Origin of the sequence: Haloferax sp. Atlit-6N (genome assembly GCF_003383195.1) — an archaeon.
In the GTDB taxonomy this organism is placed as follows: domain Archaea; phylum Halobacteriota; class Halobacteria; order Halobacteriales; family Haloferacaceae; genus Haloferax; species Haloferax gibbonsii.
In genome coordinates, this window is the sequence record NZ_QEQJ01000009.1 from 1 (window position 1) to 51232 (window position 51232).

Genomic DNA, 51232 nt, shown 5'->3' on the forward strand with positions numbered 1-51232 from the left:
CCTCCTCAAGCGGAACTACCTCCCGCCAGAGGTCTTCTACGAAGGGTTCGACCGCTACAAGCGCAAGAAGCTCTTCGAGAAACTCGACCTCGACGACGCCGGGCGCGTCTACGACAAGGACGACGAGGCACCCTACCGCGACCAACTCCGGGACATCGCCGGCATCGAGCGCGACGAAGCTGCGGAGGTCTCCCAACAACGGAGCGACGAGTACATCCAGCGCTTCTCGCGCTCGCAGGCTTCTAACATCGTCAAGCTCCTCCGCGACGACGCCTCGGAGATCAACCTCAACAGCGCCGGTCTCACCGACATGGCCGAGTTCCTCACCCGGTTCGAGCCCGCAGTCGTCGAAACCGCCGTCGACGTCGACGCCGGCGACGCCGATGCGGACGAACTCAAACGTGTCCGTGCCGATGTGGCGGACGACGAAGACGGGTCGGACGCCGATACCGACGGCGAGGAGTAAGCCCCCATGTCGACCGCGCCCGACGACGTCCGGTATGCAAGCGTCGAGGCCGTCCTCACGGCCGCGACCGACTCCGACCCGTCGATGGCGGCTCAATGGGAGCGCGACCGGGCGAAACGCCGAGCAGTCGCAGCCACCGAGACGTGGGTTCGCGAGACTGGGAAAGCGTTCCACGCCGTCCGCGTTGGCGACCCGAACGAACCGCGAACATGGCCTGTCTTCGACGTCCAAGACGCCGTTTCGTGGTCACCAGCGACGATCATCCTCGACGAACAACCGCTCCCGATCGACGCGGTCGAAGGCGATGCGATCGAGGTTCGCGATGGCCGAGACTCGTGGGACGACATCACCGCCGAAGAGGGCGACTCGTGGACACTTGACTATCGCCGCAAGCGCCTGCGGATCCACCGCCGACGCTTCTCCCGAAAGCCATGGGACGACCCGAACACGCGGTTCTGCCGGCTGACGTATCGCTACGGCCCGCTCGACGAGACTGTGACGATGACTGACGGCCTCGTCGAAAGCGTCCCCGAAGACGTCGCCGAGGCAGTCGCAGCGAAGGCGGCAATGCGGCTCACCCTCGACGACAACTCCGAGCGTGGACTCCCGGACGACGGCCAGCTGACGAGCCGCGGGTCGAAGCGGGCTGCGCTCAAAGAGGAATGGGAAGACACGGTGGCCAACTACACCGGTTTCTCAACGCTCTGACCATGGAACTCGAAGCCGACTTCGAGGACCTCGCAGAGGAAGCGCTACTCGCCAACGTCGCCGCAACGCTTCGCGACGAGTATGGGCCACTCCTGAAAGACGCCATCAAGGAGAACTTCAAGGCGTACGCCGCCGCGAACGACTACGACATCTCCTTCGTCTGGGACGCTGCCAGCGACCCTGTCGTCGAGCGAACTCGTCGCTCTGTCCACCTTCGACTTGAGTGGCCAGGGCTCACCGCCCTCTTCGAACTGGGGGTTGAGCCGCACACTATTACTGGAAATTTACACTTCTACTGGGCTGAGAAAGACATGTGGATTCAGACAGATTCCGTCAACTGGGGGAGTGAGACCGGCGGAATCCCCGAGTCCCGGGCGATCCGAAACGGGCTCGAGGACCTCCGCCAGGAGATCCAGCAATGACGCTCGTCGAAGACGTCCTCGGATGGGTTCAGGCCGACTTCGCGGGCGGGTTCCCTAGCGACCTGGAGCGGGTCAACCGCGACGACTCGAACAAACTCGACGCCGGGATGCGGTCTCGGAAGCAGGATCTTCAACGCTCAAACCTCGTCGGCGTCGGGTCGGTCCGAACGGATCCCACCGCCGTCGGGACCGAGTACGAACACAAGCAGGACGCAATCCTCTCCTGTCGTATCGAGGGGCTCCACGAAGACCAGCGCGGCCACATCGCTGACGGCGATGCGTTCGAAGCCCTCGTCCGGAACGTCAGGCTCGCTATCCTCACACATCGCGAGTACCCCACGACGTCGACGCCGGCGACCTACCACACGATCCTCCTCGAAAACGAGCGCAACGACTCGAAGAACTACCGAGATTTCTACCAGTACTCGTTTGACATCCGCTTCCGCGGATACGACGACTTCAGCTAACAACCATGTTTTCCACACACGGTGGAGGTGAACGATGAGCGCCGGCGCTGGGAGCAGCACCGTAGCGTTTACGCCCGAACCGTCGTTCGGGAGCGACCCGGACACGGAGACGGCGACGTTCTACCTCCCGTTCAAGAACCCGACCGTCGGAGAAGCATCGCTATCGAATGAACTGCGTCGCCTTCGCGACCCTGACTCGGCCGTGAGCGTCGGCTCGCTCGCCCAGAACTTCGAGGGGGCGCTTAGCATCTCGGGAGAACTCTCGACGAACGACTGGCATCAGCTCGTGTTCAACAACGACACGAACACTGGGTGGGAGCCCGGCCGCATGCCTTCGTCTCGCTGGTACCTCGGCGTCGACTACCTCGACGGCGCGGGAACTGGCACGACCGAGCGTGAGCTGGCGATGTGCATCGTCACGAACGCCCAGATCACCTACCAGCAGGGCGGGGCGGTCACCCTCGATCTGACGATGATCTACGGCGACGAGCCGGACCTTTCGACGAGCATCACGCCGTCGAGTGTCCAGAAGCCCACCGACAGCGACGTCGTCGCCTTCCACGGTTTCGATGTCAGCGTCGACGGCGCGACCGTCTCGAAGCTTCAGAACGCGACGCTTCAGCTCTCGCCGAACGCCCGATTCCATCGTGGCGCGGACCGTCACCCGGTCGCCGCCGTCATCGGAGACGTCACGCCGACGCTCTCGACGACGGCCATCTACTCTGGACCGGAGGCTGTCGAGCGGGCGTACGGTGCATCGGCCGCAACGACGCCAGCCGACCGTCTCGACTCGGTCGGCGGCACCGTCACGACGACGAACGGCTCGGGGACGACCACGACGTACAATCTGACTGGACTCGTCCCGCAGTCGTACAACTGGCAGGACCTCATCGCCGCCGACAGCGACCTCACAGAACCCGTGACCTACAACGTCGACGACGTCACGGTGGCCTAATTATGCCGCTCCGAACACAGCGCTACGACCTCACCGACGAAATCGAACGCATCGACGACGAACTGGCTGATCTCAAAGCGACGAGGCAGGACCTCATCGACGCCGATGAGGACAAGCGAGACGCCATCGGTCAGGTCAACCAACGAATCACGACGCTCGAAGCCGAACAGCGTGGCGCTCGGTGGGCGCGCGACGAAGCTCATCTGTCGCCGAGTGAGGGCGGTGTCGAAGTCTGGGATCACTCTGTCGACACCCTCGAGTTCGCCGCGCTCTCTGCAGGTGAAATCGCAGAAATCTTCAGCGAAATCACGAACCGGACCCAACGCGTCGTCAATATCCACATGGTCGCTCAGGGGACCGTCGACGCACCGTATCACGACAGCGATGCATCGTACGACGAGCGCGTCGAGACGGTCGGGGGCGGTCTTCCGGCCGCGTTCGTCAAGTTCGCGTACAACCGCATCAACAGCCTCTCGACGGTGGGAAATCCCGCCGGGACCGCCTCCAAGCGTTCGCCCGCGGAGACGCGGTCCCAGACGCCGACGAGCAACTGACGGCTGACTACCTCGTCGGCCTCGCAATGGCGCACGGTCACCCGCCAGAACAAGCTCGCAACTACTCGATGCGCGACCTCGAATTAATGGAAATCGTCTCCCACAATACTGGAGGGCTCCTTAATGGCTGAAGACCAAGAATTCGGTGCAGGCGCGACGCTCGCCGTCGACGTCGATCGCGCAAGCCTTCGGCACACCCGCGACGTCATCCAGGATACGGTCGGTGACCTCGATGTCACGGTCCGACCCGGTGGCGCGTCGGCAGCTCGTGTCGACGGCGGGGGCGTCGGTGGGGGCGACCTCTCGTTGTCCGCGGCCGTCGACGCAGTCGAGCGCCACGGCGAAATGCGCTCGAAGGAGGCAGCACTCGGCCGGCAACTCGCCGCTGAACAGCTCGAAGTCCAGCGCCACATCTGGGAGACTGTCGGAGATATCGCTGAGACAATGGACGACGGCGGCCTCATTGGGGGCGCTGTCGGTGACCTCCTCGTTGAGGCCGGCGGCGGCGCTGCGGGCGAAACCGCTGGTGCGGTCGCGAGTGAAATCCCCGATACGATCGGCGACATCCTCGGAACTGCGGCCGGGGAGGTCCTCGGGAAAGCGGTCAGCGACCTCCTGCCGACCGGTGGGTCGTCGGTCTCGATCACGAAACCGGAGTGGGTCCCCCTCAAGGTCGAATCGCCCGGCGACGTGGACGTCAACACACCGAGTGATCTCGACGTGCGAGAACCAGACTGGGCGCCACTCGCTGTTCAAGAACCCGAGTTCGCGGTCGGCGTCGACCGCCCCGACTGGAAAGTCAAAGTGGATGACCCCTCGCCGCTGCGTGTCGAGACACCGGTGCTTGAAGTCGAAGATGTTCCACCTCTCGAAGTCGACATGAGCCTCTCTGTCGCAGGTGGTGGCGGTGGTGGTGCAAAAAGCACGGGTGAATGGTTCCGTGACAACGTTGAAGCACCACTTCTGGGCGACGGTATCGCCGAGTCCGAGCGAAAGGCTTCCAACTATTTGCTCAGGAGAATCGGCGTAACTCCAACAGACACCACTCCTGTCGGCCAACCATCGCAGGGGTCTCGATCGGGAGGTTCTACAACCGCTTCAACGACCATCGACTACGGCCCGACGTACAACTTCAACTTCGATACTGATCGCATTATCCGAGAACTAAAACAAGCACACCGAAGAGACGTCAACAACATCGAGTCGCGTCTCGACAGCGTCGAATCAGATGTCGATTCACTCCAGCGGGCCCTACGTGGCCGGTGATTATTCGTCCTGAACTACCACGTACGTCCCTGCGATATACTTCTCAAACAACCGCTTAGCCAGGACGTACACAATCGGTAGTGCGATTAGGGCGAGAATCGCTAAAACCAGACTCTGGAAGTAGGCGAAGAAGACGCCGGCAAGCACGACACCCAACGCCAAAGCAACAGCGGCTTTCACAGCCGATTTCGCCAGGCGAGTCCAGTCAGTTTCTGACATTTTACGGTACTTTCTACTCCGCCAGAATAAGCGTACCCCCACGAACAGCCCGCTAATCGACTCACGACCGCAGTAACGACTTTTCATACTCAACATGCCCACACGACTTACTGGAGCCGTCCTCGAGGTCGACGCGAACCTCGGTGGCCAGCAACGAACTGGAATATTTTCCTTGAGGAAGGACTTCAACCTCGTCAGCGACCTCAGGCGCGAATATCTCGTCGGACCAGTTGGTGAACTCGGGGCACGCTTGATCGGTGTTCTTGAGGACGAAACTGGTGAGCAGGCTCTCGATGGCGTCGGGACCAACCGCAAAGGGTTCGTGATCGACGCCGGGGCCGGGACACGGTCGTACGAGATCACCGTCTCTCTATCGGAAACTGAGTTTGGTGACCTCGGGTACCTCCAAATGGGAGACACGGGAGACGAGACAACGTTGACCGCGTACGATGCGACTGGTGCTGACGGTAGAGATCAAGATTCAGTTCTCGGACGGTATCTCGAAGAAGCGACAACTGACTCAGCTAATCCGGCGTTCCTCCACATCGGCCACTATCACGACGGAACATACAGCAGCGACGGGGAAGCGGGACTCTACGGCAAGCCGCGGCCGGTTCACATCCCAGAGGGGCCGCGGGTAGTGGAGTCCGACGACGAACCGTCGACCGTCGAGGTCCAGATCACGTGCCACGTCGTTGGCTCGTTCGCCGGCCCCATCGACAAAGCGGTTCAGGAGGCCTTCTAACATGCGTCGTCGACTCTACACACTCAAATCGAGAGATGAAGCAACGGCTGCGCTCGGCAGCGACAGCCGACGCAACATCGCCAGCCAGTCGGCGCTTTCCGGCGGCGTCTCGGTCGCCGAAGCGGTCTCTCTGGAGCCAGGGCAGATCCGATTCGAGTTCTTCGTCTCCGGAGAGGGCTCAGACTACATCGCAAACGCGTTCAAGGAACTCCTCAACTCGGACTACCAGGAGATCCCGTTCTTCGGCGTCACGAACGAAACCGAGTTCGACGGGTACTACGTCCCCGAATCTGGGTCGACGCGCCCGCTCGATGCCCAGGTCGTTGGCGAGATCCACCGCATCAACGCCGTGCTTTCTGAGGCGGGCACCAAGGCGTCGCACCTCCGTTCCCTCCAGACGACTCCGGCAGACGTAGCGAACGACTTCGGGAACGACCAGACACGCGAGCTCGCACTCCCGTCGGCGGCGAGCAACTCGAAGTGGTTCGACCCGGACTCGGAATCGTGGACGTCTGCCACGCCGACCGCCACGCGAACCACGCAGTTCGGCGACGTTGACGTCTTCGACCCGGCCGACGCCCCCACGACGAAGACCGAACTTCTCTACGACCTCCCGTACGACCAGGCCGGGCGGACGGACACGCGCGTGTGGGACTCGCGAGGCGTCTCGAAACTCGACGCTGACTCGAACGTCCAGTGGGCGAAGGTGTTCGTCCCCTCCCACGAGTTCGCCGGCGAGATTATCGTCGAGAATGGGCTCGTGCGCCTGACGATGGACGATGCGGCCCAGACGATCACCGCCGCGACGTGGGACGCCGGCAACTCCGAGTGGTCGACCGTGTCGCTCGGCACCTCGGACTGGGACCTCGTCGACGTCGACCTCACGCACATCGGCCCCGTCGCGGTTGAAGCGCAACTCCTGTTCGAGGATTCGGCGTCGGGCGACCAACACACCCAGAACATGCGGCTCTCGCGAGGGGCGACGGACGTCCTCTTCACGAACCCCTCGAATGAGCCGACGACGACGCCGTCGGGACTCATCACGCTGCTCGGCCCGATTGCATCGACGTCGATCGAATCGGCCCAAGAGTCACTCGGCCTTCGCGAACGATGGCAGGTGCGTCGATAGATGCCCACAGAGACTTTCTCGTACACCGGCGCAGAACAGACGTGGACCGTCCCGGCGGACGTCACGCAAATTCAGGTCGAACTGTGGGGAGCGCGCGGCGCACAAGCGTTCGACGAGGCGTCTGGACGCGGCGGACGGGTGAAAGGAATCCTCGATGTGACGCCGGGCGAGACGCTCCGCATTTATGTCGGCGAACAACCGACGAATGCTCCCGATGGAGGGTGGAACGGTGGTGGGACCGGTGGTAGCTCGAATTCAGACACTGGCCGCGGAGGCGGCGGGGCGACTGACATCCGGCAGGGCGGGTCGACGCTTTCGGACCGTGTCGTGGTTGCCGGCGGCGGGGGAGGGTGGACGACCGGCGGCGCTGCCGGCGCTGGCGGCGGCCTCGTCGGCGGCGATGGAGCCGACGGCGACGTGCCGGGCGGCGACGGGGGGACGCAATCAGCCGGCGGTACTGGCGGCGATAACGGCCCCGAATCCGGCGACGATGGCGCGTTCGGCGTCGGCGGCGACGGCGGCGTGGGCGACGGGAACGGTGGCGACGGCGGTGGCGGTGGCGGTGGGGGTTGGTACGGCGGCGGCGGTGGGGCGGGTGCTGACTCAACACGGTCGGTTTCGCAATTCGACGGCGGCGCTGGCGGTGGCGGGGCGAGCTACGTCGCCGGCCTCACAACCCTCGATGCCAACGAGCAGGGCGTCCGTGACGGCGATGGCGAGTTGGTGATAACCTATGAGTCGCAGCCAGACGCGCCAACGAACCCGTCGCTAACCGAGCAAGCCGACGGCAGTGTCGACGTCTCGTGGACTGACAACGCGACGACCGAGGCGGAATATCGCATTTTCATTTCGCAGTCGGGCGCTGCCGGTCTCTCGGACACGCTCGTCGCGACCGAGCCGGCAGACGCGACCTCGACGACCATCGTTGACGCGGACATCCCCGACGGCGTGACGAATTATGTCGCCATTTATGCGTGGGACGACCTCGGCGGCTATTCGGACCCCGCGCGCGACTCGTTCCAAACGGACCTCCCGCCGGCGACGGAACTCTCAGCGACTGGCATCGGGCCAGGGTCGGTCGCTATCTCGTGGACGGTCAACGCCGACAACGGCACGCAAGCGGTCGAATACCGCCGCAGTTCTGACACGTCGTGGACGACCGCTGCGACCGGGCTCGCACTCTCGACGGCGAGCTACGAAATCGGCGGCCTACTCAACGGCGAGCAGTACGACATCCGCATCATCACCGGCACGAACGAGATGGCCGTGGAGGACCAATAACATGCCAATCACAGTCACGACCGCGCTTCCCGATGCCCAACAGCCGACGCTCGGCAACGGCGTCGAGGACGCCGTCGACGTCGACTGGACGCCCACAACGAACTACGGCGCCGTCCGGGTCGAGTACCGGACGACGACCGACGGCACGGCGGACGCGTGGCAACTCCACGCCGAGATTGCGGTCGGGGCCTCCCAGACGGACATCACGGGACTCCCAGACGGCGAGCAAATCGACGTTCGCATCCGCACCCAGACCGAGCACGTCACGGGTGCGTGGACGGCCATTGAGTCGATCACGACGCAGTTCCCGGGCGCGGCGAACCTCCGGACCACGACCGTCGGCCAAACAAGCGTCGCCCTTGCGTGGGACGACAACGCCGACAACGAGGATGGATTCCGCGTGATCCGCGAGGAAAAGCGCGTCGGGTCGTGGACTGCCCAAGACGTGCTCAAGGACCTCGACCCCAACATGACCTCGATCACCGACGACACGGTCCGGCCGTCCAGCGAGTATCGCTACCGCATCGAGGCCTACACGGAGGACGCCCAGGCGACGTCGAACGTCATCACGGTCACGACGTCGCCGAGTGGCCTCGAGACGAGTCGCGTGCCGTCGTCGGGCTGGTACGTCGAGGTCGACCATCCGTCCGGGCGGACGCTCACTCCACAGGTCGTGGGGTCGCCGGTCTGGTCGCCGGTCGTTCGCGGGCAGCCACAGGTCCGCATTCCGGTCGCGCGCAACGACAAGTGGTTGCTCGACTCGTTCGACGACGCTGACATCCGCGTGTGGAAAGACGGCCGGAAACTCCCGATTGACACGCTCAAACGGCGGTCGCACTCGGACTCGGCGACGCAGCTCATCGCGACCGGTGGAGAGGAGTTGACTGGGCGCGTCCAAGCGGAGTTCGACATCGAAGAGATCCACACGGCTGCAGAGACACTCGTTGAGACGCACACGGGCTACGTCGCGAACGTCGACGCACCGGACACGACCACCGAACAGGACGTCCAAGTCGCTGGCTATGCGGGTGCGACCGACCTCGAAAACGCTCTGCTTCGAGCCATCCCGGCAACGTCGCCGTTGAAGCCGACGGCGAATGGTCTGTCTCGACATCCGGTTGCGGACCCACGTGACGCGCTTTACTCGCGAGATTTGGGTCAGAATGACACGATTGACGGCGATGCGTACAACCGTGGTCAGGCGTGGTACGGAACGTCGCCGACGCACTTCGACGAGTTCGAAATCTCATTCGGCCACGACATCCCTGCCGACCGCGTGGGTATCAAAATCCGCGACGAGCTACTCGGGGGCTCCGACGTCGACATCAGATGGGATGGGACAACTATCGATTCGGTCACCGGGACGAGCAAATCTCTTGGGTGGACCGAAGTCGGGATGGACAGCTACTACTCTTCGTCTGGCGGATATCAGCAAGTCATCGGCCAAGACCTCACCGCCGGCCAAACCTACACACTCCAGATCAACGTGCAGGGCTCGTCGCAGTATGTTGCCGATCTCATCTGCGTCTACGACACGAAGTACCCGCCATCGTTCCCCAATCCCGATGCGGCGACGAACGCCGGCGGGACGCTCTCTGCACCCACACCCCATCCGGGGACGGTCAACGCCGTGTTCGACGATGTTGAGACGGTTCGCGCGGTAGTTGGTGGACAGGTGACAGTGACGATGGACGACACGTCGGGTGACCAAGCGATCGCCCTGTCGAATGACTTCGGAACAACGTGGACATCGGCGACGAACACCTCAACACTCGACACGTCGTTCGCAAGCGCCGGTGGGTCGCTTCGAGTCCGAGTTTCGATTGGGAGCTACGGCACGCAATCGACGTTCCCGACGGACAACACCACTGCCCAGGAGCTCACGGAAGTCGACCTCTTCGCGGACCTCGAGGACACTCCGCTCGTCATCAACGAGCGGTTCGACGACTCGCTGGAGTCGATTCTCGCGACGCTCGCCGACCGCGCAGACGCCTACTGGGAGGTCGCGATCGACGACGGGCAGATCTCTATCGAGTGGGCCCAGTCGGGACAACGCTCGTCGACGCTGTCGGCGTCGTCGAAGTCCTTCGAGGTCGAACGCCAGACCGCCGACCAGTGGGAGCGCATCGTCGTGAAAGGGTCGCCGCAGCGACGGTCTGGCGAACGCGTCGTCGCGGACTCCGGAAACGCGGTGTCGCTCGACCACGATAACCTGCTCCTCGGGAAGGAAGCCGTCATCGACCCCGACACAGGCCAACAGTTCGTGAGTGGTGTCGACTACGAACTCGACGCCTCTGCAGGGACGCTGACGGCCACTGCAGAGGGCGCCCTCGACGACGGTGTTGAGTTCGTAGTCGACTACGAATACGAGACAAAAGGATCGTACGGCTCGGGCTCCGCGACCGCCCAGACGACAAAGACAGTCGACATCCCTGGCTTGTCGACCGACCGGGCGTGTGGCCTCGCCGCACTCGTCATCTTCGAACAGGTGAACGAGCCACTCCAGGAGGGCACGCTCTCGATTAGCGATGTGCCTGCGGGATGGTCTGTCCTCGAGGAGATCGACCCGGATGTGTTGCCCGACGCGCTCGGCCCGTGGCAACCCAAAGACGTCGAAGCCTCTCCGGGCGGTGCGAACATCCGCCTCGGGTCTCGGGACTCGGTGGGCGACGTCGTCGGAGATATCCGGTCCCGTGTGTCGGCGGTGAGTCGGCGGGCCTGAGAAAACACCGTGGTGGACGGTGTTGCCCCATCCATGTCCGAGGCGAGGGGCACCCACCAATCCCGCGGCAATGGCTTATGCGTTCTGTTGGGCGATGACCTCCGCTGCGACTCGCTGAGTCGCACGAGCGAGCCCACTCCTCCACCCACCACCCGTTTTCCAGACCAATGAAACTCAAAGACTGGCTCATCGCCGCTGGCAGCCCCAGCGAAGACTCACACGCGTTTGATGGCTTCCTCAGCTATCACGCTGAACCACACGCGGCAGGCCTCGGCCTCGCGGCAGGCTTTCTGTTCGGCGCAACGGGCGACGAGCGACTGTTGTCTGTTGGCGCGGGCATCGCCATCGCGGCGCTCCGCGGGGCCGACAAGAAGGCTCCGACGGCCGTCCTCGCCGACGTCGCCCAGGAACCGCACTACTTTTTCGGTGGTGTCGTCGCCGGCGCGATCGTTGGCTACGCGGCCCGGCTGTTCTGAACAACTGAAACAACTGAGCAATGACGCGCGTCGTGATTCCGGCGACGTGACCGAGCGCGAACGGATGATTCACAATGAGTGACAAATCGAGAAATCTCGCACCGTTGAGCAACGGGGACATCCCGCTGTCGACGATGGTGCGGGTGATGGCCGACGAGGTTGAAGAAGTATCGAACACAGCTGAGCTGCAGCGCCGAGCGCCGACCGACGGCCGTGTCGCAGAGGTCACCGCCAGCGACCTCCAAAACGACGAGAAAATCTATCTCGGTGACGGAGACCAGTGGCTGCTCGTCGACGACGAGTCTGGGATTAGCACGCCAGGAGTGACTTTTGGTGATACTGCAGGTCCATGAGTATGCTTATGTCTGTGAAATGTGATTCGCAAACAGAATGTGTGCTCGGCTCACACGAAGGGAGTTGCTGGTCGTCGTTGGGGCGACGGCCGGGCTCGCAGGGTGCAACGGAACGGAAGACGAGACAGAGACGGCAACGTCGACGTGGACCAACGGGACGCGGACGATCGCCGTCCCGACGGAGACGACGACAACCGTCTCTGCGACGTCAACGGCAACAGCGACGTCAACGACCACGATCACAACAACATCAGACGACGACAGCGATGACGACGACGATTCATCGTCGGGTGGCGGCGGTGGCACCACGACGACAACGACGCAAACGACGACTTCGACGCCGTCGGAAGCGGTCCTCGACGTCGAGTCGGACGAGACAGAGACGGCGTCGGGAACAGCGTGGTTCGACGCAATCGAGTGGGACGATGGCGGGCGGCTCGTCATCGAAGCAAACGCGGGATTCGGACTTGCAGACACGGAGGCCTAAATGACTGACATCGAAATTCGGAACGAAAACGGACAGCTCGTCGGCTACGATCGGGACACTGGAGACAAGGTTCCGATCAGCTTCGAATCGCTAAATGCAGAGAAGGCACTCATCTCAGGACGAACGCACGAGTCACCTGTTTACGTACCGAGTTCGACTGCTGGACTCAACGACGGTCTCGTAACCCACTATCGGTTTGATAATGTGTCGAGTGGCACGGTCAAAGACCTTGCTGGCGACTCGGATTTGTCGGTTAACGGGGACTCTGCAACGACTCGCGGCATTGTTTCTGACGCGTACCAGTTTCACGACTCAAACGATTATCTCATAACGAACTCACACCCTGCCCTTTCTGGGGGTGACGGTTTTACCATCTCCGCTTTCTGTCGTGTCTATTCACCGACTGCATCTCCCGGCAATTTCACAACTTTTCTCCAAAAACGCCCACGGAACCAAGGAGACAATCAAGCAGAGTTTCAACTCCTCATATCACACTCCAATTCTTTCGGAGTCAGCTCTGCGCCGTTCAATGACCGCATTCAATTCGCATGGGGTGACGGGTCAAGTAGTAACGCAGTTGCGGCACCACAGACGACTGGACGCGGCCCGATGTACCATATCGCGGTTCGGTTCGAACAAGATGTTAACCCGGCTCTTTCGAACCCGCACCGTGTGACGATAATGGTCAACGGACGGGTATGGCACACCGAATACGTCTCGACTATCCCGAAAGCCCAAGACGGTCAGATGCTTGCTATCGGGACCAAATTTGCAGGTAATGGGACTGTTGACGACGCAGGGAAGGGTTCTGTTGGTGAGGTGCGCCTTTACGACAAACCCAAATCGCTCACCGCGATGAGAGAGATGGGGCGCTATGCGTTCCCTGCGTCTGAAACCTTTGTCGCGCAGTATCTCGGCCCCCACACCGAATCTGGGACGACAATAGACATCGACACGTCGAACCCGAAATTCACGGACCCAGTGCCACGATGGGACTCGTCAGAATCGGACCCGCTTCGGATTCTACTCTACAACGGCACGGGCGAAAAAACCGAGTTTTGGACGGCAAGCAGTCTCGACGACACCGACTGGACGCGGGTGAATGGAGACGTGACAAGCGGATTCACACCCGATGGAACGCTCACGCTGCAAGACTGGATAGAAATAGACGGTACGTATTACGTCTATGGGACTGATTCGTTCCAGACCAGAGTGTTTTCAGGCCCCGACTTCGGAAACCTCACTCACCAAGCGTCTATCGTTGACGAACCAGACGGCGGTGTCTATTACGAAGAGTCAACTGGGGAAATCCATCTCTACACCGAAGACCCAGACGAGGCAGTTGGTGTCGGGTCTGACAAGCTGTCTCATTACGTCAGCACATCGCCAACGAGTGGATTCAGTAAAGTTGGGACCGCCTTGGACATTACTGACCGTTCGTGGCACACGGGAGACCCAGACATCAAGATGATTGACGGGGTGTATTGGATGCACACCGACAATACGAGTGCCCACCCCCACTATGGAACAGCACTCGCACGGTCTGAAGACCTCTATTCATGGGAAATCGTCCGAGAAGACGTGAAAGAAGCCAAAGGCGGGGACTTGTCGCTGTTCTTCAACGATGACGAACGACAGTGGTACGCAGCAGCCGAATACATCGAAGAAAATCTTGATTCGGCTCCTTACGGTGGTGTTGGGTTCTATAAAGTCGATAAACAGATGTTGGGCTAACGCAACATCCTAGGCGCGTATTGACAGGGTAATCCGACACCAACCTTTCTGAAAATAACGGGCGAAAAAAGAGAGTCAGTCGCTACCGTGCGAGTCGCTCAAGTGCCCGCCGCGTCCGTTCGCCCGAGTCTTGGAAATATTTCTGCCCGGTCGAGAGGCACTCCCACCCGAACATCGCTTTGAGAGCGATGAGGTCGATTCCCCGGGCGACATAGTGGCTGGCCGCGGTTGCTCGGAGCGCGTGCGGGTAGAGGCTTTCAGCGTCGACACTCTCGGCAGCCTCCGCCGCTCGCGTCACCCGACGGTTGACGACGCCGCGGCTCGCTTGAAACCTATCGAATCGCTCGAAATAACGCTCCATCGCGATACGAGCGCGGGTGTTCGCGTCGATGGGGATGTCGCGGTGGCTGTTCTGCGATTTCGGCGACCACATGTATTCGAGGGCCGTCTCAAAGTCGAGACCGGGATTGTGGTCGACCATCTGACCGGCCGCCTGCCGGCAGTAGCCGCACTTCTGGCCGTCGCGGCCCTTCTGGCACGGCTGGTGGCGCGGTATCTCAATCATCCCGCGATCCCAGTCAATCCACGACTCGCGCATGTGCGCGATTTCACCGGCTCGCATCCCATATCGGCCGGCCGCGAACACAATCCAACGAGCTTCGAGCGCGAAGTAATCGTCGTCGAGTCGGTACGTTCCTTCGACAAGCAGTTCGAACTCGCGGTCCGAAAGTGCGTCTTCTTTGCAGTGTCGAACCTCGCGTTCGAGGTCGACGAGACCGCCTTTCGGGACGGCTTTACTCATCGGCGACCTCGGTCTGAAGGTGGTTGATGGCGATACTTCTAAGCGTGTAGAGGGGCGAACTTGTCATGCTTCTTCCTGGAAGCGCGGTGGGGTGCTTCTACACCCCGCCATCCTCAAAGAGAATAGCGACGCGCTTCGTGCTCTGTTCTTCTAGTCCGGTTGTCAAATAACCTTGGAAGCCAGCGATGTGTGATGACTCGGTCGACCATGTCGACGGGCGAGCACACTCGAACGCCCGCGCCGACGAGAGGGGCCGGCGCGGCCAACCACAGACCCTCGAACCCATGAATGAACAAGCAAAAGGCCCGGGCGTGGGCAGGCTTCATCTTCGCGGTCGCATTCGCCGCGGCGCTGCTCGCCGACGCCCTCGGATTCGCAACGCTCACTCAAACACAGATCCTCTGGTTCGGCGCATCGACGTCCGCTCTACTGGGAGTCGACATCGTCGCTGGACGGCAGTCCCAGCTCGCCGGCGCGCTCTCTGGCGCGGTTCAGGGTTGGTTCAATGCACAAGAGGATGCCGACGACTCGACGGGAGGCAACGATGACTGAGGCGGTGGTTCTCGACGCCGTCAACGCACTGATGATGTCGGCGAGTACTGTGGGGTTTATCGCTGCCTCTGCTATCCTCCACTTCTATCCTCGTAAGGTCTCTCGATTGCGGCTTCTTACGCTGGTCCTCGTTTCGCTCGGCTTACTTCTGCTCGGGACTGACGTGATCACCGATGGCTTCGTCCTGCTTCGCGTGCTCGCAGCGCTCGCACTCGTCCTCGCTGAAGGCGCACTTATCTGGGATTCGGTCTCCGCAAAGACTCCACTAACTGTGTAGCTGTTCCGCTGCTCATTTTTCATACTCAACTGGCACGTTTCAGAATAAGTGACTTTATCGTGACGAGTGGCAGTACACTAACCCCAGAACCACCGTTTTCCGTACGCTTACCCCCGGATACGCCCGTCGAAGAATAGGATCCAAACGCCTTTTTCATACTCAACAGCGATACAAACCGTATATCGCGATAGAGAGACTACACCTCAGTCGAATATTCGCGTTCGAGGTCCGCGAGCGCGGAGTGGACGTCGTCGGGATCCATCTCTGAAACGGCGTCAAGGCCGTGTTCAATCACGAGCGGCTTCAGATGGCGGTCTTTCAGGAACTCAAAGTCGCACTCGTAGGTGAGTCGCTGGTACTCCGTGTCGAGACGGTCCTTCATCGCGTCAGGTAAGTAGAACGTCATTCCGTTCCACGCGCTCTTGACACGCTCTGCGTCCCATGGATTCCGTACGCGCACGTCATTCTCTGCGTTCATTGCGTTCTCTTCACTCGGTGCGTCGTCGCTCTCGTCCTGGTCGTCGCCGGCGTCGCCACCAAGGCGTCGACTCAGGCGGTTGTTGATCTCGTCTTCACTCATTGGTCGATTTCCTCCGCGATAGCCGCGTAGACGTCGGTCATATCCGTGTCCTCTGCTTCGTCACCGAATATCGAGCAGTGAGCGTTGACCGTGCGCTCGATGGCGGCGCGGTGGCGGACAACCCACACGGGGACACGACCCTCAAAGCGCTCCTCGTACCACTCCAGCATCCGCTTTTGCTCGTTGTCGAGCGGATAGTGGACGTCGGAGACGACGACACCAGAGATGGTGACGTTCGTTCCGTAGTTCTCGTCGAGCGTGTCGAGCTGTCGGAGCAGGTGCTGGACGGCGAGCTTCGATGACTCGTCAGCGCGGACGGGGACGAGCAGGTTCTCGGTCGCGAGGACGACGTTGTCGTTGATCGGGCCGAGTGACGGCGGGGCGTCGAAGATGATCACGTCCCAATCGTCGACGTCGTCGAACAGCATCTGGAGTCGCTGTCGAGGCCGCATCCCGCTCGCGATGAGGTCCTGCTCGAGCGCGAACATATCGATGTTCCCCGGGAGCACGTCAAACTCATCGTGAGCGACGACGAGGTCGCGGACGTCGTGGTCGTTCGGGCTCGCGAAGGCGTTGTAGAACGTCGGCGGGTCGGCCGTGTACTCGTCTTCGAAGCCGAGGCGATGCGTGAGGTAGCCCTGTGGATCGGCGTCGACGGCGAGGACATCGAGGCCACGATCTGCGAGCGCGCCCGCGATGTTGATCGTGTTCGTCGTCTTCGCGACGCCGCCTTTCTGGTTCGTCACACCTATTCGAATTGTCATTGCATGCTCGTCATGCACGTCGTTCCATGCACTCAAATAACCACGTCAGACGTGGGAAACGCCGATAAATACGCGTACGCGCGCTAATGCGTGCGAACAACATATTGTGGTGAGTCCAAATCGGGGCCATTTTTACGTGGGACCACGTGGTGATTATCGGCGCAAGTGCGCCAGGCGGACCTAATGAGTCCCATTGAGATACTACACGCAGTAGGAGCGACGGCTACGATCATCCACACCGCCGTCTGGCTTGTCAATCAGTACCGGCGTCGTGGACCGCAGCCGCCTCGGGAATAACGAGGCGTCGCTGCACAAAAACTTATTCGAGACGTAATCGCGAGGACAGCCGTGTCCATCGAGTTCGAATCGTCTCACGAAGCTCACCAGGTCGCCAGCCACGCACCCATGGGTGAAGCGCTCGGTCGTACCCCTCGAAGATAGGCATCGCGTCAACGGGAGCGCCCTCAACGAGCGCGTGGTTCTGCCCGGCGTCGAGGCGGCGGTTGAGGTCCCACATGACGCCCGAAAGTGCACCGTCAGGCCGGTCAGTCATATGACCCTCGCTGGCGGATACATCAGGTCCCATCCGGGCCGCGTCCAGTAACCACAGGCGACGCACTCAAGCACGAGCTGGTGAGGGACGTCAGCGACATCGACATCGCCGCCGCACTCGGTACACGTCTCTCGCCAGTCGGGATGGTCAGTCATCGTTGACCACCTCGGCGAGAGCGACCGCGACAGCGAGCGCGACGACGTGAAGCGCCTGGTCGCGCCACACCGAGAACGTCGGGAACGCCTCGGAATCGTCGGCCCAGCGCTGCGAGTCGATGACGAAGTGCGTCCCGAAGAGCGTGACTACAAACGCGAGGGTACCGCGCTGGTTCCAGTCGGCGGCCATCGCGACCGGTGCGAAGCAGCTCGTGTAGACCGCGACGTGCTCTGTGCGGACGGCAGGATCGTCGAACTTCTCTGCGGCCTGCCGGTCGGTCTGCAGCAGGAAGTCGCCCGCTGCGTGGGCCGCCAGCGCATAGAGTGTCACGTCGCTCATGCGTCGAACGCCTCGAGACCCTGTTGGTTCGCGTCGCGCGACTCGCGTCGACGCTGTTTCGCTTTCGCCTCCTGGCAGCTCTCGCAGCGGAACGTCCCGTCGATGAGCGTCGCATCGGTTGGCGAGTGACAGCGGTCGCAGTAGTCATCCGAGCGACAGTCCCGGCAGCGGTACTCGCCATCGTCGCACTCGACGACGAGCGCGCCTCTGGAGCCGACGCCGCACACTATGCACTCAGGCATCGTCGATCACCTCGTTGAGGTCTTCGAGGAACTCCTCGATCATCGTGTACTCCGCGGTGAAACCAGCACTTTGGGCCTTTTCATACCGCTCTTGGTACTTCTCGCAAAGGTCTCGAAGGGCTGACTTCGGAACCGCATCGAGGTGTTCGAGCGCATCACGACGCGCCTGCTCATCGTCGCCATCCCAGACCCTATCTTCAAGGATCATCACCGCTCGGTCGATGTTGACGTCGTCTTCAGTCATCGTCGACCACCGTCCAGTCGGCGCTCAGGCCGACCGAGTAAACCATCTCCTCGTGGGCCTTCGAGCACGACGACTCGGTACAGCGGACGAGCATCCGGCCGCCGTGACTCGTGGAGGCGACGTCCTCGACGACGCCGCGGAACTCGCCGGGCTCGTTGCCCCGATCGATGCAGACGGTGTCGCCCTCGGTGGGGCGTTCGGCCGCTTCGTCCTGTGGTGGGGCGAGCGGGTCGCGTAGTCGATACATCTCGCGGACCAACCGGCCGTAGTCTTCGTTCGTCATCGGATGCGGTTGTAGCATCCACCCCGGCCCGTTCTCTTCGAGCTTCTCGTCAGTCATATCTCAACCGCCTCCGCGGCTACGTGGCCGGCGAGGTAGTCGTCGGGACCATGGACGCCACCGAACTGTCGATGCTCGCGACAGCACCGCGGACAGCGTTTCCGCGGGTACACGAGGTCTGCACCAGAGCAGACGGCTGGGAGACTGCAGTAGTCGCAGCGAGCGGGAGCAGCGTCAGTCACAGTTGATCACCGACCCAGTTCGTCAGCTCGGCATCTGCCGGTTGGTAGAGTGGATGGGCCGGGTGACCGGCCTTGGTCGTGTCGAGCGCGTAGAGGTCGTAGTCGTCGAGCAGGTCGGCGACTGCCTCGGCGCGCCCGTTAAGCGACCCTTTCGCACCCCACGCGACGACGACCTGTTCGGCGCTGTCGCACACGTCCTGTAGGTACGCGTCGTTTTCGGGGCCGACCGGGTCCGTGTGGCCCGCCAGCACCGCCGGGTCCGTGCTTCGGAGCGCGAACAGGTTGGCGACAACGAGCGAGCCGAATCCCCAGTCCTTGGCGAAGCCGAGACAGCGCCGAATCGTCGGGTCGTCGCTGGTCGCGTCAGCCGTCGACGGGTTCAGCATCACAAACGCGACCGCCGGCTTATCGGTGTTCCACGTTCGAGAGAGTCGGTAGCGGTACGTCCCGTCGTCAGAAAGAACCGCGTCGGCGCGGTTGTCGACGAACTCACTCATCGACCATCACCTCCTCACGGAGGTCTGCCTCACTCTCCACACGCATCTTAACAGCTTCACCGGTTGCGTCGTGGACGCAGTAAAGCGTCGGCGGGAGTTCGAACGGCCCCGCGCACGTGCTGTTCGTCGCCGTCTCGTCGCCGCATCGCGGACATCTGTAGAGAGTCATTCGACAACGCCCTCCACGTCAAACGTCTCAGCATCTCTACCAGTATGCTTGATAGACACACGGTTCGGTTCGAGGTGTGGGTTCCGGGCACCGTCCAGTTGGTCAATGTCTCCGAAATGGCTCTCGTCAATCATACCGTAGTAGGCGTCGAGCGGTTCTGTCCCGAAGTGTTGGATAGTCCCGCTTGGCGTCCTGAACACGACCTGCTGGTCGAACTTGCGGAGTCGTGGTGGTATCCAGAGACCGCGATCATCGTCGATGTGTAGATTTTCAACCGTCATCGCTTTTCCTCCAGTCGGTAGCCGTGCGCTTCTGCGAGCCCGAACAGAACTTCCGTCGCCGCTTGTGGAGAGAGGTTTACCAGTTCTCGGTGCTTCTCGCTGACTGTCTCTCCCTCGCCGTCGAGCGAAGCGAACCGAGCTTTCTCCTTCCGAAAGACACGGATTCGTTTCATGTCGCCGTTTGGGTGTTTCCGAATACAGCGCTCGACGCGAACTCCCATCTGCTTCTCGTTCCACGTTTCCTCGACTATGCGGCCGTCGACTTGCTGGGCCTCCGTGCTCGAATCCATCAGTTGAACCCTCCGTAGCGGCGCTTCTTCGCGAGCCATCGCTCGAACGCGTGGGGCCACTGGTTCCACGCATGGTTGAGAACGAACCGCACAATCTCAGCGTCCTCGACGTCGTCATCGTCGAGAAGCTCTCGAAGCTCCGTTCGAAACTCGAGGTTCTTGCTCATCTTCGACCACTCCAGTAGACCCACACCATACGGCTCGGCGTGATTGGAGCCATGATGTCGAGGTGGCGGCGCCCACCCCGCTTTCGATACGAGGCTGACGGCCAATCGACCACTCGGGGAACGATGCTCACGCCGTTCGAGGAGAGATCAGGGGCCTCGAATAGACTCATCGCTCACCACCGACCTTCGTCACTCGGCCGCCGCGGACTTCGTGCGCCTCGCGACGCGTCCACTCTGCGGGCTCTTTCGCGCGGTCGTCGTCCGACCGGACCTCGTGGACAACGTCGACACCGCCGTGGTCGTACGCGAGCAGCCGGATGCGGTGCTCGACGACGGCGTTGCGCCGGCGGACCGAGACGTACGGGCGGTCTGTCCACTCGGCCAGCAGTCGTTTCTCAGTCATCATGTCCCTCCATGCGCGACAAACGCGCCATGCGTTCCTCTCGTTCATTGCGTGCTTGTCGAACGTCCTCGCGGAGGTACAGCGCCAGGCCGACAGCGATCAGCCCGACGCCGGCGACGTCCAACGAAAGCGTCCGAGGGGCCAGCGCGAGGACCACAAACCCTCCGACGAACGGGATGTCTGGGAGCTTGAACAGGTCGCTAAGCTTCATCATGTCCCTCCATGCGCGCCATGCGCTCAGAGCTTTCGGTGCGTGCATTGAACTCTGGGCGCGACGAGAACGTGAACCGCGACGCGACCGCCCGGACCCGCTGTTCGAGCATCTCGGGACTGTGGCCGTTCCAGACCTTCGCGTCGGCCCAGAACGCCCATTCGGGCGTGCCCCACATGGACTCACGACCGTCGCGACGAATGAGGTCCTCCTGGCCGAAGTCGCTCTCGTCCTGCCGCCCACGGCTCTGGAGTCGGTCGAGGCGCTCGTCGAACGGGGCATGCACCCAGACGACTTCGAGCGTGTGGAACCACAGCTCCAGAGCGACGAGCGCCTCGGTGTCGCGCATCCCGATCACGACCGCGGGCTGGTCGGGGAACGCGTCGGTCGCCTCGAGGCGTTTGATCACGTCGTGTGCGACGTAGTCGCCGCCGTCGACGTCCCGCCGCATCGTCGAATAGTCGCCAAGTTCGTCTGACGACAGCGCTTCAGTCGACGCGACGTCGAAGTGGTCACACGCGCCCTCGCGGACGATGTCACCTGTTTCGAGTTCGAACCCGTCGAGTTCGTCGACGAGTATCTCTCCCGCGGTCGACTTCCCCGCGCCAGGGAGGCCGACCACCACGACGCCGGTGCGCTGGTCGTCGAGGTGCCTGACGATGGTCGTGTTCTGGAGGCCGTCGCGGCAGCGCTCGCAGAGGACTGTCTGTTCGCCGTTCGTTTGGACTACTGCAAGCCCCTCGTGAGGGCCAGCGTGGTCTGGCATCTCGCACGTGTCTGTGTTGTCTGAATTCATGTTCAAATGTTGGTGGGTGTCGGCTGAATTCATACTGACCCCCGGGTGAACAGCTGTCGGAGGTCGCGGAAGAACCCCGGCGGGCCGAAGCGTTTCCAGAGGACGATGAACCAAAAGACGCCCATCGCCGCCCAGAAGATCGCACGGGTCAGTTCCCCGAGTAGGTACGCCAGCCCCGAAATCGTGAGTGATCCAGTCAGAACGAGGACTGCGTAGTTCTCTCGGGGCATGCCGTTCCCCTGTGGGATTTGAGTGAGGTCGTAGATCGACACCGCTCCGATCACGATTGCGATGGCCGTCTTCGTTACTGCGAGCGCCTGCATCGATAGCGCGTCAGTCATGGAATTCACCCAACCCAGTATTCTCAGCCGCGCGGCGCTCGTGCTTCCTAATCTCGTCGAGGGCGTCCTGAAACGCTTGGCTCGCCTCGTCTGACAGGTCGTGCTTGTAGGCAATGACCTGCAGTTGATCTGGCTCGGTGTCGAACTCGACTTTCTCGGGTACCACGTGGACGGCATCCCACGGGTTCGAGTGGTTGGCGTCCATGATCGTCGCCGGAGAGAACTCGAACGCCGCACGGTCGTTGCCGAACTCTCCTTGCGAGTCGTCGACGACGTACTCGTTTGGATTCGGCTCACACATGGTCACCGGGCGGTTGCACGCCGGGCAGAGAGTGCTAATGAGCCTGTACGGACGCGTTGACTGCTCGTTCGCTTTCTTCTTCGCGCGCTGTGCTTGTTCCATCGGAATTCGTGATGCGTGCATCAGTACTCGTACCCCGCGTCACAGCGCCGGCATCGGACGCGCCGCTCGGTCTGCTCCCACTCGGTGTGGAGCAAGAACTCGTCGGAGTCGAACATCTCGGCGTCCCACATTCCGATGACGAACTTGCCAGTCGTGACCTCTTCGTCGACGACAGTTCCACCACAGTCGCACGTGTCGACGACCTCACTGGAGACCGTCCGCGTTCCGCGCCCCGACGGCCGAGTCGTCGTGTCCGTCGGCGGGACCGGTGGCGTGGGTTTGTCGTCGTGAGCTGCGTCACTCATCTTTCGCCCCCACAGGCCCGTAGATCGGTTCCTCGACGAGCGACGCGCTCTCGATGTCGCCGGCCCAGACTGCGAAACAGGTATCGCAATGGTAGTATCCTGCTGGTGGGCCTTCGTGGAGATTGGACGCCGGGCCGCCGCAGTGCGGACAGCCCTCGCCCTCGTTGAGGTCGATCCCGTCGAGGTCCTCGACGTCCTGCCAGTCCTGCGCCGGGTCGTGCATGCCGATGGCTCGGCTCATTTGAGTTCACCGTCCACTTTGTAGTCGCTCTCGGAGGGCGTGACGTCGACCTCGAGTTCGAGCCGCCACTCATCACGACGGCCCTCAACCGAGACTTTCGATAGCTCGTAGCCGAGATCGCGGATTGCCTTTCGAATCTCGCGCTCGGCATCTCGAACGTTGTCATCCATCGTCGTAGTCCCCTGGAACATAGTACGGGTCGATCCGAAGTTCGACAGGGTGTGTCGAACCAAGCGGATAGTACGTGTACTCTCGACCGTGAATGGCCTTGAACGCAACAGCATCGTGTCGAGTCTTGAACGACTTACTGGTGGGAAAGACTCTGTAACGGTACGTCCCGGAATCAGTATCACTCACGAGTCAATCACCTCCTCGTAGATCTCGGACTCCAGTTCACCGTAGACGCGGTCTACCTCTGCTTCTGAAAAGCCGTTTAGCCGGTCACAGAGATGGTCTCGGAGACCGAACACGTACTCTCCGCGACCAACCTTTTTCACGAAGCCGGCCTCGATGAGGTCCCGCGTCTTCTTCGACTTCGTGCTGCTGGTCGGGCTCCCGCCAGCGTACTTGTACGCGTCTTCCTGCGATGCGGGCCCTGACACGATGAAGTACCGAAGCATCTGCTGTTTCTTCTCGTCGAGGTCGTTGAGGCGCGACCGCACGTCATTCATCACCGTCTTGACCTTGCGGTTCTCCAGCGGGTCGCTATCGAGGTCGTCCGGAGTCGGCTGTTGAGACTCCAAATCCTCGATGCGCTCACGGGCGTGTTTGAGCTTCCGTCGAAGGGTTTCGGTGTCCGCATCGCCGACGTCGAACTCGTCGGCCAGCACACCGACGGCCTCGACTGCCCGCTCTCCGATCTCCGGGCGGGAATCAAGTTCCCGACGGAGTTGCTGCGCTTCGGCCTCCAGTTCGTTGATGCGTTCTTCGCGCTCTTCCAGCTGGCCTTCCAGTCGGTTACGCTCTTCGACGAGGTCCTCAACTTTCTCGGACGCCACGCCACCGTTTCCGGTCGCCTGCATCGCGTCAGCGAACTGACTCGCCATGTCGCGCATGTCCCGCGCGTTCTGCAGCTCCTCTTCGAGCGCCGCCTTCTCGTCCTGCAGCGACTCAACCTGCGCCTCCAACTGCGAGATTCGGTCCTGGCGACGTTCCTCTTGCTCGGAGATCTCCTGGAGTTCCTCGACGAGGTCGCCCGAGACGCTCATCAACTCGGGACGCTCGAACTCCTCGAGGTCCGGCGTCGCGCCCGCGTCGTACGTGCGCTTGCGTCTGACCTGAACGGTCTGGACGTCGGCTTCGAGGAAGTCCGCCTGGAGGAACGCCTCGCCGTCGTTGAGGTCCTGAATCGACTCGGCGTAGCTCGACCCGACGACGCGACGGACGACCTTGGTGTCGTTCTCCCAGGTGAGACGATGCCACATCAGCCAGTCGCACTGGGTGATGAAGTCCTTCTTGACGTCCGCGGGGCGCTGGGAGATCCCACAGAGTCCGAGGCCGTGTTTCCGACCACGCTTCCCGATTTTGATGAGCATCTTCCCCGTCTCGTCGAGGCCGCCGCCTTCGGGGATGTACTCGTGGACCTCCTCGACGAGCAGCAAGAACGGCCGGCGGAGCTTCTTCTCTTTCGTGAACAGCGCCGAAGCAGTCTCGCGAACGAGTTCCGACGCATCGGCATCGTCGAGGTAGCCCGAGACGTCGAGGATGATGGGGACGCTGTCCTCGAGGGCGAGTTCCGCGATCTTGTCGGCGTGCTCCGGGCCAACCTGCAGGTCGCACTCTTCGTCAGCGCCGACATGGAGAAGCTCGAATTCTTCTTTCAGTCCCCAGTACTCGCCGTCCGTGTCGACGATGAGAACCGGGAAGCCCCGGTCGAGCAGTTCTTCGATGATGACCGACGCCGTGTTCGACTTGCCTGAGCCGGACTTTCCCGTGACGAAGCCTCGGCCTGTCAGGACGTCGACAACGGGCAGCGAGACTTCGCTGCCGGCGTCGAGTGGAAGTTGTTCATCACTCATATAAATCGCCCTCCGGCGGTTGTCCGAGAGTCACCCATGAAACGTCACCTCGACGCCGTTGATCTCGAGCACGCGGTCTCCGCACTCGGGGCACTGCGTCCGGACGTGCTCGGGGAAGTGGAGTTTTCCGTAGCCATCGGCTCGGACGCCATCTTTCTCGATGTCGAACTCGTCGACCCAGCCGTCGCACAGCTCCGGCTCGATGTCCGGCGTCCTGCACCGAACGACGAGACTGTCCTCGACCAGGTCGGCCGGGACGTGCTCGAAGCCGTTGTTCGTGACGAGCGACTCGTGGTCAGTCATCGCGACCTCCATTAGAGTCCTGGTTCCCACGCCAGTTCGAACAGCCCTCATCGTGACCGTGACTGCTCACGACGTGTCGGTCGCACTCTCCACAGTACTCTCGATCAGGAGCGCACGCGTCGCTTGGGAGCTCCCCAGCGAGTTCTTCGTGGTTAGTCATCGCGACCCCCGCGAGTCAGACGCCAGTATCTCGTCGAGTGTGTCCCGAAGTGCTTCGGCTGCCTCACGATTCAACGTGGTGAGCTGCGCACAGTCACGTCCAGCGTACGAGTAGCGTGTCGACAGCTCAACAGCGAAGCTCCCTCCCGGAACGTGCTGGAGCTTGAACGAGACGTCATCGTGGTCGAACACCTCCATCTCGATTTCTGCTGGTTCGATCTCCATGAAGAGACGGTCTGGTGCCGGGAGTTCGGTAAAGCGGTCAGTCATCGCGACCACCGAGCCCCTTGATCTGCGGCGCTATCGCCCACGTCACGTCACCGACCTGGATGAACATCGGAAACTCATTGCGGAGGTGGAACCGCCACGTCTCGCCGGCCGGAGATGCTTCGGCGACCGTCTGGACGAAGTCACAGCCGAAGACCGCCGACTCAGCGCCCTCGCCACGAGTCCGGTGACCGATCAGCAGTTCGGGGCCACCGTCACTTTCGTAGCCGGACGCCGTGAATGCCGCCGAGTCAGCCTCCGTCTGGAACACGACTCCGTCGTCTGTCTCACGAGCGAGGCTGTAAAGCACGCCACGTGCCCGAACACCGTCTGCCTCGATGTGCTGGGTGTGGTTGACGTCCGGGAGCGTCGGCATGTCTGGGGCGGGCGCTGTCTCGAAGACGAACCCCCAGCGCTCGTCATCAGGGGCGTCGCCATCGCGGCAAAGCGTGACCGTCGTCTGTTCGTCCTGGTCGCGATCGATGCGGAGCTCACACCACTCGTCGTCGAGGGCAGAGCACAGCATTTCGAACCAGTCGACATCGTCGACGTCCGCGTTCGCCTGCGACCCGAAGTCAACGGCGACCGTCGTCTCGACCCCGTCGGCCGTCGACGGCGCGCGAATCGGGACAGGACCCGTCGCGATCAACGTCGACGAAGGGTTGAGCGCGGCCACATGGCACGCCGCCTCGTCGCCGGTCGTGTCGATTTTGATCTGGACTCTGTGCTTGTTGATTGCACCTGCCGCCTGGAGTGCGCTGTGGAGATCGTCGCCGTGGAGATCGACGCTAACGCGGTCGCTCACGGCGTGACCCTCCAGAGAAACTGTTCGTTCCGGTTAGGTTGTGGGTGTTGTTGTCGAGTCGTCATCTGTTTCCTCCTCGCGCGGGTCCTCAACGAACTCGTAGAGTCCGCGAGCCACCTTGCGAATCCATCCGGCATCTCTCAGACGCCGGATGTGGTACTCGACGTTCGACTTCGAGATGCCAGTCTCGTCAATGATGTACCGCGGGTTAGCGCGCCCCCACGGATCGCCGTTCTCACGGCCACGTTTGAAGACATCCAGCACCTGGTCTTCCCCATCGCTGGGGTCGAAGCTTCGATTGAGATCGTTATTCGCCATCGCGCTACTCATCGAGTACCACACCACATAGTACGATGCGGTATGTAATAAATAGTGTGTTGCATTATGCTACGCACTATGTTTTGCATAGTTTTATATTGCTGGCAGATCTACCTGTAGGTGTGAAGCGAGGTACGTCGGCCAGAATGGCCGGCCGGTGCTTGAGACACCGACCGCGCTTCCGTGAGAAAGCATGAGTACGAAAGAAGCCCACCGTAAAAGCACCAACGATGAATCGCTTGCTACGCGATTCGTCCCGGTCGGCGCTATCAACCCGATGACCGAGGCGAAGCTCCGTGCGTGCAACCAAGTCGAAGCGTCCGACGACGGCGACCACGAGGTTGCGGTCTTCGCCGTCGCCCACCGCCACGGCGTCATCCAAAACCCAGTTCGTAAAACTGAGAGGGACGGCGAGGCCGTCCTCTACGTAACTGCCGACGGCGAGCGCTGCACCGAGCGCTGGTACCCTATCCTCGAAGGCGAGTTCGAGGAGATTGACCGGGCGTTCATCGCCGACGAACGTGACCTCGATGAATCGGGGAGCGGCGCGAGACGCTTCGCGCCGATCGTCCAGGAGCACCCGGAGGTCGGAGAGTAATGCGGGGCAACAACATCCACTCGCGCGCCGCTAAGCGCGTTCGCGTCGATCACCGGTCGACTGCGACCGACGAGTTCGACCATCGCATCCTCTGCGACGGCGTGCACGACGACGTCGTCGAGGACGACCAACTCGCCCAGCTCGAAGACGTCATCTCGACGCTCGAAGACGTCCGTGATGAGCGCCGGCGTGAACTCGGCGACACCGACGACTACGACGCGAGGGTCGAATCGGATACTGCAAGTGCGGCTCTGCAACTGCATGACGTCGTCGACCAGCGCGTGATGGAGATCTGCGCCGAGCGCTGTCGGGCCGTCCTCGTCGACGGCGACGAGTGGGTCGAAGAAGGCTGGGAAGACGCCTCGGAGGTCGAAGCCGCTAAGCGCGAAGCGACGAACTGGCTACTTGAGCATCCGGAAACGTGTAAGCGACTGTGGGGACAGCGGTCTCCAACGATGAGCACGCTGGAGGTGCGCGGCTGATGGCGGTCGCTAAGTCCGGAACCATGAGCGACCGCGACCGCCGTGCCCGAGTCGAGCCACTTTCGGCGGAACGCATCGCGCCAGGCATGTTCGCCGTCTCGAATCTCCGCTCAGGGAGCACGTGGATCGTGGACATCCGCGAAGGAGTCTGCGAATGTCCCGACTTTCACTATCGGAGCGGCAAAAACGCAGACGGGTTCGAGTGTAAACACGAGAAGTTCATCAAGAAGATCGCCAACGGGGAACTCTGCTCACACTGCGGGTATGAGCGCTGTCGTCCGTCCTGCCCGGAGCGTGGTCGCGATGAGTGAGTGCGACTGCCCGCTCAAAGGCGAGTCCTACGCGACCGCGCAGCCCGACCCCTGCAACGAGACCGACGAGACGGGCGACTTCATGTGCTCGAAGCCCGCGGGGCACGACGGCCCGCACGCGGCGTGCAACGTCGTCGAACATCCGTCAAAGGTCTGGGGAGAAGACGATGTTTGACACGCACCGTCGTCGCCTTCGGCGCGGAGGGGCTGGAGTGGGGGCACTCGCAGCCGTCATATGGTACGCCGATGCAACCGAAGTCGCGCTGGGTCTGGCCGTCGTCGCCGCGCTTGCGCTGCTCGTCGATTCAAAGTTGACGGAGTCGACGTGGCTCCCGTGGGGTGACGAATGATGCCCCGGTCGTTTTCGGACCTCGACACCTATTTCGAGATCGTCCGCTCGGAGACGTCCATCTCGAACGACGGGCTCCGGATGCGTGAGCCCAAGGCGCTCCGGTGCAGCGAGTGTGGAGCACAACTCCCTCTAACTCACGAGCGGTCGCCCGGCATCGAGGAACTCCCACACGAACCAGGGTGCTCGCAGCGCTACGTCACGAGCCGGTACTGGATTCGACAGTTCCAACAAGACTGACGAAGGCCCTCTTTTTGCGTTGGTTAAAACCGTGCGACTTCGGTCGAGTGTTGGTTAAGACCACTTTCACCCGCCTGCTAACCGCTCTCGTGACCGTCCGCCGCTCGTCTGACGCTTCTGTCTACATAATTCGACATTTCACTTTCACTCCGGGTCACAAAACTCGTTTTTACCCCATACCACGTCATGTCGAGTTGCCATGTCCGCGAAGCCCCCTCTGGTGTGCGATGGGTCGGCCGTCGAGGACGCCGGGCCACTCGTGCGCATCGACCGCAGCCAGTTCACCGACCGCATGCGATACGTCTGCCCCAACGGCCACGCGTCGTGGGCTCCGACGAACTCGCATATCTGGTGCCGGTCCTGCTCGCGGGCATCGGCCAACGACGACGACATCGATCCCGAACACTACTCGGTGCGTGACAAGAAGACTGGCGAGCTGATCAGCTACGCCCGCGTGGAGCTGGTCGAGTGACCTTAGTCAGAAAAGTCGATCTCGGACTTCTCGAGTGTTTCCGTGTCGAGTTCCTCGTCGAGGAACTGCTCGCCGAGTTCGGTGATTCCATAGAGGCCCTTGTCGACGCGGTTAAGCAGACCATATTCGGTCAGCTTCCTGCAGCGGACGCCGGCATATTTACGGCCGATATCAACGCGGGGGACAAGGCCTTCACGAGAGACCGCCAGTGGAGTCAGGTTTCCATCCTGACGAATCGCTTCGAGGATGCGGTCGTCAACTCGGCTCATCCACTCTCCCCGCTTGCGCATGCAGTGTTCATTGACTGTCGTTGTGATATTCCCATCGAACTGGAATATACTCTTACCCAACAGGTCTACAATATTATTCTCTGGGTAACACCCGTTATACATTGGGTAATGAGAGATTCCCAACGGGTAGAAAGTTATTAGTGGGACTGGATGCACAATTGACATAGAAGCCGAGACCGCGACACGCACCGCTCAGGTGTAGGAAAAGCCGGGTGTAAGGGCACCCGGCTTGCGGGATTGGCTTCCACACGAGTATCAGACCCTCTACGCGAGGGCTGATTCGCTAGTTACCAGGCTAGCATGGAAAGCCATGTCTACAAAAGACGATTCGCCGGATAAATCAACCGGCACGAACCGGAGTACTGCACGTCGAAACGCGACCGCCGCCGCGGACCTCACCGCGTTCCAGAACAACATCCTCGTCATTCTGGCCGAAGAGCCCATGTACGGGCTCGCCATCAAGCGTGAGCTGGAGACGTACTACGGCGAGGACGTCAACCACGGCCGGCTCTACCCCAACCTCGACGACCTCGTCGAACGGGGCTTCGTCAAGAAGAGCGAACTCGACAAGCGGACCAACCAGTACGAGCTGACCGACGACGGCCTCCAGGTCGTTTTCGGACACCTCGACTGGGCGTTCTCGAAGCTCGTCACCGACGACGAGCGCGCCGAGACCGTCACCGACCTCATCGACTCGAACACCGGCCGGGCGCTCGCGACCGACGGGGGCGAGTGCTGATGGCAGTCGTCTGTACCGTCCAGCAGTTTCGGGCGTACGTCGAGAACTACCTGCGCCAACTCGAAGCCGATGACGAAGACTGGATGGTCGTCGTCGGTGGGCTTGAAGGCGACATCAGCGTTCGGGCTCCGAACGACAGTAACGGGTCGAAGCGTATCGGGAGTATCGGCTTCCCGAAAGAACTCTTCTCGAAGCAGGAAGGCACGTACCCACTTTCAAAGATAGTTTCGGGATATGTCGACCGTGACCGATTTGTCGGGACGATGGCAGTCACGCGCTCGGAAGTCTCGGAAGACGCTATCGAGAAATACGTCGACACCCAGGAAGCGAGCTACGGCGAGATGCTCGAGGGGACCGACGTGGAGCGAGACACGATCGTCGAGGCGCTTGCGGATGCAACCGCACTCCCGGAAGACGTTCTGGAACCGATTGCGGACCACGCGCTCATCGCTGCGCGCCAGCGTGAGAACGCACGGGCAACGACCCTCAAGGCTGACGGAGGCGAGCATGAGTGACTCGACGCTCACGCGCGACGGCGTCCTCAACACGACGGTCAAGTCTGGCACGGGCTCGTGGTACGAGGTCATCTCGACCGACGAAGACGACACGGTCGAACTGATCGCCGTCGACGCGACCAACACCAGCCGCTCGCGCAGCGTCGACCAGCTCCTCGAGGACCTCAACGAAGGCGACTGGGAGACTGTCTACGAAGGCACGACTCGCGAAGTCGTCGCCGACGGCGGGCACGAGGACGAGGACGAGGGCGCGGCCGACGCCGACACGGAACACTTCGAGACCTTCGCCGGCACGGTCGTGATGGACGCCGACGACACGGGCCACATCATCCTCGACGATGGCAGCGACACGTGTTCGGTCATCCTCGGGGCGTTCGAGACGGCCGTCTCCCCGACAGATGTCGAGATCGGCGACGATCTCGAAGTCCGCGGCCCCGTCGACACCGACGACCGCATCGTCGCCGACGAAGCCGAGTTCATCGACTTCGACCACGGCGTCGACACGGGCGAGCGACTCGCGACCGACGGTGGTCAGAACATCATCCTCGTCAAGCCGAACGGGAAGCGTGGAATCAAAACACATCACCTGCCATCGCCCGACGACCCGACGAAGCCGAAGTGCCGACTGAACGTCGACGGCCCCTCAGAGTGGCAGCAAACGACAGTCGAAAAGCGGCCTCACACGGAACTGTGCAATCGGTGCGCAGAGAACTGGGGCGGCGGTTCGACCGGCGAGACCATGGCCGACCGACTCGACGAAGCCGACCCTGAAGACCTGGGTCTCTCCCCGTCTGGCGAACGGCTCATCACCGACGGTGGGAACACGTGCTCGGAGTGCGGGGCCGTGCTCCCCGAAGAGATCATCGAAGGTACGGGCGTCTACTGCGACGAGTGCGGGACCGGTCAGATGGTCACCGACGGGGGTGTGACCTCTGGCGACATCAAATCCCGCCCAGCGACGAAGACGATGCACCTCGACGCGCTTCGCGACGAGTGGGCCGAGTGCTGGCACATGCTCGTGGACAACCCCCATGACGCCGATCTCTACAACGCGCTCCACGACCGCGCCGCCAGCATTTCACACACGCTCGAACAGCGTGTCGACGTCCATTACCCCGAGTGCCCGAACTGCGGTGCAACCAGTTGGGGTCAAGAGCCGGGTGAGGCGCTTCTCTGCGGGGACTGTCTTCGGACCCCCAACGAGGCCGTGACTGACGCGGTCCACCACGAGTGGGAGCGGATGGGTGAGCGTCGACCGAACGTCGACGACGAGCACGTGCTCGTCACCGACGGCGGGTGTCATCACCCCGAATCCAAGGTCGTTGAGGAGACCCACCGCTGGGACCTAAACAAAGGCTCACTCTACGTCACCGGTACGTGCCACGAATGCGACATGGACGTCGAAGAGACGTACCGTGTCGTTCGAGAGTCGGTTGAGGTTTCCCCCGAGTACGACCTCGTCGCTGACGGCAGCGGGTACGACGTCGACGGCGAAGCACCACCTGCGACCGGGCAGTCGATGCAGAGCGTCGACGCAGACGCCGCCGAGAACATCTCGAAGCGCGCACGCTCGCAAGTCAAAGCCCGGGCCATGCGGGCACTCATCGAGCCGGGCGACGACGTCCGACTCGACGACGGGAAGCTCTGCCGCGTGATCGAGACGGCGACCGCGGGGCGCTTCACCGGCTACGCGCTCAACGGCCCGGTCGACGTTCAACAGATTCCGTATAGCGACATCGACTATATCACGGAGACGCGCTCCCGGCTCGTCGACGAGCTGTCGCTGCTGTCGGACGACGAACTCGAACGGCAGTTCAAAGCACTCGTCAAAGAGATCGACACCCGCGACCGGGCCATCTGGAGGGCCGACCGATGAGCCGCGGTGTTGAGCAAGCGCTCGAAAAGATTCGAGACGGCGCGTGGATGACCTGCGAGCACCCAATGGAGGTTCGCGACTGATGTCGGTTGAGTCGTTCATCGAGAATGCCCCGTCGACGTTCATCCTCGCGACGCAACTGCCGGCTGCTCACGGAACGCCGCTGTCCGGGCTCGCGACGGTCCGGCAGGACTCGTTCGACGATGAAGGTCACGAGTGGGACTTCTACCTCAACGGCTCCGGCGAGCAGCGGACCGATGTCGTTCGGACGCACGGCGACCAGTTCCCTGACCAGTGCGCGATCAACTGGCCGGCGGGTTCATGTCTGGTCGTTCTGGACGGCGCTGCGCTCGCGGTGCTGAAGCCTGACGAACAGGAACTCTACTGCGACCGCGACGAAACCCACGAGTGGGAGCACGCCATCCTCGGTGCGCTCCACGGCCGACTCACCGAGTTGGGCGTTGACCTACCCCCGCTCGACGAACTCGTTAGCGACCGTGAGGGGGTGCAGGCCTGATGCGGAAGCACTTCTACCTCGTCGTCGAGAGCGAAAAGAACCCCGACCGAGAAGGCGGTGTCTCTATCTACGACAACCAGCAGCGGCCGTCTTCGAAGAACGATCAGACCGTGCACCAGATGCGGAACCTCGAAACGAACGAGACGTGGACGAAGACGATGGTGAGTCTCGGATACGTTGACTTCGAGGACGAAGACGACTACGGAGAACGCGCTAACGAGATGATACTGGAGAAACTCGCCGAGATTGACGAATCGCACCTGCGTGACGCCGGTCTCGACCCGGAGGAGGTGTTCGACTGATGCGGCGCGTCATCATCGGCCTCGCGACCAGCGGCGTCTCCGAGGACCGGCAGAAAGTCCCGTCGAACCTCGATGGCAGCTACCCTGCTATCGATGTCGAAGAGCGAACCTACCTCGACGGTGAGTCTGTCCACTTCGGGACGGCCGCCGGCCGCATCGACACCCAAGAAACCGACGTCCACATCGACGAGCGCGGTATCCACACCGAGCGCGTGGAGGGGCGAGAAGTCAACGTCACCGACTTCATCTGCGACCCTGCCGCCGGCTGGGTTGGCGTCGATTCGTCGAACGGCGACTGGCTTTTCGAGACGCTGATGGGCGTTTGGAACGCCAACATCCTCCGGTGTAAGCTCGACGTCACGGCCTTCGCGAAGCACGTCGACGACCAAGACGGGAACTGCTGGCAGATCGGCTACAAGCACGACCTCGACGATGACGACGATGACGGGCAGGCGAAGTCGGGGACGATGTTCCACCGAGACGCCCATTTCGGCGCGGGCTCCGGTCAGTACACCCAGTTCGGCTACAGCTACCTCTTCGACGACCAGTTCGTTCGCGGAACGGTCGCGCAGTCTGGCTACGTCGCAGAGTTCAACGCTGACAACCCCGAGTTCTTCGCTCGGTGGCTGAAAGAAGAGATCCTCCCGTTCTGTAGCGTCGACGAACCGCCGCAGACGACGATATCGGAGGTGCGCCGATGAGCGTCGACGAGAACGTGGCAAGCGCGAGAGCTAACCACTCCCCACGTACTCGCCTCGAAGCGATCGTCGATCACGCACTCGAATCGCCAGTCACACAGCCACATCTCGGTGGGATAGACATCGGCTGTGGCGTGTTCATCCACGGCCGACCCGCAGACATCGACCACTACCGCCACAACAAGTACATGCAGACCAAGTCGTGGATCTCGACTGGGCCAGGAGACATGGTTCCGCTCGAGGAGGTGCGGTAAGATGGCGGCAGCGAACGTCGAGTTCACGGAGACGACCGTCACGCGCTACCATGAGGATCTCCTCGACGACGGCGGGCGCGAACTTCGCGTCCAGGTCGCCGTCGACGACGTCGAGGTCGCAGTCCTCGCGACCGCCGACGAGGGCGTCGCCAAGATCACGGCGATCAACCAGATCGACGATACCGTCCTTCGGCGCGCGTCGTTCGAGGCTGTTGCGGCCGCGGTCGACAAATTCCACAACCAGGGGTTCGAGACCGACCTCGGGCCGCTGGGCCATCTCGCTTGTACTACTCACACGCACTCGCTGAGCGACAGTTGGGAAGACGGCCTCGCGGAACCTACCCAACATGAATTCACGCTTGCATTCACGGCCGAAGGCGATGAGACCGCCCCAACGCTGTCGAGTGACGAAGAGTGGACGCTCGGGAACTCGCTTGAGCCAGAGCCACGCGATGTCGATTCCGACACGAAGTCAGTCGTCACGCCCGCGTCGGGCGAGGTCGGGTTCGGCCCGGTCGTCGACGACGAGGCCGACCAGGACGAGCCCGCTGTCGACGACGCAGACGCTGATGAAGACGAGGATGACGAAGTGTGGTGCGGCATCTGCTCAGAGGGTCCGTTCCAGAGCCTCCCGATTCATCACGGTCGGAGACACCCGGACGAGGAGCCGGTTCCGATGGATCACGAACCGAACTTCCCTGCGTTCCTCGCCCGCGATCCGGAAGCAATCGTCAAGGACGCCAGCACGAACCGGTCGCTCGAGGAGGTCCTCAACGCGGTCGAACGGCAGGACACCATCATGGACGTCCACCAGCGCATCGCTGGGAACCGGTACAAGAGCACCCAACAGCTGCTCAACGACCTCGGGCTGACGAACCCAGGGGCGTCGGACTTCCACAGTGATGTCGACGAGCGTCTCGACGCGCTCTGGAGGGACCTCTGATGTCGACCGAGGCCAGCGACTGGGCGCACGTCGCGAACGCGAACGGAGACGTGTCGATACAGGCGTGGTGCGACGAGCACCGCTTGCTCCCGCATCTCCTTCCGTTCGAGTACCGGAAGACGACGCCCGTCGAGTTCCTCGAAGCCGTCGTCGACGGGCTCGACGACATCCCGAAGACGGCCGCGACGTTCCGTCCGACGAAGATCGACGGCGTCGAGCACGCCCCTGCTGCAGGCGCGAACATCATGACGGACATGCTCGGTACGCTCGGCTCGTGGCGCGTGGAAGAGACCACGCCCACGCGCTGGACCAACCCGCAGTACGTCCATCTCGATTCGCTGCAGACGATGCCAGAGAAAGGCGACCGGATGGAGATCATCGAGCGCTGTGCGGCTTACGGAACGCTCACCGTGGGTGACGTTGCCCCGCGTCTCGGGATCACCAAAGGGAGTCTGCGGCGGTGGCTCACGCGAAAGAACGTCCCCTGGAGTCACCTCCGGCACGAGGGGATCGTTCGACTCGCCCGGACGCTCCGAACTGCTTCGGAGTGGGGCTACTCGGAGCGCCGGCACGCTCGGGTCCTCCCTCGCGCAGAGGGGACTGTCCGGTCGTGGATTCAGAATCACGCTCGAGACACCGACTTCGAGCCGCCGGCTGACCCGAGTGGCGAGCAGTGGTTCATGGGGGGTCAGATCCGATGACCCTCGAACGCTCTGTCGTCTGGTGGGTGCTGCTGTGCTCAGCTGTCGTGGTCACCGCTTACCTGGGGGTAACTTGGTGACATGTCCGTGCAGCCGAGTACCAACAGCCCCGCGAACGCGTGGGCGTCTCAAGACGGTCAGGTCGTCGCGCGCCTCGAGTCAGGTGGCCGGTCGCACGCCCAGCGGCGATGGGACGAACGCTGCCCGCCGGAGTGGGAAGAGTTCTCAGTCCGCGCAGCATGGCTCGACGGCGAGCCGTGGGACGTCCCCGGCGACGACAGCGCTGCCCGGCTCCACAAACCCTCCGGGATGCTCGTCATTTCGACGTACGGATTTCTCACGAGCGTTGTCTGTGCTCGCTGGAGGGGTTACGATGAGTGAAAATCGAACGCCGGCGTCAGACAATCGGCCAAACTATAAGACCCACGACAGAGAAGAAACCGGATATGCAACGCTGACGCTCATCGGACGTGAGGTCCGGGGACATCCCCGGCGACCTCGCGGCCACCGGGGACGGTCCACCAGAAGGAAGTTGACACCTGTCTCTTCTCGTGGTTCCGTCTTAACGTTTGCCCCATCGAAGAGCCGTGGCTTTCTCACGTGCGGTTCGATGGCGACGCCGGTGGCTTCGACGAGCGTCTCGACCAGCATCGCTCACGAAGCAACACAGACCACCGCTACCTCGATGCAACACGAGACCACGACGACCACGACGACCGACTCGAACCGCCGTTCTCCCGAGAGAGAATTTTTTTCTTCGAACGCACCACCTCGTGTGGACGACGGGGTGCCCCCCGAAACGCCGAACAGCCGCGTTACCACCTCGAAGCGGCCGAATCACCAATCAACCACGAGGGGGTCGGTTCCGGAGGAACCACCGACCCCCTCCCCTGCCCGTTACCAAAACTACAACACACACACCCTAGAGGGGTGTCTGTGTTACCAGTTTGGTAACACCGTGGGAGTGGATGGGGGGCGGTCGGCGTGACTTCCCGTGTGCAACTTAGCCTCCGCGTTCCCGAGGACGATGTCGCCGCCTACGAGGAGACCATCATCGAGAAGTACGGGCAGAAGCGCCCATACACCGGAACAGAGTTGGAGCGCGAGCTTCGTGCGTATCTCGAGATGGACGGACTGGCCGACATTGAGTCCGACATCGACCGTCTCATTCGGGCTGCCGGGAGACGTCCTTCAGATGGGTTCGAAAAAGAAAAACCGATTTCGAGGGACCCAAACGACGGCCCAACTCGGATCGTGAACTACCGCGTCAACGAAGAGACTCGAGACGCGTTCATGGCGCGTGTTGAGAAGGACGGCATGACATCGGCCGGACGGATGATCGGCGTTCTCATGCGGACGTACGCGGACGGTGGTACCGTCGGACGCATTCGCGAACGACTCGACCGCGTTCTCGACGATGCCGAGTCCTTGCTGTCCTCAATCGACGAGAGTGACAGCGACGAGGGGCTCACGAAGAACCAGCTTAAGATCAGGCGCATCTGCCAACGTATGGGCGAGGAGTTCACCGACGACGAACTTGTCGAGGCTATCGACGACATCGCCGGTCGGCACGACCACGCATCCGAGCCGACGCGACAGAAATACCGCGAGATCGTCGTTGACCGTCTCGACGTCGAACCGCACCCAAACGTTCCATACATCTGGATACCCGCCGAGAAGGCAGCCGAATTTGCACCAGGTGTCCCACGAGAGTGCCGCAAGCCGCCTGAGTCACTCGACCGCACCGAGAAGGTGCGGCGTATCAAGCTCGCAACCGGCCGCCGCGCCGGCGAGCGCTCGTCCGGTCGAGTGCGTGTGACGTCCACTGAGGTTCGTGAGGAGATCTTCGACAACGAGGTCTCGAAGTCGACGACTCTCGACCTGATGCGTTCGGCATCCAACGTTATCGGCGTCGACCTGGACAAGTCGACCTCTCCCGCAGCGCTGAAACTTAACCTGAAGGTTCTCGGCGAGTCTGAACCAGAACTCTTCAGCGACATCATCGCCTACCGCGACGAAGCAGACAGCGGTCTCCTGTCGTCGACGACGGGAACGACGGTCACCGACTACATGCCGTCGGTCGACGCGCAGTTCCACAACATGGAGAATGCCGCTTCAGACGGGGGTGAAGACGGACCATGGTGAGCGATGAGACCCCAACCGACAGCGACGGCTCCAGCGATGACGAGCTGGTCGACGATCTCGGCATCGCCGGCAAGATCGGGACGTACACCCCTCCAAGAGGAGACCCCGAGCCCTGCCGCATCCGGGGTTCGCGTCGCGTCACCACGAACCGCTGTCGAATGCTCATCCGCGTCGAGGACAACGACCGCATCATCGACACGGACGGAACGCGCGTCCAGGTCAAAGGGGTGCTGTGAGCCGATGCCGACCGAATGGCAGTCAGCCAACCTCGAAGAGCGACCGTGTTTCCCCGACCTCAAAGCAGACATCGGCGAAGACCCGGCGCGGTTTCTCGCGGAGCCGCTGGAGCCGGACGCCGGCGACGGAGCGTCAGGCATGCTCGCCCTCGCACGCATCCGCGGCCTGGAGACGATCACCAAGGTCCGGGCGTTCCGAGCGGTCGAGCGAGCACTCCATGACGGCGAACGGCAGGCGATCAAAGACGCGCTCGACAAGCGCGAACGAGAGTTATCGAACGAGGTTCAATGAACGCATGACGGACCTATCCCACCAAGAGCGCAAGGAACGCATTGCACGAGATGGCGGAGACCCGAACGACACGGTCTGGCGAGCGGGATCACAGGGCGCGTACCACGAAGACCGCGACTGTACCCGACTCTCAGCCACGAAATCGAAAGAAGCAACCCGAAAAGAGGCTCAAAAGCGGTTCTGCTACCCGTGTGGGTTCTGTGTCCTCGGAGAATTCAAAGAGGGATCGTCAAATCGTTCTCCTCGACGAGAGACAGAACTCACAGTCCCCGACGAGCTGTCGGACTCCGACGTCGCGAGTAAACTCGTGTGGCTTCAACTCGCGATCAACGGGGCGCTCTCCACAGCTGAACTAATCGACCAGACAAAGCTTTCGCGAAGCTCCGTTGATCGTGGTGTCAACACGCTTCGTGAGAGGGGGTTAGTCAATTCGATGCCTGATCCGACCGACGCCCGCCGGCAGCAACACAGACTGGTCAGCCCTCCCTGAATATCCGTCATACTGACGCATATCTATCTCGCTTAAGGGCGTGCAGTAACGTATAAATATCAAGTAAGGGCACCCGGCCGACTGAGGCGCTTTGCGGGAGGCGCCGATGACGGAGTCCGAGCAGCCCTGCGTCTATCCTATGAAAGGAACTTGCCAATTCGACCCGAGCAGCGGCGCTGAACTCGGGGAGATACAGTACCTCCCAGACGGAACGACCGGTCGCGAGGTCGTTTCGGACCCGTGGGGCGTCCACTGGACGGCAGCGCGTGAGGGCGCGCTCACCCACGGCGAGCATCGTTCGTCGACGACGGCACTCACCAGCTACTTCCGACGCGTCCAACGCGAGGTCCGCGACGGCACGGAGACAGCGTCGCTCACACGGGCGGCGTCCCTCGCGATCCGGCGGCTCAAGCGAGCGGCCACCGACGAACTCGACACGTTCGTCTGGCTCGCGACGGCCGAGCGCCTTGCTGAAAAAGGCTACTGGAGCGCGTGGATGCTCAACCACCACGTGCCGCGCTGTCCGCACTGCCACTCGGAGACGAAGTTCCGACCTGGAGTCGGGATGCACGAGGCAGTCTGCGCATCGTCGCCCACCCAGCACGGGGCCGTCGACAAAGCAATCGAAGCACGCGTTCGGTCACTCCTCGAAGCGGCGTTCGACGACGTCGCATTTGACGAGGATGATCCTGCGCCGCTGGCGCTGTTCTGAATTCACGTGCATTCATGGCTGTCGAGCCTCCTCCAGCCGAGTTTACGGCATACGAGCCGACTCGCCACGTGATTCAGCACGCCAAAGGCCTCTCGAAAGGCCCGAACCGTCACGTCGACGCGGACCTCCTACGCGAATGTATCGAATCCGGGGCAGCTCGCAAAGTCAACCGCGGCATGTGGCGCTTCGAGAAAGAGATCGCAGGCGTCGAGTTCGCAGTCGTCGTCTCGAGCGACTCCAACGAGATCATCACCGCGTTCCCAACCGTCGTCAATCGAGCGGAAGCCGAGCACATCGGCTACTGGGCGGACGATGAACTCGACGACATCGAGGCGGCACAGGAGTATCATGAGCAAAAACCCCGAGAGTACTGAATATCAGCTCACCGACGCGGACTTCGACGCGGCCGCCGAAGAGATCTCTCGCCGCGTCGCCCGCATCGAGGACTCTCCAACCGGCCGCGCGTTCGCGACTGGGATGCTCAAAGCCGCCGTCCTCTTCGAACACCGCCTCCGGAAACGAGGAGCGGTCGACGAAGACCCATGCACAGACCACGGCGACCGCTGGCCGGACTGCGATGAGTGTGGGTCTGGAGGTGGCGGCCTCTGCCCCGTGTGCAAGAACCAAGCGGAGCGACACACGCGATGACCGGGCGCACCAGCCTCACCGTCGACGACGACGTCGGCGAGCGCTTCCGGAGCTTCTGGGACGAAGACAACGAGACGGTCACCGAGTTCGTCGACCGCGTCTGCGACGTCCTCGAACGCGTCGACGCCGATGGCCTCCCAGACGACACTGAATTCAACTCGAATTCAGACGAGACAGACGCGCTCCCCGACAATCTCCTCACAACCGACCACATCGACGACATCGCAAACGCCGCGTCAACCCAGACAACGCGCGATATCGAGTCGCTCTTGCGACGGTGAATTCAAAATGGCATTCACGTGTTCTGCGCAGGTAGACGCCGACTGCGTCGGGGATGGGCTCTGGAACGCCGCGTACGAGTCCGATGATGGCCAGCCCGTCTGCGTCATGTGCGCCCTCGAACTCGGCCTCACAGACCGCGACGTCTAGCCGTTTCTGACATACACCCTCCCGCTGGCGACGACGTCTCCTCGAGCTTCGCTGTACCGTATTTAAACTACATACGTTCATCCGACACCATACGACGTTTTCACTTTCATGTCCACCCGCGAACGCAGAGTTACACTTGCCCTCAAGTGGCACCATCTCGACAATCTCTCGCCAGCGGAGATTCGAGACCGCTTCGAGGAAGAGGGAATCGGCGACTACACCAAGTCGACGATCCGCGACTACCTCAACGACAAGCCAAAAGAAGCGATCATCGAGCAGATCGAGAAGAAGCACGCCGACGTCCGGCTCCAGTCTGCCGAGCGCTACGAGCGCCTCTACCAGGACGCGCGTCACGACCTCGAGGAACTCGCCGTCGAGGACGAGCCCGTCCGGCGCGTCGTCCCCAAGATGGACTACGTCGACACTGACCGGGAGTCGCCAATGCCGTACCCAGCGTGGGAGTTCGTCGAGCCGGGCGACGACGACCGGCCCGAGTGGGCGACCGAGCGGGACGTCATCGTCCGCTTCCTCGACGACGAGCGGACGCAGGTCATGCCAGGGAACCCGTACCCCAAGCGAAGCATCGACGGAACGGCCGCCTACACGACCGAAATGGTCGGTCTCCGCCGTGATCAGCCCGACCTCCAGAAGCGACAGTCGGCCCGCCGAGAGATGGCCACACGGCAAGACCAGAAAGTCGACGTGCTCGTTGCCGACGAACTCAACATCAACCACGACGGCGAGATCGAACACGACGTCGGCCTCGACGAAGCGACCCAAGAGATCATCGAGGACCTCGGCGAGGACTTTAAGGCATGACCGACAACGAGCTGGTCGACGACCACGGTGCCCAAGTGGACGCCGGCGACCGCGTCCTCGTCGACTTCGACAACACACTCACCGAAGGAGACGTCGCGTACTGGGAGGGAGAAAGACCCGACCCGGACGACGACGTCGTCGACGCGGTCAACGAGTGCTACTTCGCTGGGTGCACGGTCATCATCTGGACGGCGCGCCCCTGGAGCGAGGCGGCTCGCCTCGCCGCACACCTTACCGAGTGGGGCGTCCGCTGGCACGGGCTTCGGTGCGACAAAGGCTCGGGAGACGTCTACGTCGACGACAAAGCACTCCGACCGGACACGTTCGCGGACGCCACCTCCAACTGACTCCATGACGCCGCTCGCCTTCCACATCGCCGCTCGCCTCGTCAGCGACGGCTCCGAGACAGCGGCCGACCAGAAGGCACGGTTCGGGCGCTACGTCAACGAGCAACCGGAGTTCGCACGGTCGCAGTACATGCCCGACCTCGTCCGAGACAACATCGTCGACGTCGTCCGCCTCGAGTTCGCGCTGTCGCCGCCGGCGACCCCTGACGACCACGACCCTATCCGCAAGCGCGACTACCGGGACTTTTGGCTCGACGCCGTCGGGAGTGAGCCGTGGGACATCTACTCGATCGCCGAGGACATGGCCGACCGGTTCGACCTCAACCCCGGCTGGGCGTTCAAGACGGCGCGACAGCATCTCAACCAGCTCGTCCTCCAGGCGCGGATGCGCGGCTATCGCGAACAGCCGCTGGCCGGCCGTCGCTTCCGTTGGGGTGGCCCCGAACCCGACCACCCAGCGTGTGAGTGGATCCAACAGCAGGTCCCGCCCGAGGGCCTCCCATATCACAAACTGGTCGACCTGATGCAAGAAGCCAAACGCCGGTTCGTCAAGGACCCACCGTCGTCGACGCACGTCGTCCACGACTGGTGTCGCCACGAGATCCGGGAGGTGAAGTAGATGGCGACGACCTCGTCGACGCCGGCGGTCACGGAGTCGCTGGCGAAGCTCGTCCGGGACCGTCCGACAGCCCACCCGCTCAGCTTCTCGATCAAGCACCTCGGGACCGACGGCATCCTCGCGCCTCCGCGTCACCTCCAGGACTGGTACCAGCACATCTGGGAAGCCGTCTTCGACGAGCGGGCGCCGAAGAACCTCGGGCTGTTCGCGCCCCGGAACTACGCGAAGACCGTCTCGACAATCGAGGTCGTCCCGGCATGGCTCGCGGTCAACTTCCCGAGCATCCGGATGGCCATCGTCTCGCACAAAAAGGACCACGCCAACAAGCGGGCGAAGACGGCGGTCGCGTCCATCGAGGCGGCGTGTGAACGCTACGGCGTCGACGTCTACGACGAGTCGAAAACGACGATCCAACTTGACGCCGGCCGCACGAACATCGAGCCGACGCTCGAGCCCGTGTCGATTCGGACGTCGGACACGGGGTCGCACTACGACGTTATCATCTACGACGACATCGCGACGCTCGCAAACCAAACGACGGCGCTCCGGGGAACCATCTCGGAGAACTTCGAGGAGTTCGCCGACAACGTCGCCGCCAAAGAGGGTGCGACGGTCCTCCCTCACAAGTCGATCAACATCGTCATCGGGACGCGCAAGACGCCCGAGGACGTCTACCGCGAGCACATCCTCACGACCAACAACCCCGAGTGGGACGACTTCATTGCCCGAAACGTCTCGCGACCGGGATGGGCCGCTCGCGTATGGCGCGCCACTCCCGACTGGCAGGTCATCGAGAACGAGGCGTTCGAGGTCCACGGGACCGACGGCAACGTCTACGAGACCATCCGGGACGTCCCCGCCGAAGTCGAGATCATCGACGACGGCATCCAGCCCGCCGGCGACACGGAGTTCCGGACGCTCTGGCCCGAGTTCGAGCGCCCCGAGACGGTCCTGACGAAGGTCGTCTCGAAGGCTGGCAGCGCCGGCCTGTGGCGCGCGGAGAACCAGCAGAACCCCGAGGCAGCGGTCGGCCGCGTCCTCGACCTCGACTGGCTCCGCTTTGTCGACCCCATCCCACGGGACGACTACGACGCCCTGGAGTGGTACGCTGGCCTCGACTTCGCGAACCCGAACAACCTTGCCGCCGAACAGCGAGGCGAGACCGACTACTGGGCGCTGGGCGTCGTCGCGTACGACCGTGAGAACGACCAGCAGTACGCCGTCGACGTCTGGCGCGACCGCGGGTTCATGTGGAAGGAAGCGGCGACCGACTTCATCGCCGCGAACCTCTCTGGCCTTCCGATCGGTGAGCTGTTCGTCGAGAGCAACTTCGCCGGCGAGGAAATCGCAGAGGTCATCGCAGACCCCGAAACGTACGAGGAGGCTGCCGTCGACGAACCCTCGTATCGTGTGACCCCGACGGCGTCAAACGGCGAGAAGGAAGACCGCCTTACGCGCCTGGCAAACCGCTTCCAGCAGGGGAAGATCAAAGTCGCATCGAAGGAGAACGAGCGCTGGGAGTCGTTCATCCGCGAGGAGTGGCTGCCGTTCCCGGACGCTGCTCACGACGACCGCTTCGACGCGCTCGAGATAGCGTCCCGCGGTCCGGAGGGCACGGTCAACCGTGTCTCCGGCGACGACTTCGAACATCTCAACTGGTGATATCATATCATGACTGAGCCACGAGTAACAAAACTCGGCGAAGACGACAACGGCGAGCTGGTCGCAATCGACTGGCCCGACGCCGACGGCGTCGAACAGAAGATCCAAGCACAGATCGCCGCGACGCCTCAGTCTACAGACGGGCGCTCTCGGAGCGAAGACAAAATCGGCCTCGTACAGCGCATCTCGGACAAAGGCGGGCTCTGGAGCTCGATCGACCTCCAGACGTTCACGCTCAACTCGACGGAACTCGCAACGACCGTCAAGCGGTTCCGAGACGAGATGTATCGGAACCAGTTCCCCGTTCTCGTCCCGGCATTCACACATCGCTGCACATCCTGTGGGACGTCCTACGGCGAGGAGCGTGAGACGTGCGAGGTCTGTGGCGGGACGGAGTTCGAGACGCCGTCGCGAGAACAAAAGGAACGCTACGAGCGACGGTTCGACACGATCAACGACGACGACCAGTCGCTGGCGTCGCTGATGAAATACGAGGAGGACTTCCAGTCGTTCTACGGCGTGTCGACCGTCCTTGCCCGGCTCCGTTATCAGCACGTCACCAGCGAGACAACAGTTGCCGGCCGCTCGGTTTCCGAAGGTGGCCGGTGGGAAGCGGTCGAGATCGAGGAACTCGTTCATGCCGACCCGTTGCGTGTCCGGCCGGTTCTCGACGAGAACAACCGCCACGGTGGCTGGTGGACGTGCCCGGCGCACCGCGGCGAGTACTGGGAGCACACAGACCTCACGTTCGACGGCGTCGACGCCGACGTCCCCGAAGAAGTCTGCCCCGAGTGCCACGCCAAACTTGCGGAAGTCGGCTACGCCGAGGTTGGCGGCCGCAACGACAACATCGAGCGGCTGTTCCTCAAGCACGAGGTCATCGACTGGGCGCGGCACTATCCCATTCTGAACGGCCTCGACGGCCGGTCGCCGGTCCTGCCGCTCATCAAGCTTCAGGCCATCCTGCAGTGGTCGCGAAACTATGAGCTCCAGTACCTCAACCCGCAGAACGACCAACAGCTCCCCGACAAGTTCCTCGTCGCGTACGGCAAAAACGTCCGGTCGTCGCTCCGCGCATCGCTCCAGGAAGAAGAGGTGAAGAACCCGTGGGAGGAAGGCCGGCTCATCTACGAAGGCAATCCCGACGACGTCGAGATCGAGATGCTCGACCTGTCGAGTGACGCCGGTATCAACGGCCGCGAGCCGATGGTCGAGCGTCTCATGTCGCAGATTCGAGCGATGTTCGGTATCTCCGACGCCATCGAAAACGAACTCTCAGACACGGGCGGCCTCAACGCCGAGGGCGAGCAACTCGAGATCACGAACGCGGCCGTCGCGAGCGCTCATCAAGACACCGTCGAGAAAGCGCTGAACACGCTCTGCCGTCTCATCGAGCGCGTCGAAGGGCACTTCGACTGGCGACTCAAGTTCGTCGATCCCGAGCGCGACGACACTTCACTATCGGCGCTGGACGTCCTCGAAGGCATCAACCTCGCTCAGCAGACCGGGACGAAGGTCTCGGTCGAGGACGGCCAGCTCATCATTCCCGACCAGCAGATCGACCCGGCCGAGCCCGAGAGTACTGGGAACGCTGCGCCGGCGGACGCCCCGCCACCCGATCAAGGCCAACCACCGGGCGAACCCCCGGACCAGACGCCGAACAGCTCGCCTCCTGACCCAACGACCCCCGAACAACCCACTCCTAACGACCAATGACACGAAGCGTCCACACCGACGAGAAGACGGTTGACGTCACCCAGTCCGGAGTTATCGATGGCACCGAACTCGAGATCTCCAAGCAAGAGCTGGTGGCGCTCCGAACGACTGAGAACGACGCAGTCACCGGCGACCCTGAAATCACGCTCCAAGCGAGCATCGACGGGACCAACTGGATGGATGTTGCGACGGCCACGGGGCTCGAACTCGAGATCCTGAAAGAGGTCCCGGACCCGAAAGTCAGAGCAACAGTCTCGGCAACGGCCAGCGCCGGCACGCTCACGCTGTGGATCTCTGCGCTGTAAGGTGAACCCATGCCATCTGACCTCCCATCCACGATCAGGCGTGCGCTCGCCACTGAAGACTCGACAGAGTTCGGCGTCGAACTCTATCGCATCCTCGCCCCGCCCGATGATGATGACTTCGTCGACTCTGTTCTCGCTATCGTCGTCGAGTTAGAGAGCGGGATGGCCATCGCAGACTGGAACATCGACGCCTGGCCTGACGACGAACAACTCATGCACCCTCACCAGAGCATCTACGGCTCGCTCACGGACCTCGAACAGGTTACTGAGGGCACGCTCGAACACCTCACACGGGTGAACTCTCGCCAATGAGCATTCAAGTACTCAACCATCCAGACGCCGGCGTCGACGCGAAAGCGGCGGTTGGGGAGTCCATCTCAGACACGTCGGGGCGCGTCCGCAACCGCCGCCTCACACGTGAGGATGTCCTCGACGAGTGGGAGCAGCCCATCTTCGACGCCGAGGACTTCATCATCGAAGGCCCCGCGTCGGTCGAGATCGTCGACCGCTCGGGGCAGCAGATCCAGATGGACGCCGTCCGGGACGCGCTCGACCGCTTCATGCTCTCGGATCGCGAGCCGGGCATCATCTCCGACAAGCACGACGACGTCCCGGTTGGCGTCCCGCTGTGGGACTGGACGACCGACGACGGCCAGCGCTACCAGACGGTTGTCGACGGCGACACGTTCCAGCTGGTCGCGAACCTCGGCAACGAGACGACGATGAGCAAGCTCGCCCGGCTGCGCTGCCTCAACGGCGACTACGGCGGCTACTCCATCACTGTCTACTCGAATCAAGAGGTCGCGAAGCCTGACGGGACGCGCGTCACGACCGAGTGTGACCTCCACGCCGTCACTATCGGTCACGAGGATCTCGTCATGAACCCGGCGGCCGACTTCGACGTCGTCGACTTCAAGCACGGCGACGTGCTCGAGGCATCGCTCTGCCGACGTCTCCGTCGACGCGACTCGCTGACTGGTCGCGTCGAGCAAAAGCTCCGGGGCGATCCGAAAGCCGGCGACGAAGACAACTCGCTCGCCGCTTCGCTTCTTGACCACCTTCGAGACTGACTAACTGACCGGTCGCGACGGGCGACCAACCCCCCTGATGACGGAGCACCTGGCCAGGCTCTCGAGGGGGATTTGACGAGGCCACATCTGACGATGGGAATTTTCAGCAACAGTAGCAGCTCGGTCGACACAGCCCGAGCCGTTTTGGATGGCCTTCCGGAGGGTGCCTCGCCGTTCGAGATCCTCCAGACGGTCGACCAGAAAGCCGGCGACGGCGATGTCGACCCCGACGACGTTGTACAGGAACTGCGCGAGATGAGCGACGAGGTCGACCAGAAGCTCGCCGAGATCGACGGCGCTGGTGTCGACCAGAAAGATATGCGCGACGCGGCTGGCGCAGTCGCTTCTCGGACGCCGCTCTCGGAAGAAGATGCGATGACTGTCTTGTCTGCGACAGTCGACGCCAGCGAACAGCAGGATGCCTCTGGACTGGTCGACGCGTTCGACTCTGTCCACGGCACCGACCAGAAAGCCGGGAACGGCGACGGCAACGCGCAAGAAACAGATGCAGACGCAGACACGAACACGGACACGACTCACATGAGTGACACCGACACCGACGGAGGTACCGATGTCGACCAAAAGCAGACTGACGGGGACATGAACCCGATCGACGTCGTCGAGGAGATCGGCGACTCCGAGGCTCGAAGCCTGGTCGAAAACTACGCGGAGTCCATGAACAAGGACGTCGACGAAGTGGCGGCCGAGTGGGTCGCCGAGAACGTCCCCGGCATGAGCGTTGAGGGCTACGGCTCCAACGGCGACGGCGCAGGCGCTGACACCAGCGCCGGCGCGCCGCCGGACCAGAACGGTGGCCAGCAGCCGCCGTCGGTCGACCAGATGCTCCAGAGCGCGGAGTTCAACGAGCACGTGGCGGCCGCGATCACGAACGACGAGGTCCTCGACGAGATGGCTGGCGCACTCGGCCAGAAGATGGCCAGCGACGACGAGTTCGCTGAGCAAGTGGTCGAGAAGATGACCGAGAGCGACGAACTCTCGGACAAGCTCGTTCAGACGGTCGACCAGAAGGGCGACTTCGTCTCGACCAGTCAGACCACGACCACGGCGCCCGGTGGCGAGGCAAAGACCGTCGGTGGGTCGGCAGCGATCACTGGGGGTGGTGACGAATGAGCGCCCGCGCCAGCACCCACCCGCTGATGGGCTACGCTGGGGGCAACTCCCCGGAGCGCTTCCTCGAGTCGAACGTTCTTGGGGACGTCCCGATGGACTGGGATGAGGGCCTGCTCCAGCGGGCACAGTACGACACGTCCACTCAGGCGCACGTCAACTCGATCTTCAACGCGACGCTCTACGCCCAGTACAACGACGAACACAAGTGGTACAACGCTCTCACGCAGGTCGACCGCTTCAACGCGTCTCTCGAAGGCCCGGTCACCGCGAAGGCGTTCCGTGCCGCTACCACGCCCGTCGACCTCCAGTCGCACTCCGAGGGCGGCTCGGTCCCGGCTGGCCAGACCATGGGTGTCGAGGAAGTCGAGTACGACCCCAAGCGCTCGGAAACCGTCATCGAGGTGTCCGACCTCCAGCAGATCCGAGCGTCCATCGAAGACGCCGTCGGCTTCGAGGAGTTCTGGGAGCTGCAGGAGCAACAGCTCGACCTCGCGATCGACCGCGACGGTATCGCGTCTCCTGTCTTCCAGGGTGACCCTCAGTACGACAGCGTCGACGAGATCACGACCCTCGACCGTGTCATCGCGTCGAGCGACGAGGAAGCCAACGCAGTCGACCCCAACGGGAACGCCTACAACGACGGCGACCTCGACTACGGGAGCGTCGACCGCTCGGCCGACTCGTGGGCCGACTCGTACGTCGACCACAACGGTGCGTCCGGCACTCGGCAGCTGACGAACGACCTGTTCAGCTCGTTCCTCAACTCGATGAACGAGTTCGCGGGCGTCGACGTCTACAACGACGTCGCCATCCTCACGGGCCACGACACCGCGGGCGTGCTATCGGACCTCGCGGCCGAGCGGAACAACGTCCGCAACGTGGCGGCGATGGCCGACTACACGACCGAGAGCGTCGGTGACGCGGAGTCCATCCGCGGTCTCTCCGGGACTGCTCGCTACCGCGACTACGACGGTATCCCGATCATCGGCAACCAGCACGCGATCAAGCACGGCGACATCTCGTCGATCTTCATCGTTCCGACGGACACGATCCGCGGCCAGCCGCGGCTGTCGATCGAGCAGTTCACGGCGCCGTACACCGAGACGGCCGGCCGTGGCCAGTCGCAGGGTTACCTCGCGACCGGCAACTACCGCGACGAAGCGCTCATGCTCCTCAACCACGAGGTCATCAACCGCGACTTCGCCTCGTGTGGCCTGCTTCGCGACCTCGCGGAGTAACCGCGCTCACGAGCATGATTCGAACCAGCATCCTCATCGCCCTCGCGAAGATCCTCGCGAAGGCAATTCCCCAACTCCACACAACGTCCGACGTCCAGACTGCCGTCGACGCAGTCCGCGCTCGCGACGACTGTCGAGCACGGTCGACGCCGTACGCTGCCGGCCTCGAGGACGGTGCCGTCTCGGTCGCTATCGAACTGAACGCCGGCTGCACGTGCCGCGGCCGCCAGGCGTGCGACCACTGCGGCGGCGCGCACGACTATCCCGAGCCAGGCTGGGCGACTGACCAGACCGGCGTCGACGTCGGCGACACCACCGCCGTATAGACAGATGACTAACGCAACTACCACCACTACTGCCGTGTCAGACGACTCCGACACGCCCGACGTGGAACCGATCACCGTGACCGTTCTCATCGAGGGCTTCGAGTACCTTCGCAGAGTCGAGGGCACTCACTGGGCCCGTGACGGAGAACGGAACCTCTACGTCTACGATGGCGACCTGACTGTCCTCGAAGTCACGGACGGCCATGTCGTCGAAGTCTGTCGGGAGAGCCACGTCGAGACAATCGCGGTACGAGACCGAACGAACAGCACCGACCACGACCACGGGCCATCTGATGACGTCGACGACGATGACGAGCCCGACACAACCACCACTACTACGGAGCGTCACTAATGCCAGTCACGACCCTCAAGAGCGCACAGAACTTCGAAGAAAAAGGCCACGCTGAAGTCGAGTTCGTCGGTTTTCGATACACCGGCAGCCAGTCGATGAAAGCGGACGTCGACATCCGCGAGCGAGCAGGCTATGATGGCCCCGCAAAGTTCCAGCGGGGCCAGGTCTATCTCGCCCTCCTCCCAACGTTCCTCGACTCCGACCACGTCGAGAACGCAAACATGGGCGTTCACGCCCTCGAAGCTCGCAACGACTTCGAGGTGATCTACGATGCCGAGCGCCTCGCTGAAGCCCTCCTCAAGCGGAACTACCTCCCGCCAGAGGTCTTCTACGAAGGGTTCGACCGCTACAAGCGCAAGAAGCTCTTCGAGAAACTCGACCTCGACGACGCCGGGCGCGTCTACGACAAGGACGACGAG

The 51232-nt window shown here is 62.4% G+C and carries 82 protein-coding genes and 2 pseudogenes; 56 read left to right on the top strand and 28 right to left on the bottom strand.

The genetic code is table 11. The annotated features are described in order from the left end of the window. The 7 genes and pseudogenes from DEQ92_RS20185 to DEQ92_RS23290 all read left to right on the top strand — a co-directional run. Window positions 1–466 (top strand): annotated as a pseudogene (locus DEQ92_RS20185) (hypothetical protein); the annotation flags it as partial. Between the two features lie 6 nt (window positions 467–472). Continuing rightward, entirely contained in the window at window positions 473–1174 is a 702-nt protein-coding gene (locus DEQ92_RS20190; RefSeq protein WP_115821598.1) for a hypothetical protein, read from the top strand. 2 nt (window positions 1175–1176) lie between these two features. After that, window positions 1177–1596, top strand: a complete 420-nt coding sequence (locus DEQ92_RS20195; RefSeq protein ID WP_115821599.1) for a hypothetical protein — start codon at window positions 1177–1179, stop codon at window positions 1594–1596. Further along, window positions 1593–2063: a hypothetical protein gene (locus DEQ92_RS20200; RefSeq protein ID WP_115821600.1), complete on the top strand. Its 471-nt coding sequence runs from the start codon at window positions 1593–1595 to the stop codon at window positions 2061–2063. The genes DEQ92_RS20195 and DEQ92_RS20200 overlap by 4 nt, the downstream gene beginning before the upstream one ends. 34 nt (window positions 2064–2097) lie before the next feature. After that, window positions 2098–3018 (top strand): phage tail tube protein, encoded by a 921-nt coding sequence (locus tag DEQ92_RS20205; protein WP_115821601.1) that lies wholly within the window; start codon window positions 2098–2100, stop codon window positions 3016–3018. A gap of 2 nt (window positions 3019–3020) precedes the next feature. Further along, the gene (locus tag DEQ92_RS20210) at window positions 3021–3572 is read left to right on the top strand and encodes a hypothetical protein (RefSeq protein WP_115821602.1); all 552 of its coding nucleotides are present in this window, start codon (window positions 3021–3023) and stop codon (window positions 3570–3572) included. A gap of 123 nt (window positions 3573–3695) precedes the next feature. After that, window positions 3696–4838, top strand: a complete 1143-nt coding sequence (locus tag DEQ92_RS23290) for a hypothetical protein (protein WP_147299515.1) — start codon at window positions 3696–3698, stop codon at window positions 4836–4838. Here DEQ92_RS23290 and DEQ92_RS20220 read toward each other — a convergent pair whose 3' ends face one another. Then, window positions 4839–5057 carry a hypothetical protein gene (locus DEQ92_RS20220; RefSeq protein ID WP_115821604.1) on the bottom strand — a complete coding sequence of 73 codons (219 nt, stop codon included), beginning with the start codon at window positions 5055–5057 and terminating at the stop codon, window positions 4839–4841. 94 nt (window positions 5058–5151) lie between these two features. On the opposite strand from DEQ92_RS20220, the gene DEQ92_RS20225 reads away from it, so the two are divergent. From DEQ92_RS20225 to DEQ92_RS20260, 8 genes are all read left to right on the top strand, one after another. Next, window positions 5152–5802: a hypothetical protein gene (locus DEQ92_RS20225; protein ID WP_115821605.1), complete on the top strand. Its 651-nt coding sequence runs from the start codon at window positions 5152–5154 to the stop codon at window positions 5800–5802. 1 nt (window position 5803) lies between these two features. Then, the gene (locus DEQ92_RS20230; protein WP_199522946.1) at window positions 5804–6931 is read left to right on the top strand and encodes a hypothetical protein; all 1128 of its coding nucleotides are present in this window, start codon (window positions 5804–5806) and stop codon (window positions 6929–6931) included. Next, window positions 6932–8212: a glycine-rich protein gene (locus DEQ92_RS20235; protein ID WP_115821606.1), complete on the top strand. Its 1281-nt coding sequence runs from the start codon at window positions 6932–6934 to the stop codon at window positions 8210–8212. It abuts the gene before it with no gap. A 1-nt stretch (window position 8213) separates the two neighbouring features. Next, on the top strand, window positions 8214–10934 hold the full coding sequence (locus DEQ92_RS20240; protein ID WP_115821607.1) for a fibronectin type III domain-containing protein: 2721 nt from the start codon (window positions 8214–8216) through the stop codon (window positions 10932–10934). A 167-nt stretch (window positions 10935–11101) separates the two neighbouring features. Further along, window positions 11102–11410 carry a hypothetical protein gene (locus DEQ92_RS20245; RefSeq protein WP_115821608.1) on the top strand — a complete coding sequence of 103 codons (309 nt, stop codon included), beginning with the start codon at window positions 11102–11104 and terminating at the stop codon, window positions 11408–11410. A 74-nt stretch (window positions 11411–11484) separates the two neighbouring features. Then, window positions 11485–11763: a hypothetical protein gene (locus DEQ92_RS20250; RefSeq protein ID WP_115821609.1), complete on the top strand. Its 279-nt coding sequence runs from the start codon at window positions 11485–11487 to the stop codon at window positions 11761–11763. A gap of 37 nt (window positions 11764–11800) precedes the next feature. After that, complete coding sequence (locus DEQ92_RS20255) at window positions 11801–12250, top strand: hypothetical protein (protein ID WP_115821610.1); 450 nt, start codon at window positions 11801–11803, stop codon at window positions 12248–12250. Next, on the top strand, window positions 12251–13984 hold the full coding sequence (locus tag DEQ92_RS20260) for a LamG-like jellyroll fold domain-containing protein (protein ID WP_115821611.1): 1734 nt from the start codon (window positions 12251–12253) through the stop codon (window positions 13982–13984). 82 nt (window positions 13985–14066) lie between these two features. Here the strand turns inward: DEQ92_RS20260 and DEQ92_RS20265 are convergent, their stop codons facing one another. Continuing rightward, on the bottom strand, window positions 14067–14786 hold the full coding sequence (locus DEQ92_RS20265; protein ID WP_115821612.1) for a site-specific integrase: 720 nt from the start codon (window positions 14784–14786) through the stop codon (window positions 14067–14069). Window positions 14787–15074: 288 nt separating this feature from the next. Here DEQ92_RS20265 and DEQ92_RS20270 point away from each other — a divergent pair, with 288 nt between their 5' ends. Both DEQ92_RS20270 and DEQ92_RS20275 read left to right on the top strand, forming a co-directional pair. After that, entirely contained in the window at window positions 15075–15338 is a 264-nt protein-coding gene (locus DEQ92_RS20270) for a hypothetical protein (protein WP_115821613.1), read from the top strand. Beyond that, window positions 15331–15615, top strand: coding sequence for a hypothetical protein (locus DEQ92_RS20275; RefSeq protein ID WP_115821614.1), 285 nt, complete (start codon window positions 15331–15333; stop codon window positions 15613–15615). The genes DEQ92_RS20270 and DEQ92_RS20275 overlap by 8 nt, the downstream gene beginning before the upstream one ends. A 196-nt stretch (window positions 15616–15811) precedes the next feature. Here DEQ92_RS20275 and DEQ92_RS20280 read toward each other — a convergent pair whose 3' ends face one another. The 25 genes from DEQ92_RS20280 to DEQ92_RS20380 form a co-directional block, all read right to left on the bottom strand. Then, window positions 15812–16195 (bottom strand): hypothetical protein, encoded by a 384-nt coding sequence (locus DEQ92_RS20280; protein ID WP_115821615.1) that lies wholly within the window; start codon window positions 16193–16195, stop codon window positions 15812–15814. Beyond that, entirely contained in the window at window positions 16192–16959 is a 768-nt protein-coding gene (locus DEQ92_RS20285) for a ParA family protein (RefSeq protein WP_115821616.1), read from the bottom strand. The genes DEQ92_RS20280 and DEQ92_RS20285 overlap by 4 nt, the downstream gene beginning before the upstream one ends. Window positions 16960–17278: 319 nt before the next feature. Next, window positions 17279–17512: a hypothetical protein gene (locus DEQ92_RS23295; RefSeq protein WP_147299516.1), complete on the bottom strand. Its 234-nt coding sequence runs from the start codon at window positions 17510–17512 to the stop codon at window positions 17279–17281. Between the two features lie 147 nt (window positions 17513–17659). Continuing rightward, a complete protein-coding gene (locus DEQ92_RS20290) occupies window positions 17660–18007 on the bottom strand; it encodes a DUF3307 domain-containing protein (protein ID WP_115821617.1) in 348 nt (115 codons plus the stop codon). Continuing rightward, window positions 18004–18249: a hypothetical protein gene (locus DEQ92_RS20295; RefSeq protein WP_147299517.1), complete on the bottom strand. Its 246-nt coding sequence runs from the start codon at window positions 18247–18249 to the stop codon at window positions 18004–18006. Before DEQ92_RS20295 ends, DEQ92_RS20290 begins: the two co-directional genes overlap by 4 nt. Continuing rightward, the gene (locus DEQ92_RS20300; RefSeq protein ID WP_115821619.1) at window positions 18242–18493 is read right to left on the bottom strand and encodes a hypothetical protein; all 252 of its coding nucleotides are present in this window, start codon (window positions 18491–18493) and stop codon (window positions 18242–18244) included. The genes DEQ92_RS20295 and DEQ92_RS20300 overlap by 8 nt, the downstream gene beginning before the upstream one ends. After that, a complete protein-coding gene (locus tag DEQ92_RS20305) occupies window positions 18486–18833 on the bottom strand; it encodes a hypothetical protein (protein ID WP_115821620.1) in 348 nt (115 codons plus the stop codon). The genes DEQ92_RS20300 and DEQ92_RS20305 overlap by 8 nt, the downstream gene beginning before the upstream one ends. A 178-nt stretch (window positions 18834–19011) precedes the next feature. After that, window positions 19012–19512, bottom strand: a complete 501-nt coding sequence (locus DEQ92_RS20310; protein WP_115821621.1) for a DUF1643 domain-containing protein — start codon at window positions 19510–19512, stop codon at window positions 19012–19014. Next, window positions 19505–19681 carry a hypothetical protein gene (locus tag DEQ92_RS23495; protein WP_158547238.1) on the bottom strand — a complete coding sequence of 59 codons (177 nt, stop codon included), beginning with the start codon at window positions 19679–19681 and terminating at the stop codon, window positions 19505–19507. The genes DEQ92_RS20310 and DEQ92_RS23495 overlap by 8 nt, the downstream gene beginning before the upstream one ends. Next, window positions 19678–19962, bottom strand: a complete 285-nt coding sequence (locus tag DEQ92_RS20315; RefSeq protein WP_115821622.1) for a hypothetical protein — start codon at window positions 19960–19962, stop codon at window positions 19678–19680. The genes DEQ92_RS23495 and DEQ92_RS20315 overlap by 4 nt, the downstream gene beginning before the upstream one ends. Then, window positions 19959–20291 (bottom strand): hypothetical protein, encoded by a 333-nt coding sequence (locus DEQ92_RS20320; protein WP_158547638.1) that lies wholly within the window; start codon window positions 20289–20291, stop codon window positions 19959–19961. The genes DEQ92_RS20315 and DEQ92_RS20320 overlap by 4 nt, the downstream gene beginning before the upstream one ends. Beyond that, complete coding sequence (locus DEQ92_RS23500) at window positions 20252–20419, bottom strand: hypothetical protein (RefSeq protein ID WP_158547639.1); 168 nt, start codon at window positions 20417–20419, stop codon at window positions 20252–20254. The genes DEQ92_RS20320 and DEQ92_RS23500 overlap by 40 nt, the downstream gene beginning before the upstream one ends. Window positions 20420–20585: 166 nt before the next feature. Then, window positions 20586–20822: a hypothetical protein gene (locus tag DEQ92_RS20325; protein WP_115821624.1), complete on the bottom strand. Its 237-nt coding sequence runs from the start codon at window positions 20820–20822 to the stop codon at window positions 20586–20588. Beyond that, window positions 20815–21033, bottom strand: coding sequence for a hypothetical protein (locus DEQ92_RS20330; protein WP_147299518.1), 219 nt, complete (start codon window positions 21031–21033; stop codon window positions 20815–20817). Before DEQ92_RS20330 ends, DEQ92_RS20325 begins: the two co-directional genes overlap by 8 nt. Then, complete coding sequence (locus DEQ92_RS20335) at window positions 21023–21799, bottom strand: AAA family ATPase (RefSeq protein ID WP_115821626.1); 777 nt, start codon at window positions 21797–21799, stop codon at window positions 21023–21025. The genes DEQ92_RS20330 and DEQ92_RS20335 overlap by 11 nt, the downstream gene beginning before the upstream one ends. A gap of 59 nt (window positions 21800–21858) precedes the next feature. Next, the gene (locus DEQ92_RS20340; protein ID WP_115821627.1) at window positions 21859–22170 is read right to left on the bottom strand and encodes a hypothetical protein; all 312 of its coding nucleotides are present in this window, start codon (window positions 22168–22170) and stop codon (window positions 21859–21861) included. Then, the gene (locus tag DEQ92_RS20345) at window positions 22163–22573 is read right to left on the bottom strand and encodes a hypothetical protein (RefSeq protein WP_115821628.1); all 411 of its coding nucleotides are present in this window, start codon (window positions 22571–22573) and stop codon (window positions 22163–22165) included. The genes DEQ92_RS20340 and DEQ92_RS20345 overlap by 8 nt, the downstream gene beginning before the upstream one ends. Before the next feature lie 20 nt (window positions 22574–22593). Next, complete coding sequence (locus DEQ92_RS20350) at window positions 22594–22878, bottom strand: hypothetical protein (RefSeq protein WP_115821629.1); 285 nt, start codon at window positions 22876–22878, stop codon at window positions 22594–22596. Beyond that, window positions 22871–23119, bottom strand: a complete 249-nt coding sequence (locus DEQ92_RS20355) for a hypothetical protein (RefSeq protein WP_115821630.1) — start codon at window positions 23117–23119, stop codon at window positions 22871–22873. The genes DEQ92_RS20350 and DEQ92_RS20355 overlap by 8 nt, the downstream gene beginning before the upstream one ends. Further along, window positions 23116–23289 carry a hypothetical protein gene (locus DEQ92_RS23505; RefSeq protein WP_158547640.1) on the bottom strand — a complete coding sequence of 58 codons (174 nt, stop codon included), beginning with the start codon at window positions 23287–23289 and terminating at the stop codon, window positions 23116–23118. The genes DEQ92_RS20355 and DEQ92_RS23505 overlap by 4 nt, the downstream gene beginning before the upstream one ends. Before the next feature lie 183 nt (window positions 23290–23472). Next, window positions 23473–25137, bottom strand: coding sequence for a helicase HerA domain-containing protein (locus DEQ92_RS20360; protein WP_115821631.1), 1665 nt, complete (start codon window positions 25135–25137; stop codon window positions 23473–23475). A 30-nt stretch (window positions 25138–25167) separates the two neighbouring features. Then, window positions 25168–25440: a hypothetical protein gene (locus tag DEQ92_RS20365; protein WP_147299519.1), complete on the bottom strand. Its 273-nt coding sequence runs from the start codon at window positions 25438–25440 to the stop codon at window positions 25168–25170. Window positions 25441–25596: 156 nt separating this feature from the next. Continuing rightward, on the bottom strand, window positions 25597–25869 hold the full coding sequence (locus DEQ92_RS20370) for a hypothetical protein (protein WP_147299520.1): 273 nt from the start codon (window positions 25867–25869) through the stop codon (window positions 25597–25599). After that, window positions 25862–26671 carry a hypothetical protein gene (locus tag DEQ92_RS20375; RefSeq protein WP_115821634.1) on the bottom strand — a complete coding sequence of 270 codons (810 nt, stop codon included), beginning with the start codon at window positions 26669–26671 and terminating at the stop codon, window positions 25862–25864. The genes DEQ92_RS20370 and DEQ92_RS20375 overlap by 8 nt, the downstream gene beginning before the upstream one ends. A 33-nt stretch (window positions 26672–26704) precedes the next feature. Further along, window positions 26705–26989 carry a winged helix-turn-helix domain-containing protein gene (locus tag DEQ92_RS20380; RefSeq protein WP_233516912.1) on the bottom strand — a complete coding sequence of 95 codons (285 nt, stop codon included), beginning with the start codon at window positions 26987–26989 and terminating at the stop codon, window positions 26705–26707. 193 nt (window positions 26990–27182) lie between these two features. On the opposite strand from DEQ92_RS20380, the gene DEQ92_RS20385 reads away from it, so the two are divergent. From DEQ92_RS20385 to DEQ92_RS20410, 7 genes are all read left to right on the top strand, one after another. Further along, window positions 27183–27587, top strand: a complete 405-nt coding sequence (locus tag DEQ92_RS20385; protein WP_147299521.1) for a hypothetical protein — start codon at window positions 27183–27185, stop codon at window positions 27585–27587. Beyond that, entirely contained in the window at window positions 27587–28069 is a 483-nt protein-coding gene (locus tag DEQ92_RS20390) for a hypothetical protein (RefSeq protein ID WP_115821636.1), read from the top strand. Before DEQ92_RS20385 ends, DEQ92_RS20390 begins: the two co-directional genes overlap by 1 nt. After that, entirely contained in the window at window positions 28069–28380 is a 312-nt protein-coding gene (locus tag DEQ92_RS23300; RefSeq protein ID WP_115883545.1) for a hypothetical protein, read from the top strand. Before DEQ92_RS20390 ends, DEQ92_RS23300 begins: the two co-directional genes overlap by 1 nt. Continuing rightward, window positions 28373–28555 (top strand): hypothetical protein, encoded by a 183-nt coding sequence (locus tag DEQ92_RS20395; RefSeq protein ID WP_115821637.1) that lies wholly within the window; start codon window positions 28373–28375, stop codon window positions 28553–28555. The genes DEQ92_RS23300 and DEQ92_RS20395 overlap by 8 nt, the downstream gene beginning before the upstream one ends. A 37-nt stretch (window positions 28556–28592) precedes the next feature. Beyond that, window positions 28593–28730 carry a hypothetical protein gene (locus DEQ92_RS20400; RefSeq protein WP_233516913.1) on the top strand — a complete coding sequence of 46 codons (138 nt, stop codon included), beginning with the start codon at window positions 28593–28595 and terminating at the stop codon, window positions 28728–28730. After that, window positions 28730–28969, top strand: a complete 240-nt coding sequence (locus DEQ92_RS20405) for a hypothetical protein (protein ID WP_115821639.1) — start codon at window positions 28730–28732, stop codon at window positions 28967–28969. Before DEQ92_RS20400 ends, DEQ92_RS20405 begins: the two co-directional genes overlap by 1 nt. A 199-nt stretch (window positions 28970–29168) precedes the next feature. Then, entirely contained in the window at window positions 29169–29441 is a 273-nt protein-coding gene (locus DEQ92_RS20410; protein ID WP_199522947.1) for a hypothetical protein, read from the top strand. A gap of 2 nt (window positions 29442–29443) precedes the next feature. On the opposite strand, the gene DEQ92_RS20415 is transcribed toward DEQ92_RS20410, so the two are convergent. Further along, complete coding sequence (locus tag DEQ92_RS20415) at window positions 29444–29833, bottom strand: PhiH1 repressor (RefSeq protein WP_233516914.1); 390 nt, start codon at window positions 29831–29833, stop codon at window positions 29444–29446. A gap of 208 nt (window positions 29834–30041) precedes the next feature. Between DEQ92_RS20415 and DEQ92_RS20420 the strand changes: the two genes are divergently transcribed. From DEQ92_RS20420 to DEQ92_RS20570, 32 genes and pseudogenes are all read left to right on the top strand, one after another. After that, window positions 30042–30470, top strand: coding sequence for a PadR family transcriptional regulator (locus tag DEQ92_RS20420; protein WP_115821640.1), 429 nt, complete (start codon window positions 30042–30044; stop codon window positions 30468–30470). Then, window positions 30470–30985: a hypothetical protein gene (locus DEQ92_RS20425; protein WP_147299522.1), complete on the top strand. Its 516-nt coding sequence runs from the start codon at window positions 30470–30472 to the stop codon at window positions 30983–30985. Before DEQ92_RS20420 ends, DEQ92_RS20425 begins: the two co-directional genes overlap by 1 nt. Then, a complete protein-coding gene (locus tag DEQ92_RS20430; RefSeq protein ID WP_115821642.1) occupies window positions 30978–32861 on the top strand; it encodes a hypothetical protein in 1884 nt (627 codons plus the stop codon). The genes DEQ92_RS20425 and DEQ92_RS20430 overlap by 8 nt, the downstream gene beginning before the upstream one ends. Window positions 32862–32943: 82 nt before the next feature. Then, on the top strand, window positions 32944–33378 hold the full coding sequence (locus DEQ92_RS20435; RefSeq protein ID WP_115821643.1) for a hypothetical protein: 435 nt from the start codon (window positions 32944–32946) through the stop codon (window positions 33376–33378). After that, entirely contained in the window at window positions 33378–33680 is a 303-nt protein-coding gene (locus DEQ92_RS20440) for a hypothetical protein (protein WP_115821644.1), read from the top strand. Before DEQ92_RS20435 ends, DEQ92_RS20440 begins: the two co-directional genes overlap by 1 nt. Then, window positions 33680–34381 carry a hypothetical protein gene (locus tag DEQ92_RS20445; RefSeq protein ID WP_115821645.1) on the top strand — a complete coding sequence of 234 codons (702 nt, stop codon included), beginning with the start codon at window positions 33680–33682 and terminating at the stop codon, window positions 34379–34381. The genes DEQ92_RS20440 and DEQ92_RS20445 overlap by 1 nt, the downstream gene beginning before the upstream one ends. Beyond that, on the top strand, window positions 34378–34632 hold the full coding sequence (locus DEQ92_RS20450) for a hypothetical protein (RefSeq protein WP_115821646.1): 255 nt from the start codon (window positions 34378–34380) through the stop codon (window positions 34630–34632). Before DEQ92_RS20445 ends, DEQ92_RS20450 begins: the two co-directional genes overlap by 4 nt. A gap of 1 nt (window position 34633) precedes the next feature. Beyond that, window positions 34634–35575 carry a hypothetical protein gene (locus tag DEQ92_RS20455; protein WP_115821647.1) on the top strand — a complete coding sequence of 314 codons (942 nt, stop codon included), beginning with the start codon at window positions 34634–34636 and terminating at the stop codon, window positions 35573–35575. Next, entirely contained in the window at window positions 35575–36276 is a 702-nt protein-coding gene (locus DEQ92_RS20460) for a hypothetical protein (protein ID WP_115821648.1), read from the top strand. Before DEQ92_RS20455 ends, DEQ92_RS20460 begins: the two co-directional genes overlap by 1 nt. Window positions 36277–36363: 87 nt before the next feature. Further along, entirely contained in the window at window positions 36364–36657 is a 294-nt protein-coding gene (locus tag DEQ92_RS20465; protein WP_147299523.1) for a hypothetical protein, read from the top strand. Window positions 36658–37272: 615 nt separating this feature from the next. Beyond that, entirely contained in the window at window positions 37273–38421 is a 1149-nt protein-coding gene (locus tag DEQ92_RS20470; RefSeq protein ID WP_115821650.1) for a hypothetical protein, read from the top strand. After that, entirely contained in the window at window positions 38415–38657 is a 243-nt protein-coding gene (locus tag DEQ92_RS20475) for a hypothetical protein (RefSeq protein WP_115821651.1), read from the top strand. Before DEQ92_RS20470 ends, DEQ92_RS20475 begins: the two co-directional genes overlap by 7 nt. 4 nt (window positions 38658–38661) lie before the next feature. Further along, on the top strand, window positions 38662–38949 hold the full coding sequence (locus tag DEQ92_RS20480) for a hypothetical protein (RefSeq protein ID WP_115821652.1): 288 nt from the start codon (window positions 38662–38664) through the stop codon (window positions 38947–38949). Window positions 38950–38953: 4 nt separating this feature from the next. Beyond that, window positions 38954–39439: a helix-turn-helix domain-containing protein gene (locus tag DEQ92_RS20485; protein WP_115821653.1), complete on the top strand. Its 486-nt coding sequence runs from the start codon at window positions 38954–38956 to the stop codon at window positions 39437–39439. Window positions 39440–39578: 139 nt separating this feature from the next. Continuing rightward, window positions 39579–40151 (top strand): hypothetical protein, encoded by a 573-nt coding sequence (locus DEQ92_RS20490; RefSeq protein ID WP_115821654.1) that lies wholly within the window; start codon window positions 39579–39581, stop codon window positions 40149–40151. 68 nt (window positions 40152–40219) lie between these two features. Beyond that, a complete protein-coding gene (locus tag DEQ92_RS20495; protein ID WP_233516915.1) occupies window positions 40220–40525 on the top strand; it encodes a hypothetical protein in 306 nt (101 codons plus the stop codon). Beyond that, window positions 40500–40799, top strand: a complete 300-nt coding sequence (locus DEQ92_RS20500) for a hypothetical protein (RefSeq protein ID WP_115821656.1) — start codon at window positions 40500–40502, stop codon at window positions 40797–40799. The genes DEQ92_RS20495 and DEQ92_RS20500 overlap by 26 nt, the downstream gene beginning before the upstream one ends. Beyond that, complete coding sequence (locus tag DEQ92_RS20505) at window positions 40796–41080, top strand: hypothetical protein (protein ID WP_115821657.1); 285 nt, start codon at window positions 40796–40798, stop codon at window positions 41078–41080. The genes DEQ92_RS20500 and DEQ92_RS20505 overlap by 4 nt, the downstream gene beginning before the upstream one ends. Before the next feature lie 7 nt (window positions 41081–41087). Next, a complete protein-coding gene (locus DEQ92_RS23510; protein WP_158547242.1) occupies window positions 41088–41228 on the top strand; it encodes a hypothetical protein in 141 nt (46 codons plus the stop codon). Window positions 41229–41336: 108 nt separating this feature from the next. Continuing rightward, entirely contained in the window at window positions 41337–42047 is a 711-nt protein-coding gene (locus DEQ92_RS20510) for a hypothetical protein (RefSeq protein ID WP_115821658.1), read from the top strand. Next, window positions 42044–42394, top strand: coding sequence for a capsular biosynthesis protein (locus tag DEQ92_RS20515; protein ID WP_115821659.1), 351 nt, complete (start codon window positions 42044–42046; stop codon window positions 42392–42394). The genes DEQ92_RS20510 and DEQ92_RS20515 overlap by 4 nt, the downstream gene beginning before the upstream one ends. Before the next feature lie 4 nt (window positions 42395–42398). After that, window positions 42399–43013 (top strand): hypothetical protein, encoded by a 615-nt coding sequence (locus tag DEQ92_RS20520; protein WP_115821660.1) that lies wholly within the window; start codon window positions 42399–42401, stop codon window positions 43011–43013. Beyond that, window positions 43014–44675, top strand: a complete 1662-nt coding sequence (locus DEQ92_RS20525) for a hypothetical protein (protein ID WP_115821661.1) — start codon at window positions 43014–43016, stop codon at window positions 44673–44675. 9 nt (window positions 44676–44684) lie between these two features. Continuing rightward, a complete protein-coding gene (locus DEQ92_RS20530) occupies window positions 44685–46391 on the top strand; it encodes a hypothetical protein (protein ID WP_233516916.1) in 1707 nt (568 codons plus the stop codon). Then, window positions 46388–46696 carry a hypothetical protein gene (locus DEQ92_RS20535; RefSeq protein WP_115821662.1) on the top strand — a complete coding sequence of 103 codons (309 nt, stop codon included), beginning with the start codon at window positions 46388–46390 and terminating at the stop codon, window positions 46694–46696. Before DEQ92_RS20530 ends, DEQ92_RS20535 begins: the two co-directional genes overlap by 4 nt. Window positions 46697–46705: 9 nt before the next feature. After that, on the top strand, window positions 46706–47008 hold the full coding sequence (locus DEQ92_RS20540; protein WP_115821663.1) for a hypothetical protein: 303 nt from the start codon (window positions 46706–46708) through the stop codon (window positions 47006–47008). Beyond that, entirely contained in the window at window positions 47005–47766 is a 762-nt protein-coding gene (locus tag DEQ92_RS20545; protein ID WP_115821664.1) for a hypothetical protein, read from the top strand. The genes DEQ92_RS20540 and DEQ92_RS20545 overlap by 4 nt, the downstream gene beginning before the upstream one ends. 144 nt (window positions 47767–47910) lie before the next feature. Continuing rightward, on the top strand, window positions 47911–48897 hold the full coding sequence (locus DEQ92_RS20550; protein WP_233516917.1) for a hypothetical protein: 987 nt from the start codon (window positions 47911–47913) through the stop codon (window positions 48895–48897). Continuing rightward, complete coding sequence (locus DEQ92_RS20555; protein ID WP_233516918.1) at window positions 48894–50135, top strand: hypothetical protein; 1242 nt, start codon at window positions 48894–48896, stop codon at window positions 50133–50135. Before DEQ92_RS20550 ends, DEQ92_RS20555 begins: the two co-directional genes overlap by 4 nt. Before the next feature lie 14 nt (window positions 50136–50149). Further along, the gene (locus DEQ92_RS20560) at window positions 50150–50461 is read left to right on the top strand and encodes a hypothetical protein (protein ID WP_115821667.1); all 312 of its coding nucleotides are present in this window, start codon (window positions 50150–50152) and stop codon (window positions 50459–50461) included. A gap of 61 nt (window positions 50462–50522) precedes the next feature. Continuing rightward, window positions 50523–50813, top strand: a complete 291-nt coding sequence (locus tag DEQ92_RS20565) for a hypothetical protein (RefSeq protein ID WP_199522948.1) — start codon at window positions 50523–50525, stop codon at window positions 50811–50813. After that, window positions 50813–51232: pseudogene (locus DEQ92_RS20570) on the top strand (hypothetical protein); the annotation flags it as partial. The gene DEQ92_RS20565 and the pseudogene DEQ92_RS20570, both read left to right, overlap by 1 nt.

Coding starts and splice junctions, on each gene's coding strand:
- DEQ92_RS20545 (WP_115821664.1), top strand. CDS start 47,005: ATGAGCATTCAAGTACTCAACCATCCAGACGCCGGCGTCGACGCGAAA.
- DEQ92_RS20430 (WP_115821642.1), top strand. CDS start 30,978: ATGAGTGACTCGACGCTCACGCGCGACGGCGTCCTCAACACGACGGTC.
- DEQ92_RS20255 (WP_115821610.1), top strand. CDS start 11,801: ATGTGTGCTCGGCTCACACGAAGGGAGTTGCTGGTCGTCGTTGGGGCG.
- DEQ92_RS20275 (WP_115821614.1), top strand. CDS start 15,331: ATGACTGAGGCGGTGGTTCTCGACGCCGTCAACGCACTGATGATGTCG.
- DEQ92_RS20260 (WP_115821611.1), top strand. CDS start 12,251: ATGACTGACATCGAAATTCGGAACGAAAACGGACAGCTCGTCGGCTAC.
- DEQ92_RS20190 (WP_115821598.1), top strand. CDS start 473: ATGTCGACCGCGCCCGACGACGTCCGGTATGCAAGCGTCGAGGCCGTC.
- DEQ92_RS20305 (WP_115821620.1), bottom strand. CDS start 18,833: ATGACTGACGAGAAGCTCGAAGAGAACGGGCCGGGGTGGATGCTACAA.
- DEQ92_RS20315 (WP_115821622.1), bottom strand. CDS start 19,962: ATGACGGTTGAAAATCTACACATCGACGATGATCGCGGTCTCTGGATA.
- DEQ92_RS23495 (WP_158547238.1), bottom strand. CDS start 19,681: ATGACTCTCTACAGATGTCCGCGATGCGGCGACGAGACGGCGACGAAC.
- DEQ92_RS20205 (WP_115821601.1), top strand. CDS start 2,098: ATGAGCGCCGGCGCTGGGAGCAGCACCGTAGCGTTTACGCCCGAACCG.
- DEQ92_RS20530 (WP_233516916.1), top strand. CDS start 44,685: ATGACTGAGCCACGAGTAACAAAACTCGGCGAAGACGACAACGGCGAG.
- DEQ92_RS20290 (WP_115821617.1), bottom strand. CDS start 18,007: ATGAGCGACGTGACACTCTATGCGCTGGCGGCCCACGCAGCGGGCGAC.
- DEQ92_RS20330 (WP_147299518.1), bottom strand. CDS start 21,033: ATGAAGCTTAGCGACCTGTTCAAGCTCCCAGACATCCCGTTCGTCGGA.
- DEQ92_RS20335 (WP_115821626.1), bottom strand. CDS start 21,799: ATGCCAGACCACGCTGGCCCTCACGAGGGGCTTGCAGTAGTCCAAACG.
- DEQ92_RS20475 (WP_115821651.1), top strand. CDS start 38,415: ATGGTGAGCGATGAGACCCCAACCGACAGCGACGGCTCCAGCGATGAC.
- DEQ92_RS20350 (WP_115821629.1), bottom strand. CDS start 22,878: ATGAGTGACGCAGCTCACGACGACAAACCCACGCCACCGGTCCCGCCG.
- DEQ92_RS20490 (WP_115821654.1), top strand. CDS start 39,579: ATGAAAGGAACTTGCCAATTCGACCCGAGCAGCGGCGCTGAACTCGGG.
- DEQ92_RS20265 (WP_115821612.1), bottom strand. CDS start 14,786: ATGAGTAAAGCCGTCCCGAAAGGCGGTCTCGTCGACCTCGAACGCGAG.
- DEQ92_RS20210 (WP_115821602.1), top strand. CDS start 3,021: ATGCCGCTCCGAACACAGCGCTACGACCTCACCGACGAAATCGAACGC.
- DEQ92_RS20195 (WP_115821599.1), top strand. CDS start 1,177: ATGGAACTCGAAGCCGACTTCGAGGACCTCGCAGAGGAAGCGCTACTC.
- DEQ92_RS23510 (WP_158547242.1), top strand. CDS start 41,088: ATGGCATTCACGTGTTCTGCGCAGGTAGACGCCGACTGCGTCGGGGAT.
- DEQ92_RS20500 (WP_115821656.1), top strand. CDS start 40,500: ATGAGCAAAAACCCCGAGAGTACTGAATATCAGCTCACCGACGCGGAC.
- DEQ92_RS20420 (WP_115821640.1), top strand. CDS start 30,042: ATGTCTACAAAAGACGATTCGCCGGATAAATCAACCGGCACGAACCGG.
- DEQ92_RS20285 (WP_115821616.1), bottom strand. CDS start 16,959: ATGACAATTCGAATAGGTGTGACGAACCAGAAAGGCGGCGTCGCGAAG.
- DEQ92_RS20270 (WP_115821613.1), top strand. CDS start 15,075: ATGAACAAGCAAAAGGCCCGGGCGTGGGCAGGCTTCATCTTCGCGGTC.
- DEQ92_RS20320 (WP_158547638.1), bottom strand. CDS start 20,291: ATGGCTCGCGAAGAAGCGCCGCTACGGAGGGTTCAACTGATGGATTCG.
- DEQ92_RS23300 (WP_115883545.1), top strand. CDS start 28,069: ATGGCGGTCGCTAAGTCCGGAACCATGAGCGACCGCGACCGCCGTGCC.
- DEQ92_RS20480 (WP_115821652.1), top strand. CDS start 38,662: ATGCCGACCGAATGGCAGTCAGCCAACCTCGAAGAGCGACCGTGTTTC.
- DEQ92_RS20445 (WP_115821645.1), top strand. CDS start 33,680: ATGCGGCGCGTCATCATCGGCCTCGCGACCAGCGGCGTCTCCGAGGAC.
- DEQ92_RS20385 (WP_147299521.1), top strand. CDS start 27,183: ATGAGTACGAAAGAAGCCCACCGTAAAAGCACCAACGATGAATCGCTT.
- DEQ92_RS23505 (WP_158547640.1), bottom strand. CDS start 23,289: ATGGATGACAACGTTCGAGATGCCGAGCGCGAGATTCGAAAGGCAATC.
- DEQ92_RS20370 (WP_147299520.1), bottom strand. CDS start 25,869: ATGACTGACCGCTTTACCGAACTCCCGGCACCAGACCGTCTCTTCATG.
- DEQ92_RS20250 (WP_115821609.1), top strand. CDS start 11,485: ATGAGTGACAAATCGAGAAATCTCGCACCGTTGAGCAACGGGGACATC.
- DEQ92_RS20360 (WP_115821631.1), bottom strand. CDS start 25,137: ATGAGTGATGAACAACTTCCACTCGACGCCGGCAGCGAAGTCTCGCTG.
- DEQ92_RS23500 (WP_158547639.1), bottom strand. CDS start 20,419: ATGAGCAAGAACCTCGAGTTTCGAACGGAGCTTCGAGAGCTTCTCGAC.
- DEQ92_RS20440 (WP_115821644.1), top strand. CDS start 33,378: ATGCGGAAGCACTTCTACCTCGTCGTCGAGAGCGAAAAGAACCCCGAC.
- DEQ92_RS20280 (WP_115821615.1), bottom strand. CDS start 16,195: ATGAGTGAAGACGAGATCAACAACCGCCTGAGTCGACGCCTTGGTGGC.
- DEQ92_RS20520 (WP_115821660.1), top strand. CDS start 42,399: ATGACGCCGCTCGCCTTCCACATCGCCGCTCGCCTCGTCAGCGACGGC.
- DEQ92_RS20230 (WP_199522946.1), top strand. CDS start 5,804: ATGCGTCGTCGACTCTACACACTCAAATCGAGAGATGAAGCAACGGCT.
- DEQ92_RS20310 (WP_115821621.1), bottom strand. CDS start 19,512: ATGAGTGAGTTCGTCGACAACCGCGCCGACGCGGTTCTTTCTGACGAC.
- DEQ92_RS20345 (WP_115821628.1), bottom strand. CDS start 22,573: ATGGAACAAGCACAGCGCGCGAAGAAGAAAGCGAACGAGCAGTCAACG.
- DEQ92_RS20535 (WP_115821662.1), top strand. CDS start 46,388: ATGACACGAAGCGTCCACACCGACGAGAAGACGGTTGACGTCACCCAG.
- DEQ92_RS20555 (WP_233516918.1), top strand. CDS start 48,894: ATGAGCGCCCGCGCCAGCACCCACCCGCTGATGGGCTACGCTGGGGGC.
- DEQ92_RS20325 (WP_115821624.1), bottom strand. CDS start 20,822: ATGACTGAGAAACGACTGCTGGCCGAGTGGACAGACCGCCCGTACGTC.
- DEQ92_RS20560 (WP_115821667.1), top strand. CDS start 50,150: ATGATTCGAACCAGCATCCTCATCGCCCTCGCGAAGATCCTCGCGAAG.
- DEQ92_RS23295 (WP_147299516.1), bottom strand. CDS start 17,512: ATGACTGACCGGCCTGACGGTGCACTTTCGGGCGTCATGTGGGACCTC.
- DEQ92_RS20510 (WP_115821658.1), top strand. CDS start 41,337: ATGTCCACCCGCGAACGCAGAGTTACACTTGCCCTCAAGTGGCACCAT.
- DEQ92_RS20390 (WP_115821636.1), top strand. CDS start 27,587: ATGCGGGGCAACAACATCCACTCGCGCGCCGCTAAGCGCGTTCGCGTC.
- DEQ92_RS20425 (WP_147299522.1), top strand. CDS start 30,470: ATGGCAGTCGTCTGTACCGTCCAGCAGTTTCGGGCGTACGTCGAGAAC.
- DEQ92_RS20235 (WP_115821606.1), top strand. CDS start 6,932: ATGCCCACAGAGACTTTCTCGTACACCGGCGCAGAACAGACGTGGACC.
- DEQ92_RS20450 (WP_115821646.1), top strand. CDS start 34,378: ATGAGCGTCGACGAGAACGTGGCAAGCGCGAGAGCTAACCACTCCCCA.
- DEQ92_RS20410 (WP_199522947.1), top strand. CDS start 29,169: ATGTCCGCGAAGCCCCCTCTGGTGTGCGATGGGTCGGCCGTCGAGGAC.
- DEQ92_RS20200 (WP_115821600.1), top strand. CDS start 1,593: ATGACGCTCGTCGAAGACGTCCTCGGATGGGTTCAGGCCGACTTCGCG.
- DEQ92_RS20460 (WP_115821648.1), top strand. CDS start 35,575: ATGTCGACCGAGGCCAGCGACTGGGCGCACGTCGCGAACGCGAACGGA.
- DEQ92_RS20505 (WP_115821657.1), top strand. CDS start 40,796: ATGACCGGGCGCACCAGCCTCACCGTCGACGACGACGTCGGCGAGCGC.
- DEQ92_RS20435 (WP_115821643.1), top strand. CDS start 32,944: ATGTCGGTTGAGTCGTTCATCGAGAATGCCCCGTCGACGTTCATCCTC.
- DEQ92_RS20395 (WP_115821637.1), top strand. CDS start 28,373: ATGAGTGAGTGCGACTGCCCGCTCAAAGGCGAGTCCTACGCGACCGCG.
- DEQ92_RS20340 (WP_115821627.1), bottom strand. CDS start 22,170: ATGACTGACGCGCTATCGATGCAGGCGCTCGCAGTAACGAAGACGGCC.
- DEQ92_RS20295 (WP_147299517.1), bottom strand. CDS start 18,249: ATGCCTGAGTGCATAGTGTGCGGCGTCGGCTCCAGAGGCGCGCTCGTC.
- DEQ92_RS20220 (WP_115821604.1), bottom strand. CDS start 5,057: ATGTCAGAAACTGACTGGACTCGCCTGGCGAAATCGGCTGTGAAAGCC.
- DEQ92_RS20240 (WP_115821607.1), top strand. CDS start 8,214: ATGCCAATCACAGTCACGACCGCGCTTCCCGATGCCCAACAGCCGACG.
- DEQ92_RS20245 (WP_115821608.1), top strand. CDS start 11,102: ATGAAACTCAAAGACTGGCTCATCGCCGCTGGCAGCCCCAGCGAAGAC.
- DEQ92_RS20515 (WP_115821659.1), top strand. CDS start 42,044: ATGACCGACAACGAGCTGGTCGACGACCACGGTGCCCAAGTGGACGCC.
- DEQ92_RS20380 (WP_233516912.1), bottom strand. CDS start 26,989: ATGGCGAATAACGATCTCAATCGAAGCTTCGACCCCAGCGATGGGGAA.
- DEQ92_RS20225 (WP_115821605.1), top strand. CDS start 5,152: ATGCCCACACGACTTACTGGAGCCGTCCTCGAGGTCGACGCGAACCTC.
- DEQ92_RS20525 (WP_115821661.1), top strand. CDS start 43,014: ATGGCGACGACCTCGTCGACGCCGGCGGTCACGGAGTCGCTGGCGAAG.
- DEQ92_RS23290 (WP_147299515.1), top strand. CDS start 3,696: ATGGCTGAAGACCAAGAATTCGGTGCAGGCGCGACGCTCGCCGTCGAC.
- DEQ92_RS20355 (WP_115821630.1), bottom strand. CDS start 23,119: ATGAGCCGAGCCATCGGCATGCACGACCCGGCGCAGGACTGGCAGGAC.
- DEQ92_RS20540 (WP_115821663.1), top strand. CDS start 46,706: ATGCCATCTGACCTCCCATCCACGATCAGGCGTGCGCTCGCCACTGAA.
- DEQ92_RS20455 (WP_115821647.1), top strand. CDS start 34,634: ATGGCGGCAGCGAACGTCGAGTTCACGGAGACGACCGTCACGCGCTAC.
- DEQ92_RS20365 (WP_147299519.1), bottom strand. CDS start 25,440: ATGACTGACCACGAGTCGCTCGTCACGAACAACGGCTTCGAGCACGTC.
- DEQ92_RS20300 (WP_115821619.1), bottom strand. CDS start 18,493: ATGACTGAAGACGACGTCAACATCGACCGAGCGGTGATGATCCTTGAA.
- DEQ92_RS20405 (WP_115821639.1), top strand. CDS start 28,730: ATGCCCCGGTCGTTTTCGGACCTCGACACCTATTTCGAGATCGTCCGC.
- DEQ92_RS20485 (WP_115821653.1), top strand. CDS start 38,954: ATGACGGACCTATCCCACCAAGAGCGCAAGGAACGCATTGCACGAGAT.
- DEQ92_RS20415 (WP_233516914.1), bottom strand. CDS start 29,833: ATGTATAACGGGTGTTACCCAGAGAATAATATTGTAGACCTGTTGGGT.